The 50289-nt window shown below is 34.3% G+C and carries 48 protein-coding genes and 1 riboswitch; of the genes, 19 read left to right on the top strand and 29 right to left on the bottom strand.

The window, feature by feature from the left end; translation table 11 throughout:
* From cphA to QWT87_RS16855, 7 genes are all read right to left on the bottom strand, one after another.
* A partial coding sequence (gene cphA / locus QWT87_RS16885; RefSeq protein WP_302717429.1) for a cyanophycin synthetase occupies nt 1-2608 on the bottom strand: 2608 nt, incomplete at its 3' end.
* A gap of 507 nt (nt 2609-3115) precedes the next feature.
* Entirely contained in the window at nt 3116-3427 is a 312-nt protein-coding gene (locus QWT87_RS16880; RefSeq protein WP_302717427.1) for a DUF1905 domain-containing protein, read from the bottom strand.
* A 25-nt stretch (nt 3428-3452) separates the two neighbouring features.
* Nucleotides 3453-4643 carry a winged helix-turn-helix domain-containing protein gene (locus tag QWT87_RS16875; protein ID WP_302717425.1) on the bottom strand — a complete coding sequence of 397 codons (1191 nt, stop codon included), beginning with the start codon at nt 4641-4643 and terminating at the stop codon, nt 3453-3455.
* 176 nt (nt 4644-4819) lie between these two features.
* Nucleotides 4820-5395, bottom strand: a complete 576-nt coding sequence (locus tag QWT87_RS16870) for a hypothetical protein (protein ID WP_302717423.1) — start codon at nt 5393-5395, stop codon at nt 4820-4822.
* 178 nt (nt 5396-5573) lie between these two features.
* Nucleotides 5574-6620, bottom strand: a complete 1047-nt coding sequence (locus QWT87_RS16865) for a hypothetical protein (protein WP_302717421.1) — start codon at nt 6618-6620, stop codon at nt 5574-5576.
* Nucleotides 6621-6819: 199 nt separating this feature from the next.
* Nucleotides 6820-7500 carry a hypothetical protein gene (locus QWT87_RS16860; RefSeq protein ID WP_302717420.1) on the bottom strand — a complete coding sequence of 227 codons (681 nt, stop codon included), beginning with the start codon at nt 7498-7500 and terminating at the stop codon, nt 6820-6822.
* 629 nt (nt 7501-8129) lie between these two features.
* On the bottom strand, nt 8130-8969 hold the full coding sequence (locus tag QWT87_RS16855; RefSeq protein ID WP_302717418.1) for a GLPGLI family protein: 840 nt from the start codon (nt 8967-8969) through the stop codon (nt 8130-8132).
* Between the two features lie 389 nt (nt 8970-9358).
* Here QWT87_RS16855 and QWT87_RS16850 point away from each other — a divergent pair, with 389 nt between their 5' ends.
* The 3 genes from QWT87_RS16850 to QWT87_RS16840 all read left to right on the top strand — a co-directional run bounded on the left by QWT87_RS16850 (nt 9359) and on the right by QWT87_RS16840 (nt 11812).
* Nucleotides 9359-10246 carry a cyanophycinase gene (locus QWT87_RS16850; protein ID WP_076390530.1) on the top strand — a complete coding sequence of 296 codons (888 nt, stop codon included), beginning with the start codon at nt 9359-9361 and terminating at the stop codon, nt 10244-10246.
* Between the two features lie 389 nt (nt 10247-10635).
* Nucleotides 10636-11478, top strand: coding sequence for an isoaspartyl peptidase/L-asparaginase (locus QWT87_RS16845; protein WP_302717416.1), 843 nt, complete (start codon nt 10636-10638; stop codon nt 11476-11478).
* A 97-nt stretch (nt 11479-11575) separates the two neighbouring features.
* The gene (locus tag QWT87_RS16840; protein ID WP_302717414.1) at nt 11576-11812 is read left to right on the top strand and encodes a YtxH domain-containing protein; all 237 of its coding nucleotides are present in this window, start codon (nt 11576-11578) and stop codon (nt 11810-11812) included.
* Between the two features lie 56 nt (nt 11813-11868).
* Here QWT87_RS16840 and QWT87_RS16835 read toward each other — a convergent pair whose 3' ends face one another.
* The 6 genes from QWT87_RS16835 to QWT87_RS16810 form a co-directional block, all read right to left on the bottom strand.
* Nucleotides 11869-12666, bottom strand: a complete 798-nt coding sequence (locus tag QWT87_RS16835) for a class I SAM-dependent methyltransferase (RefSeq protein WP_302717412.1) — start codon at nt 12664-12666, stop codon at nt 11869-11871.
* Nucleotides 12667-12897: 231 nt separating this feature from the next.
* On the bottom strand, nt 12898-13728 hold the full coding sequence (locus QWT87_RS16830) for a PH domain-containing protein (RefSeq protein WP_302717410.1): 831 nt from the start codon (nt 13726-13728) through the stop codon (nt 12898-12900).
* Nucleotides 13729-13998: 270 nt separating this feature from the next.
* On the bottom strand, nt 13999-14937 hold the full coding sequence (locus QWT87_RS16825) for a PH domain-containing protein (RefSeq protein WP_302717408.1): 939 nt from the start codon (nt 14935-14937) through the stop codon (nt 13999-14001).
* Between the two features lie 141 nt (nt 14938-15078).
* Nucleotides 15079-16428 (bottom strand): histidine--tRNA ligase, encoded by a 1350-nt coding sequence (gene hisS, locus QWT87_RS16820; protein WP_302717406.1) that lies wholly within the window; start codon nt 16426-16428, stop codon nt 15079-15081.
* A gap of 166 nt (nt 16429-16594) precedes the next feature.
* Nucleotides 16595-17050, bottom strand: a complete 456-nt coding sequence (locus tag QWT87_RS16815) for an HRDC domain-containing protein (protein WP_302717404.1) — start codon at nt 17048-17050, stop codon at nt 16595-16597.
* A gap of 18 nt (nt 17051-17068) precedes the next feature.
* Nucleotides 17069-17401: a single-stranded DNA-binding protein gene (locus tag QWT87_RS16810; protein WP_116098901.1), complete on the bottom strand. Its 333-nt coding sequence runs from the start codon at nt 17399-17401 to the stop codon at nt 17069-17071.
* Nucleotides 17402-17563: 162 nt separating this feature from the next.
* On the opposite strand from QWT87_RS16810, the gene QWT87_RS16805 reads away from it, so the two are divergent.
* From QWT87_RS16805 to QWT87_RS16750, 12 genes are all read left to right on the top strand, one after another.
* Nucleotides 17564-18169: an HPP family protein gene (locus QWT87_RS16805; protein WP_302717402.1), complete on the top strand. Its 606-nt coding sequence runs from the start codon at nt 17564-17566 to the stop codon at nt 18167-18169.
* A complete protein-coding gene (locus tag QWT87_RS16800) occupies nt 18166-18510 on the top strand; it encodes a hypothetical protein (RefSeq protein ID WP_076389985.1) in 345 nt (114 codons plus the stop codon). Before QWT87_RS16805 ends, QWT87_RS16800 begins: the two co-directional genes overlap by 4 nt.
* Nucleotides 18511-18530: 20 nt before the next feature.
* The gene (locus QWT87_RS16795) at nt 18531-19433 is read left to right on the top strand and encodes a TIGR01777 family oxidoreductase (protein ID WP_302717399.1); all 903 of its coding nucleotides are present in this window, start codon (nt 18531-18533) and stop codon (nt 19431-19433) included.
* A gap of 238 nt (nt 19434-19671) precedes the next feature.
* The gene (locus tag QWT87_RS16790; RefSeq protein WP_302717397.1) at nt 19672-20250 is read left to right on the top strand and encodes a hypothetical protein; all 579 of its coding nucleotides are present in this window, start codon (nt 19672-19674) and stop codon (nt 20248-20250) included.
* Nucleotides 20251-20255: 5 nt separating this feature from the next.
* The gene (locus QWT87_RS16785; RefSeq protein WP_302717395.1) at nt 20256-20822 is read left to right on the top strand and encodes a hypothetical protein; all 567 of its coding nucleotides are present in this window, start codon (nt 20256-20258) and stop codon (nt 20820-20822) included.
* Nucleotides 20812-21600 carry a hypothetical protein gene (locus QWT87_RS16780; RefSeq protein ID WP_302717393.1) on the top strand — a complete coding sequence of 263 codons (789 nt, stop codon included), beginning with the start codon at nt 20812-20814 and terminating at the stop codon, nt 21598-21600. The genes QWT87_RS16785 and QWT87_RS16780 overlap by 11 nt, the downstream gene beginning before the upstream one ends.
* A gap of 16 nt (nt 21601-21616) precedes the next feature.
* Nucleotides 21617-22003, top strand: coding sequence for a VOC family protein (locus QWT87_RS16775; RefSeq protein WP_302717391.1), 387 nt, complete (start codon nt 21617-21619; stop codon nt 22001-22003).
* A 111-nt stretch (nt 22004-22114) separates the two neighbouring features.
* Nucleotides 22115-22299: riboswitch (cobalamin riboswitch) on the top strand.
* 386 nt (nt 22300-22685) lie between these two features.
* Nucleotides 22686-25001: a 5-methyltetrahydropteroyltriglutamate--homocysteine S-methyltransferase gene (gene metE / locus QWT87_RS16770; RefSeq protein WP_302717389.1), complete on the top strand. Its 2316-nt coding sequence runs from the start codon at nt 22686-22688 to the stop codon at nt 24999-25001.
* A gap of 94 nt (nt 25002-25095) precedes the next feature.
* Complete coding sequence (locus QWT87_RS16765) at nt 25096-25488, top strand: hypothetical protein (protein WP_302717387.1); 393 nt, start codon at nt 25096-25098, stop codon at nt 25486-25488.
* 103 nt (nt 25489-25591) lie between these two features.
* The gene (locus QWT87_RS16760) at nt 25592-25921 is read left to right on the top strand and encodes a hypothetical protein (RefSeq protein ID WP_268054174.1); all 330 of its coding nucleotides are present in this window, start codon (nt 25592-25594) and stop codon (nt 25919-25921) included.
* 25 nt (nt 25922-25946) lie between these two features.
* The gene (locus QWT87_RS16755) at nt 25947-26726 is read left to right on the top strand and encodes a hypothetical protein (protein WP_302717383.1); all 780 of its coding nucleotides are present in this window, start codon (nt 25947-25949) and stop codon (nt 26724-26726) included.
* Nucleotides 26727-26802: 76 nt separating this feature from the next.
* Nucleotides 26803-27249 (top strand): KTSC domain-containing protein, encoded by a 447-nt coding sequence (locus tag QWT87_RS16750; protein WP_087710487.1) that lies wholly within the window; start codon nt 26803-26805, stop codon nt 27247-27249.
* 499 nt (nt 27250-27748) lie between these two features.
* Here the strand turns inward: QWT87_RS16750 and QWT87_RS16745 are convergent, their stop codons facing one another.
* From QWT87_RS16745 to QWT87_RS16730, 4 genes are all read right to left on the bottom strand, one after another.
* On the bottom strand, nt 27749-30934 hold the full coding sequence (locus tag QWT87_RS16745; protein ID WP_302717380.1) for an efflux RND transporter permease subunit: 3186 nt from the start codon (nt 30932-30934) through the stop codon (nt 27749-27751).
* A gap of 7 nt (nt 30935-30941) precedes the next feature.
* Nucleotides 30942-32003: an efflux RND transporter periplasmic adaptor subunit gene (locus QWT87_RS16740; protein ID WP_087710491.1), complete on the bottom strand. Its 1062-nt coding sequence runs from the start codon at nt 32001-32003 to the stop codon at nt 30942-30944.
* A gap of 6 nt (nt 32004-32009) precedes the next feature.
* Nucleotides 32010-33362, bottom strand: a complete 1353-nt coding sequence (locus QWT87_RS16735) for a TolC family protein (protein ID WP_185204939.1) — start codon at nt 33360-33362, stop codon at nt 32010-32012.
* Between the two features lie 93 nt (nt 33363-33455).
* On the bottom strand, nt 33456-34046 hold the full coding sequence (locus tag QWT87_RS16730) for a TetR/AcrR family transcriptional regulator (protein ID WP_302717377.1): 591 nt from the start codon (nt 34044-34046) through the stop codon (nt 33456-33458).
* Nucleotides 34047-34235: 189 nt separating this feature from the next.
* Between QWT87_RS16730 and QWT87_RS16725 the strand changes: the two genes are divergently transcribed.
* The gene (locus QWT87_RS16725; RefSeq protein ID WP_116547733.1) at nt 34236-34715 is read left to right on the top strand and encodes a hypothetical protein; all 480 of its coding nucleotides are present in this window, start codon (nt 34236-34238) and stop codon (nt 34713-34715) included.
* 239 nt (nt 34716-34954) lie between these two features.
* Here QWT87_RS16725 and QWT87_RS16720 read toward each other — a convergent pair whose 3' ends face one another.
* The 3 genes from QWT87_RS16720 to QWT87_RS16710 form a co-directional block, all read right to left on the bottom strand.
* On the bottom strand, nt 34955-37519 hold the full coding sequence (locus QWT87_RS16720; RefSeq protein WP_302717375.1) for a peptidase associated/transthyretin-like domain-containing protein: 2565 nt from the start codon (nt 37517-37519) through the stop codon (nt 34955-34957).
* Complete coding sequence (locus QWT87_RS16715; RefSeq protein ID WP_271247314.1) at nt 37519-38268, bottom strand: GLPGLI family protein; 750 nt, start codon at nt 38266-38268, stop codon at nt 37519-37521. Before QWT87_RS16715 ends, QWT87_RS16720 begins: the two co-directional genes overlap by 1 nt.
* A 74-nt stretch (nt 38269-38342) precedes the next feature.
* Nucleotides 38343-38660, bottom strand: coding sequence for a hypothetical protein (locus QWT87_RS16710; protein WP_302717371.1), 318 nt, complete (start codon nt 38658-38660; stop codon nt 38343-38345).
* A 181-nt stretch (nt 38661-38841) separates the two neighbouring features.
* Here QWT87_RS16710 and QWT87_RS16705 point away from each other — a divergent pair, with 181 nt between their 5' ends.
* Nucleotides 38842-39225 (top strand): helix-turn-helix domain-containing protein, encoded by a 384-nt coding sequence (locus QWT87_RS16705; protein ID WP_228408235.1) that lies wholly within the window; start codon nt 38842-38844, stop codon nt 39223-39225.
* Between the two features lie 34 nt (nt 39226-39259).
* Here the strand turns inward: QWT87_RS16705 and QWT87_RS16700 are convergent, their stop codons facing one another.
* The 9 genes from QWT87_RS16700 to recQ form a co-directional block, all read right to left on the bottom strand.
* The gene (locus QWT87_RS16700; protein ID WP_108411391.1) at nt 39260-40084 is read right to left on the bottom strand and encodes a CvfB family protein; all 825 of its coding nucleotides are present in this window, start codon (nt 40082-40084) and stop codon (nt 39260-39262) included.
* Between the two features lie 47 nt (nt 40085-40131).
* A complete protein-coding gene (locus QWT87_RS16695) occupies nt 40132-40617 on the bottom strand; it encodes a hypothetical protein (RefSeq protein ID WP_302717368.1) in 486 nt (161 codons plus the stop codon).
* A gap of 417 nt (nt 40618-41034) precedes the next feature.
* Nucleotides 41035-41901, bottom strand: a complete 867-nt coding sequence (locus QWT87_RS16690; RefSeq protein WP_185204724.1) for a DUF4476 domain-containing protein — start codon at nt 41899-41901, stop codon at nt 41035-41037.
* Nucleotides 41902-41995: 94 nt separating this feature from the next.
* Complete coding sequence (gene lpdA, locus QWT87_RS16685; RefSeq protein ID WP_076389952.1) at nt 41996-43399, bottom strand: dihydrolipoyl dehydrogenase; 1404 nt, start codon at nt 43397-43399, stop codon at nt 41996-41998.
* 120 nt (nt 43400-43519) lie between these two features.
* A complete protein-coding gene (locus QWT87_RS16680; protein WP_087710506.1) occupies nt 43520-43876 on the bottom strand; it encodes a hypothetical protein in 357 nt (118 codons plus the stop codon).
* Between the two features lie 28 nt (nt 43877-43904).
* Nucleotides 43905-44255: a hypothetical protein gene (locus QWT87_RS16675; RefSeq protein ID WP_302717365.1), complete on the bottom strand. Its 351-nt coding sequence runs from the start codon at nt 44253-44255 to the stop codon at nt 43905-43907.
* Nucleotides 44256-44319: 64 nt separating this feature from the next.
* Nucleotides 44320-45399: a glycosyltransferase gene (locus QWT87_RS16670; RefSeq protein ID WP_302717363.1), complete on the bottom strand. Its 1080-nt coding sequence runs from the start codon at nt 45397-45399 to the stop codon at nt 44320-44322.
* A gap of 10 nt (nt 45400-45409) precedes the next feature.
* Entirely contained in the window at nt 45410-45844 is a 435-nt protein-coding gene (locus QWT87_RS16665) for a hypothetical protein (RefSeq protein WP_302717362.1), read from the bottom strand.
* A gap of 106 nt (nt 45845-45950) precedes the next feature.
* The gene (gene recQ / locus QWT87_RS16660; protein WP_302717360.1) at nt 45951-48155 is read right to left on the bottom strand and encodes a DNA helicase RecQ; all 2205 of its coding nucleotides are present in this window, start codon (nt 48153-48155) and stop codon (nt 45951-45953) included.
* Nucleotides 48156-48314: 159 nt separating this feature from the next.
* Between recQ and QWT87_RS16655 the strand changes: the two genes are divergently transcribed.
* Both QWT87_RS16655 and tatC read left to right on the top strand, forming a co-directional pair.
* Entirely contained in the window at nt 48315-49274 is a 960-nt protein-coding gene (locus tag QWT87_RS16655) for a KpsF/GutQ family sugar-phosphate isomerase (RefSeq protein WP_302717358.1), read from the top strand.
* Between the two features lie 128 nt (nt 49275-49402).
* Nucleotides 49403-50230, top strand: a complete 828-nt coding sequence (gene tatC / locus QWT87_RS16650) for a twin-arginine translocase subunit TatC (protein ID WP_302717357.1) — start codon at nt 49403-49405, stop codon at nt 50228-50230.
* The last annotated feature ends 59 nt before the right edge of the window (nt 50231-50289 follow it).

The following is a 50289-nucleotide window of genomic DNA, read 5'->3' as shown; positions in this document are numbered from 1 at the left end:
GCAATTCTCTTGCCTGATATTCCTGAACCAGATCAATCGCATTGGAAATTACATCACTTAAAGCGGTAATGAAGGTTCCTTCTTCTGCCATTCCCATGGCGTGTTTCAGAGCTTCAATTTCTTTTGGTATAATCTCATAGCTCACATCTCTTCCGGAAGACTGCATTCCTTCGATAATTAAACCGTTGATTTCATCCTCGGTTCTTCCGCGAAGGTGTTTTTCGTTTCGGATGATAATGTGATCGAACATTCTTCCTGCAATTTTTCCGCACTCTTTAATGTCGTTATCTCTTCTGTCTCCTACCCCAGAAATAATCCCTATTTTCTTCGTTGCTTCTACATTTTTAAGATAATCTTCAATTGCCTCATACCCTGCAGGATTATGCGCAAAATCGATCAGCACTTTAAAGCTTTTGAATTTAAATACGTTCAATCTTCCCGGAGTAAGCTGTGCGCTTGGTATAAATGTTCTTAAAGAATTCGAAATATCCTCGATCCCGAAACCATAAAGATAAGATGCCAAACTTGCTGCGAGAACGTTTTCGATCATGAATTTAGCCTTTCCTTCCATCGTGATCGGGAAATCTTTAGCCTTTCCGATCCTGATCTTCCAGTCTCCTTTTTTAATGGTTACAAAACCTTCTTCATATACACAGGTAATTTTACCTTCTTTAGCGAATTTTTTGATGTGCGGATTGTTTTCATCCATACTGAAAATAGCAATATTGGAATGAAGATCATTCACGATTCTCATGGAATATTCGTCGTCGGCATTCATCACGCTCCATCCATTTTTCTTCACGCTGTCCAGAACAACCCTTTTTACTCTGGTAAGATCTTTCAGATTGTGGATATCGTTCATTCCCAAATGATCTTCCTTGATATTGGTTAAAACACCGATATCGCATTGAGAAAATCCTAAACCAGAACGTAAGATTCCGCCTCTTGCGGTTTCCAGAACGGCAAATTCTACGGTTGGATCTTTCAGGATAAATTCAGCGGAAAGAGGTCCTGTTGTATCTCCTTTCGTCAACATCGTATTTTGAATATAAATTCCGTCTGAAGTTGTAAATCCTACTCTATATCCGTTGCTTTTAACAATATGCGAAATTAATCTTGTTGTGGTTGTTTTACCATTGGTTCCCGTTACCGCAATAATCGGAATGGTAAAAGGTTTTCCCTGCGGATACAGCATATCTACGACGGGAGCCGCAACGTTTCTCGGCAACCCTTCACTTGGAGCCAAGTGCATCCTGAATCCCGGAGCTGCGTTCACTTCAATGATGGCACCACCGCTTTCTTTTAAAGGCTGGGTTAAATTTTCAGCCATAATATCAATTCCGCAGACATCAAGACCAATGATTTTTGAAATCCTTTCAGCCATGGTAATATTTTCCGGATGTACCATATCGGTAACATCTATGGAGGTTCCTCCTGTAGAAAGATTGGCAGTTGATTTCAGATAAACGATTTCTCCTTTCTGCGGAACCGTTTCCAGAGTATACTGAAGTTTTTCAAGAAGTTCAGTCGTATCTTTATCGATCAGGATCTCAGTTAACACATTTTCGTGTCCGTATCCTCTTCTCGGATCTTTATTTTCTTTATCAATTAATTGCTGAAGATTCAGTTCGCCATCTCCCATAACGTGGGCAGGAACTCTTCTTGCGGCTGCAACCATCTTATTGTTGATGACCAAAACCCTGAAATCGTATCCTGTAATGTATTTCTCAACAATTACTTTTCTTGAATATTTCTGAGCGTGTTCCAGACCTATTTTCGCCGATTCCCAGTCGTTTACATTAATCGAAGAACCTTTTCCGTGGTTTCCGTCCAATGGTTTAATCACAACAGGATAACCGATTTTTCTTATCACACTTCCTAATCCTTCCTCATCCACAATCAGATCTCCGATAGGAACAGGAATTGCCGCATCGTGGAGCATTTTTTTGGTTAACTCTTTATTACAGGCAATATCTACCGCAATTGAACTTGTATTTCCTGTAATCGTTGCCTGAAATCTCTGCTGATTTACGCCATATCCCAACTGAACCAAAGAGTTGGTTCCCAGACGAATCCACGGAATTCTTCGGGAAACGGCTTCTTCCACGATACTTCCTGTAGAAGGACCGAGACGCACTCTTTCCCTTATTTCTTTTAGTTTTTTTATACAGGCATTCAAGTCGTACTCTTCCCCTTTTATTAAAGCTTCTGCAATTTTCACCGATTCTTCGGCTGCGTAAATTCCTGCATTTTCTTCGATATAGTTGAATACGACATTATACACTCCCGGAGTTTTTGTTTCACGCGTTCTTCCGAAACCAACGTCCATTCCTGCTAAGGTCTGGATTTCCAAAGCGATATGCTCAATAACGTGTCCCATCCATGTTCCCGTTTCGATACGGTGAAAAAAACCGCCTTCTACTCCTTCTGAACATCTGTGAGAGAACAAAGAGGGAATCAGTTTTTCTATTCTTTCTCTGAAACCGTCAATTTTATTGGTTGGGAAATTTTCCATTTCTTCGAGATCCAATCTCATCTGTATCAGTTTCTTCCTTCTGATGCTCCAAATGTTTGGTCCCCGTAACGCCTGTATCTTCTCAATTTTCATAGTCTATTTGCATTTTTTTAATAGTTAACAATAACTCCATTTATTCAAAGATAATGTAAAACCCGAAACGAAACTATACCACAGTTAAACATTTATTAAAAAATGAATAAAAAATTTTAAAATCTCAGGAATAAAGATCAATACAATTGAAATCTGGTTGAATGTCTGCCGTCATTAAAGATTGTTTAATAAGGGTTAGTAACAACCGTTTTATGTTAGCTGTTTACATCTAAACTTTTTTACCGCAAAAGATTGTAACACTTTAGTTGTTTAAGTTTAATTCTTAAATGAAAAGAAAGAGCAGATAAGTTAAAAAAATCAAAGATTTTTTCTCTTTGCAGACTTTTGAAATACTTTAAATAAATCCGATAAAGTCTTTTGTCTCTTTCGCGGTTAAATTTAAAATGAGTTTAAACTTTCTGTAAAAAATTAAATAAAGGTATTCTAAAAACGTTTAATAGCTGAACCAATCTGCCATAAAATAATTATAGAAAAACGATTCTGTTTTTAAATCCATAGAATAGTTTGTATGTCTTTATTGGTTTCAAGCTTTTCTTTTTTCCGTATCTCTGCCTTCAATGGCAGTAAGTACGTTTCATGTTTGGAGTCAAACCAAATGGCTGTTTCCCATTCACTATTTCCAATTTGTGCTTTTGCCTTTAGTCTTCCCCATCCTTCTTCTTCCGATTTTAAATTTTTTCTGATTTCTTCTGCCAGCTTATGCGGAAGCGAAACAAAATACCAACCGCCCTTTCCGGAGGACTGCCACATTTTTGTGGTAAACTCATACCTTATACTTCCTCTTTTTTTCAGATTCATGGCTGCTTTATAGTCGATGATTTAATCAGAATAATGATCTTATTTTATTTGTGAATTTTGATGGACTAACTTTTGTCAGTTTAATGATATTACAACCATTAAAAGAGGCAAAAGATTTCATCCTCTCTACAAATGATTCTTTCCATAATTCAATCTCAATACTTGTATTTTCAATGTGCAAATGGATGATTTCAAATTCTTTTTCTTTTCTGTGCGCTTTACAATCCACCCGTCCTATAAAGGTGTCGCCAAATAATACAGGTAAACAGAAATAACCGTATTGCCTTTTCTCTTTTGGTGTGTAACATTCAATTTTATAATCAAAATTAAAAAACTGTTTTATTCGATCCCGATGAATAATTGAATTGTCAAATGGCGATAAAATATGAATGTCTGAACTGGTTTTGTTTAACGAATTTTCAAGTGAACTTTTATTCACAAAAACAGAAGGCATATTCTCAATATTTACTTGTTTTATGGTTCCTTCCTGAAGCATTGATTTTAAGACGATGTCAACATTTTTTCGTATTAATTCTCCTGTTTTAAGATGGGTAATTTGCTTTACTGTGGTAAATCCATAGGCTTTTAAATAGGTTTTTACTAAATATTCAGCAAATTCGAGTTCAGTTGGTAAGGCTGTATCAATTGTGTTTGTTAAGACATTTTCAGTAAGGTCATACGTTTTTTGCATTCCCTTTCTGCCGGTAATCATTAAGTCACCTTGCAAAAAAAGTCTTTCAAGAGCTATTTTTGTGGGTTTCCAGCTCCACCAGCTTCCCGCTTTTTTGGTTTCATTTTCAAAATTCCTTGCTCTTTTAGGACCTTCTCCACGAATGGTATCTAAAACACACTTCATCACTTTTGGGTCTGCATTATAATAATGCGTTTTGCTTTGTTTCACCTCTGTCATTTGAGGCAATGCAAAACGAAAATCCTTTATGGGAAGATAAGACGCAGCATGAAACCAATATTCAAATATTTTATGTTCTTCAACCAATTCATCTAAATATTCTGCTTTATAATCCGGTATTCTTGTCCAAAGTGTATGATGATGGGCTCTTTCAACAACTGATAAAGTGTCAATTTGTAGATATCCAAGATGTTCTAATGCCTGAAGAACTGCATTTTTACCTTTTCCAAAAGGATATGGTTTTGTTAATCCCTGACTTTCTAATGTCAAAAAACGAAGCTGTGATAAAGTCAATTCTTCCGTCATAATTGTTATTAAAGAATAGAAATATATGTTTTTTTAGTTAAAAAGGAAAATTGATTTGATATTGATTTTCGATAGCTTCATAAGGAATTTATGTTTTCTCAACATAGTATTAATTCTATTGGGTAATAAAATATCATAAAATTCCATCATTTGGATAGTTTGTTAACTATAGTATTTTAGATTTTTGCTTTCTCTCTTAATTTTTTAAACTTTTCCTTTTCACTTTTTTTTAATTTAGCCAGCAATTGCGATTCAGAATCTATTTCATTATAGTCTATTTCTAAGCTTGTTAAAAACTGTCGCATTTCTTCCCAATGGTCTCCATAAAGTCTGTTTAAAAGTTTATATAAATAAGTCCAATCATAATGCTCATATATAAGCTTGCATTTAGCCACTTCTGAATTTTTTAAAAAATTATAAACACGGTACTCATATAAACTACGAAACATTTTTTCGTTTATAATTTTTCGCTCTAACATTCTTTCACAGATTTCAAATAGTCCTAAATAATCTTCAATTTTTATCCAGTCATCAATTTCTGTTGGTTTTATTGTCTGCCATCTTCCTTCTCTAAAATCATTGTGTACACATCTCCTGTCTTGATGATGAAAAAGTTCTCTAAGTGTAAGCCAAAAATTTGCTTCATTAAAATTCGCATCTTTTTTTATTTGAGTTAATGAAATAACCAATGCGGCTAATGCGCCCAATCCAGATAAAAAAGTTCCCCACAATGCTAAGTCATTTAGTTCCATAATAAAATTTTTAAATTATACAATACGATTTGGACAACATCATATAAAGTAACCAAAGATTGCGATTTCGAAACAATTACTTTCTGTTACACATAGTTTAACAGAAGCAAAAACTTGATTTAACAAATAAAAGTCACTTGTGGGTATGTGATGTTATGTGATATTTTGACACTCAATATTAGTTTAAACCAATAAACACTTTAATTGCCTCGATAAATCTATCCCCAAAAACGCCAGAAAGAATTCCGATAGTAAGTGCAGCTCTCCAATTTGCTGTCATCTTCATTTTTTTACCAATTTCTGTAAACTCATAAATATTAAAAAACAGAACAGCTATTATAATTGAAGTGATACCTGGCGCAGTAACAATTGTATTTCCTAATTGATTAAAGAAGTCATCTAGGTTAACTTGTTTGTCAATATATTTCATGCAATGTTTCAATATTGTCCCTAAAATACTCATAAAAGCCGAAAAAAGTGTTAAAAAAAGCGGTTTTGGTGTGATGCTTACTGATGTTGAAACATTTGCTCTGAATTCATGGTTTGTTGCTTCATCTTCATATTTACTATCAAATGATAAATTGTAAACTTTTGTCGAAAGGGTCCTACGATAAAAGCGTAAAACATAAGTTCTTGAATAAAATGAGCCAGGTTCTATTGATGCAATATAGTTTGAGTTCATCACTCCTATTTTAGAATATAAATTTTCTAATTGTCTTAATTTACCCTCGTAAAGTTTTTTGTCAGGATTGACTTCATCTAAATCTTTTATAAATTTTTCGTAAGCCCAATTTGCGTCCTCAATATTTTGTATTTGAAATTTTAGCTTTGACAATTGTTTATTGAAAAAACTGATTCTGGCTTTGAATGCAGACTGATTGAGAAACATTAATTTATACAAATTCGGAATACTGCTATAAAAATCAGTATAGACTTCTTTCATTGTATTAACTAAGTTAATTCTATGTTCTTTATTAGATAGCAATAAAACATTATTTGCAATTAAGGTTAATTCCTCACAGAGAGCATTGGTTTGCTTTTTGGAATCTTCTTGGAACGCATCTATTTTTTCTTCTAAATCAACACTATTCGGAATGTTAGGCACTATTGATTTCACTTTTATTCTCGATTCAGATTGATTCTTTATTATAACCTTCACGGGAATTTCGTTTAATCGGTTATCATCGCCGATAATTGTTTCAATTTCATAATGAATGTTTGGCATATTTAACTATTTAAAAGATCACATAACTTGACTATATCCCATACAAACTTTCATATAAATCTAATTTTAAATAAATTAGTGAGCGTGTATTTCGTATTACTAGTTTTTCCTACAAATCATAAAATAAACTTTTAATCTGTCGGATACTTTTGATAATCACATATCCTTATTAAAGACATTGTATAATCTACCACAAGCACTAAGCCCCTGCACTCTCCTTCCCCTCCCCACTTTTCACCTTATCCACATGCAGCTTGGCGAGCATTCTTTTGATGATATATTCATCGGCTTTTTGCTGTCCTTCGAAGATTAATTTGCCATCTTCGCAGATCTCAGAAATATATTTGTATAAGCCGTCGTAGAGTTCTTTTTGAGTACCGATAATTCCTGCTACTTTTTTCATGAACTGGGTCTGCTCATCGGCTTTTGCGGCAATAGCCAGTTGAAAATCCTGTAAATCCTGAGGTATCGTACTTTTCATTCCTTTATCCTGTAAAAGCGTAAGATGGGCATTGACCAAAGAAATAAGGTCTGTAAGCTTACTGCCGACTCCTTCAAAATTACGTTTCTTAATATCGGTAAGAATCTGTGTGGTGAGGTTAGTGGGAATTCCTGCTCTTTCAATGCGTATCCGCAGACTTTTAAGAGGTTTTTTCAGATCTTCTCCTAAAAGATAAAGTGCCTGCGTTGCCTGTTTCTGCTGTACCAGAGCTGTATTACTGGCTTCTCTCTGCTCTACTTCTGTAATTTTCGACTGAAAAGCATTTTTATACGCCTGCGTATAATTGTGATCTTCCTCTGCAAAAAGCAAAAGGTCTCTGCTGAAACTGGCGATAAGGTCTTTTGCCAGCGGAAGATATTCTTCCTGTTTGATATACATGGTTATTTGTTTTTAATTTAATACTAATATAATAATTTTTATTACAAATTCAATATATAGTTAAACATATTTTTCAATAATGATATTTATTTCACTTTTTTAGTATATCTCCAAACCATTGAAAACTAAGCAATAATAGTATCTGACAAAGACAATCATCCTTACTCATAGTGAGCAAATAAAAAATATGGATTAGAAAAAAATATGTTCTTCATGGGATTAAAATTGGCAAACGGTTTTCTAACGGAGATCCTTCGCCAAGCTCAGGATGACACCTCAAATACCAACCGCAATATTTAAACATCTTCAGCCTGAGTATGTCGAAGCGTTTATTAGTAAAAGAGATAGTCAATAAGTTAATTATTTATTGAATAACTTCTAAACTAGAGTGAATGAGATTTTTCATCAGGTCAAAACCTTTGGTTTGCAGGGTAATTATTTGGAGACTCCAGACAAAATGACTGCACACAAAGGTCAACAGGGTTTTTCGCCCATCAAAATGCTGTTCTCTGTGGGATGAATTGCGTTTACCTTTAAGCTGAAATCTATTTCAGAAGGATCAATCTGTTTTTACGCTTGGAAAACTGCTGTTTTCTGTAGAGACAATACCTTTTATCCTCCGCTGAAACTTATTCCAATTCGATGGGATTATACGGAAGAGGAGGAGATTTTACAGCGATCTGGCTGCCATCTTCGTTATACGCTTTTCCATGAAAAAAACCGGGATTGTCATGATACGTTTGCAATGCTTTTCTAAACTGCTCTCGGGTTATATGAAGAATTCTTTTTTCATTTCTCAGATAGACTCCATTTATCTTTTTATCCATTGCAATGGCTGTAAAATGAAAATTATTGTCGCTGTCTTCCAATTCTAAAATTAAACCGGGAAGATTCTGAAAAATATAAGGACCGTTGTTAATGGGAATTTCTTTGCAATACCATGCTGCATATTTTCTTCCCCGATACTTCGTAGTGGCTTTATGACATATATACCCAAGGATTTCTCTGGTCTCGTTTTCAAGTTTCCAGTCGAGAGCGGGCTGTTTTTCTTCATATTGGTACGTAATATTTGTTTTATCCTGTATCGTAATGTTATTTTCCTGAAAATTTTTAATTAAAATACTTCTCCATTTTTCCGCTAAATTAAGGGACTGACCTAATTCTTTAGCTCCTATTTTCTCCAAATGACTGTATTTTTCCATTAAAGAATCTTTGCGCAATACATTAAAATCTGAAAATTTAGAAAATTTCTTTCCTATCTGCAAAACACAGGTTGTTTCCAGCTTTTTCTTTTTGGGATCTTTAACAAATTCTGCTTTATAGTAAATATTCTGATAACTGCTGTCAATAACCATGGCTTCATAAGAATCAGGTTTCATAGAAAAATTTCCGCTTACGGAAATCTGGGCATGGGAGAAAAAACTTAAGAATAAAAACAGGGACTTTAATAAATGATGAGGGTGAAACATTGGTGATCTGGTTTAGAAATTTACTGTGTTAAATGTATATTGGATTTATGATTCGGCTCAATGGCTGCAATTAACAATTCGTCATTGTTTTTATTTGATGGGATTAAAGACAGAAATTGGCTGAACTTTTATTAAAAAAACAACTCTATTCTTTTACACAATCACAAAAATAACAAAAAGATGAGTTAAACTTTTGTTCAAAATACTGATTATAAAAGAAAAAGATCACGATAGCTTAAAAAAAGCTCCAATTTTAATTTTTGTAAAACTTAAATATTCTCACAATCACTTCTCATACCTGCTTTTTAAATTTTATTTTCACTTATTGATTATCAATCCCTCTTAATCCTTTCTCAAATGTTAATTATTTTTTAAATTTGCACCCTATGATGAAACCTGTTGGAAAATTAATTGTTATCGGAGGTGCTGTAAACAAAGGAAGTTTTGCAGAAACCGATTTTGATCAAAGTGTAGAAAAAAACCTGAATTTTTTTGAGAGAGGAATTCTTCGAAAGATTATTAATGAATCTAAATTGAAAGAGAATTCCGTTATTGAGATTATCACCACTGCCTCTCAGATTCCGCAAATTGTAGGTTCCGAATATAAAAAAGCCTTCGAGTTTTTAGGCGCTAAAAATGTAAACATCCTTGATATTCATAACCGTGAGGAAGCGAATTCTGATGCGATTGTTGCAAGAGCCAATGCGGCAGATGTGGTGATGTTTACAGGTGGAGATCAGTTGAGACTGACTTCAATTCTTGGCGGAACAAGGTTTCACGATACCATTTTACTGAAATATCAGGAACAGGATTTCATCTACTCAGGAACTTCTGCCGGAGCCGCTGCGGCATCGGAGAATATGATTTATCAGGGAAGCAGTTCCGAAGCTTTGCTGAAAGGAGAAATTAAAACCACTCAGGGGTTAGGACTGATTGATAATGTGATTATCGATACGCATTTCGTACAGAGAGGAAGAATCGGAAGACTTTTTCAGGCGGTGGTAAACAATCCGAGAACTCTGGGAATCGGTCTGGGAGAAGATACCGGATTGTTCATCCATAATGATGTGATGACGGCGGTAGGTTCGGGACTGGTGATTCTGGTGGACGGAAGGTTTATTAAAGACACGAATCTTACGAATATTAATCTTGGAGAGCCTATTTCTATTGATAATTTAACGGTTCACGTAATGTCGATGAACGATCATTATGATCTTACGACTAAAGCGCTGACCATCGAAAATTCTCAGTTTAATCCGATCCCGCAGGAAAAATAGAATGTGAACGGTAAATGGTGAATTGTTCCTGTGACAATTTTAGATATTTACAACGAACTTTTTTAAATAAAATATTCTTGTTGGAAAACGCAAAGACGCAAAATTTTTATTCGTCTCAAATCTTTAAGGCGCAGGAAAATCCAAGATTTTCAATAAGGATTGATGCTTAATTTTATCGTGGATAGAAAGAATCTCAGGATTGCAATATAAATGAGATTCGTGACCAGTGAAAAGCACAATGAACGATTAAAATATGCAGGAAAATCTTAGCCCCGATAGAAACGGCATCCTTTTGGGTTGCGGACGAAGCGAAGCGGAGTCCGTAACCCAAAAGATACAGTGGATAGCGGGAGTAAGCTCCAAATAAAATATAAACGACATCAGAATATATGAAAATAATCATCCACGGCGGATTTTTCTCGGAAAGCGACCAGAGTCACGAAGTGAAAACAGCCAAGCAAAATTCATTAAAAAGCATTGCTCAGAAAGCATTCGATTATTTAAAAACCAACTCGGCATTTGATACCGTTGCGTACGCTGTTTCTTTGCTGGAAGATGATGAGCTTTACAATGCAGGAATCGGTTCGCAGATCCAAAGCGATGGCGTGATCAGGATGAGTGCAGCGATTATGGATGGAGAAACCCAGAAATTAAGTGGTGTCATCAATATTCAGGAGGTGAAGAATCCTGTTTTTGTAGCGAAAGAACTGATGAAAGAAGACGACCGGGTTTTAGGAGGAAGCGGTGCAAAAAATTATGCAACAGAACATGGTTTCGAGAATTTTTCAACCGAAATTCCGCAAAGGAGAAAAGAATATGAAGCGAAACTTGAAAATGGCGGAAAAGGAACGGTAGGCTGTGTAGCGATTGATAAGGACGGAAAATTAGCCGTTGCCACTTCCACCGGAGGAAAAGGTTTTGAAATCCCGGGAAGGATATCCGATTCGGCAACAGTTGCCGGAAATTATGCAAATTCTTTCTGTGCGGTAAGCTGTACCGGAGTGGGTGAAGATATTGTAAGCAATGCCACCGCAACGAAAATTGTAACCCGAGTTACCGATGGCATGACGATAGAAGAAGCGTTTACAAAAACTTTCGACGAATTACAAACCATCGATGGCTTTGCTGGTGCGATTGCTATTGATAAAAACGGAAAAATATACCATCAGGATTCTTATCCCACTATGGTTTTTGCAAGTTTTGACGGAGAAAATTATGAAGTTTTCAATTAAATTTAACATTATTTTATAAGTCTGTTTATTTTTTTGGCACACATTTTACATGATTACTAACATCAAACTTTAATATTAACTTAAAAAAATAGAAATCATGGGAAATAAGACAAAAGGCTTATTAGCGTTATTAGGATTAGGAGCACTTGCATACTGGAAATACAAAAATTCTTCTGAAGAAGATAAGCAAATGGTGAAAGATAAGATCAACACTGCAAAAGACAACCTAAACAAATGGGGAAATGATCTTAAAGATAAAGCAAACGACGTAGCTTCTCAGGCTCAGGATAAAGCGGAAGATCTTAAGAATAAGGCTCAGGAAGCGGTAAGCTAAACTATAAATAGTTTATTTTAACATTCATATATACAGGAAAGTCATCGTAGTTTTTATTACGATGACTTTTTTTGTGCTTCAATGGCAAAAACCAAAGGAATTTTATTTCCGAACTGAGGAATTCTCCATTTTCCTTTTTCAAATTCTTCAACGTGCCTGAAACATGGATACGGCGACCAGTCGAATTCCTGAAACTTTTTGATCTTAAGATTCTGATTCATTAAATTCTGAAGAACTTCCGCCAGAGAATGGTTCCACATCACATAATCCTGAACAATATCCGCAGACTGATCTGCATAAGTTCCTTCATAGGTCTCCACAATCGGTTTTTCGTTGAAATAGTTGTATTGTACGCCTTTGAAATCGTCATCGTACATCCAGACTACAGGATGAAATTCTGCTATGATGAATTTTCCTTCTGGTTTCAGAAAGTGGTTAATCACTTTTGCCCACTCTCCTAAATCGGGAAGCCAGCCGATTGTTCCGTAGCTTGTAAAAACAATATCGAATTTCTGATCGAGAACATCGGGAAGACTGTACAGATCTGTGCAGAGAAATTCTGTATCGGTTCCTGCTTTCTGAGCCAGATCTTTTGCTGCTGCAATGGCTTTATCCGACAAATCGATTCCCGTAACTTGTGCGCCCATTCTCGACAGCGAAATAGAATCCTGCCCGAAATGACACTGCAAATGAAGAATAGTTTTACCTTTTACATCTCCTAAAAGATCTAATTCAATTGAATTTAACGAAGTTCTTCCCTTTAAAAATTCATCTACAAAATAGAAATCGGATTTGAGATGAGGTTCTACTTTGGCATTCCATGAATTTTTATTGATTTCAAGATAATTTTCCATTGGTTTTAATTTTTAGATAAAAGTTTAAATTGATTGTCCGTTTATTAACCTAAAGCTTCGACAGGCTCAGCTTGACATCGCTAAAAATCAAGCGTTTAGTATTAGAGGTGTCACACTGAGCTTGTCGAAGTGCCTATTATAAATGATTGATTTTCATATCAATGCATAGTAATAGGTTGTTTAACGGATATTCAAAAGTTTAAACAAGTCTTCCTAAAAAGATTGCTTTTATCATAGTTTTTCTAATAGTTTTTTCTTATGTGATGTAAATTCTTCCTCTGTTAAAATACCGTTTTCTCTCAGTTGGCCTAATTTTTCGAGCTGTTCCAGAACGCTTTCGGAAAAAGTATTCTGCTCCGGAGATGAGGCTTTGGAAGCTTCTTTGTTGTATATTTTACTGATGAAATGGTAAAAATCTTCAGCATAATCTTTGTTGAAGAACGATTCAAACTCAACCGTTTTTTCTTTTGTATGAATTCTGATGTTCGGCGACACAAAGTTTTTGACAAAGCTTACTTCAAGAATATTATCATTGAGAAAATCATTCACTTTTGCCGGAGAAAACATCGCTTTGGAAACCGAAATGATTCTTTTGGGCGTAACGAGCAAAATTCCCGCATCCGTAGTCTTGGCAAACTGAGCATCTATAATCGCTAAAATCTTCTCATCCAGATCAAGAACATACGGAAGTTCTTTAATTTCTCCTTTTGTAAACAGAGAAAGATTGGCTCTCAAACTTTCCAGTTGCTTTTTTATCTCTTTCAGTCTTTTTTTATAAAGATCTTTTGAAAGCGCATTCTGCTCTGAATCTGCTACTGAAGGTAAATTTTCGGCAATATTTTCCTGAACGGTTTCCTCTTGAACAATTTCTCCGTTTTGGAGGAGATTTTCAATATCTTTTAAACTGAAGCGATGCAGATCCGAAAGCAGTTCTTCGTTCATCGCACTCGCTTTTTCAAGGCATGAATTACAGATGATATTTCCGTCAGACAGTTTATTTTCGCCCAACATCGTGTCGATTGAAGTCAGTTTTTTTCCACACAATCCGCAATGATCGTTCATTGTCATGTATTATTATATTTAACCCGTTTTTTAATTTTTGATTTAAAGTCTGTTTGAACTTTTATTTAAACGCAAAAGATCTACTCAATTTTTTATTTAAAGTTGATCATGATAAATAAAAAAGCTCACCATAATTTTTAAAAATCTTTGATTTTTATTCTTTTGAAGGCTTTGATGATTCTGGAAATTCGCTTTAACATTATCTTTTGCCCCTTTTGCGGTTAATTCCGAAATTAGTTTTTCAAAAGTTTTTAGCTAAAAAAACAGAGATTAAAGTCGGTCTAATAATTTTTTCTTCTGTTCCGTAAACTCCTGATCCGTAAGAACTCCCATTTCCCGAAGTTTTCCAAGTTTTTCCAACTGTTCAAAAATAACTTCAGGTGCTTCTTTTGGTATACCGGAATTTTGCTGTACCGGATTTGAATAGGCAGGCTTTTGAAAAGGATTCTCAGAAACCGGCATATTGTACAAATTAAAAGACGAAGACTGAATTTGTTGTTGTTGTTGTTGTTGTTGTAAAGCAGACTGACTGATCGTACCATTCAGATATTGATTAACCGCATTGCAGAAATTCTTTCCGTCATTTTTATTATGAAGCTTAAATTCTGCCGCGGAACCGTTCTTAGAGAAAATTTTCAGGGTTGAATACAAAAGACTTTCCACATGATCTACAGAACGGATATTTTCGAAGAGATATTCGTCTTTCTGCACATTTCCAAAAAGTTTTTTATCAATAAAAACAACTCTTCTCTGCGTAGAAAATAAAAGACCTTCCACTTTTGCAGGTATGGTAAGACCTTCTGCAATAGCGGTTAACTTTTCATTATTTTCTAAAATATGAACGAGTTCCTTTACTTCGCTGTTTACAAAAATACTCAACCTCGCATTCAGGGCAACAATCTGATCCTGAATATCATCAAGTCTGGTCACTGTTCCTCCAAATCCAAAAGACGGTGTTTCGGGACTCTGAAAGTTTGAAGTTTGTGACGATCTAAAATTTTCAGTTTCGCCAATTTTTCCCTGCAAAATAATTCCCCTGATTTCAGGCAGGAAAAACTGCTGCAGATTATTGACAACATCCTTATTGATATTGGAAGCCTCATTCAGGCATTTGTTACACAGAATATGATTGTCCGCCAGTTTATTTTCGCCCAAAAGCGTATCCATAGATGTTAAAGGCGTTCCGCACAATCCACAAATATTGTTCATTTGGTTTTCATGTTTAAAAGTTTAAAAAAAGCATAAAACAATTTATGATTTTCTAAAATACAAATTTGTAATTAAATCGTATCAACTGAAAATAAAAAAGCATCAGGATTAATGATGCTTTTTAGTTTTCTGATTTTATTTTTATCCCAAAAACTCTTCCAGAGAAACCGTTTTCTGTTCTCCTGCTTCAAGGTCTTTATACGTCACTGTTCCGTTTTTAATTTCTTCTTCGCCTAAGAATACCAGATTTTTAATTCCTTTTTTCTCCGCATAGGTAAACTGTTTACCGATCTTTGCTGCTTCAGGATACATCTCTGCGGAAATTCCTTTTTCTCTCAATTGTCTGATCAGTTTTAAGGCTTCTACCGTTTCATTTCCTCCGAAATTGGCAAAAAGAAATTCTACTTTAGAGGTAGCTTCTTCAGGGAAAAGTCCGAGTTCTTCCATCACGAGATAAATTCTGTCCAGACCAAAAGAAATCCCGATTCCCGGAATATTTTTAACGCCGAAAACTTCTGTAAGATTGTCGTATCTTCCGCCGCCGCCGATGGAACCCATCTGAACTTCATCTGCTTTTACTTCGAAAATCGCTCCAGTGTAATAATCCAGACCTCTTGCCAAAGTAATGTCAAAAACAAGATTCTGAATATCAACTCCAAGATTTAAAGATTGTGTAATCACAAATTCAAGCTCTTCTACTCCTTTCAGTCCTGCTTCATTTCCTGTGAACTTTTCTTTTAGCTGAAGAAGATTTTCCAGCGCATCATCCGACTGGTTGAAAAGGAAATCCAGTTTGTCAATGGATTCCTGAGCAATTCCTCTTTCCAGTAATTCTTTTACAACACCGTCTTTACCGATTTTGTCTAATTTATCCAAAGCTACCGTGAAATCTATTAATTTGTCAGTAATTCCTGCAAATTCTGCCAATCCGGAAAGAATCTTACGGTTGTTGATATGAATAGTTACAGAAACTCCAAGCTCCACAAAAGATTTCAGATACAACTGAACCAGATCTACTTCCTGCAAAAGACTTTCGCTTCCTACAACATCCGCATCGCACTGGTAAAACTCTCTGAATCTTCCTTTTTGAGGGCGATCCGCTCTCCAAACCGGTTGAATCTGATACCTTTTAAAAGGAAAAGTAAGCTGATTATGATTCATTGCCACAAATCTTGCAAAAGGTACCGTAAGATCGTAACGAAGGGCTTTATCAGAAATTTGAGAAGTCAGTTTTTGATGATTCTTATTTTCCCAATCTTCCTGATTTACTTTAGAAGTGTAATCTCCCGAATTTAAAATTTTAAAAATCAAACGATCTCCTTCCTCCCCGTATTTTCCCGTTAATGTTGAAAGATTTTCAAAGCTCGGTGTTTCCAGTGGCTGAAATCCGAATAACTCAAAATTTTTCTGTAAAGTATTGATGATATATCTCCTTCTTGCTACTTCCAGCGCCGTAAAATCTCTCGTCCCTTTTGCTAAACTTGGTTTCATTTTATGATAAATAAATGATATTAATATGTATAAGCTGCAAAAATAAGGAATTGAAAGGACTTTTACTACAGATAAACCCGTTTAAACTTTATCAGAAAATAATACTAAACCTCACAGGTTTTAAAAAAACCTGTGAGGTTTGAAAATACTTAAAAATACATGAAGATCATATACTTTCCAATATTTCCAGAATTTCTTCACCATAATTCTCTATTTTATGCTTTCCGAAACCTTTGATATCGCGCAATTCCTCTTTTTTTGCAGGCTTATATTTGGCTACAGACATCAGTTCTTTGTTTGAAGCAATAAAATAGCTTGGTAAGTTCTGTTCTTTCGCTTTTTCGGAACGCCAGTATTTCAAAGCTTCCAGTATTTTTAATTCATCACTATTTAAGGGTTCATCTTCTGCGGAGTATTTTGCCGTTTTAGAATCTTTTACTACATTTTGCTGAACGATTTTCAGTTCATCAAAATACAGAACAACCGACCAGTATTTTTCGTCCTGAACAAAAGCGGTTTCTACTTTTATGATATCGTGCGACTCCAGAAATGCTTCCAGTGTTTTTTGATCTTTTTCAAGATGTCTGTCATCCAGTCCTATTTTAAAAACTTTTATTTTCATGGTTTGTGATTTTTAAGATTATTTTCCTCCCAACAAAAGAATTTCATCTACACGAATTTCCGTGATGTATCTTTTTACACCATCTTTATCATCATACGATCTGTAAGTAAGCTTTCCTTCTACCGCAATTTCTTTTCCTTTCGGAACGTATTTCTGGAATATTTCAGCGGTTTTTCCGAAAGCAACCAAATTGTGCCATTGCGTTTCCTCCACTTTTTCACCTTTCGCATTGGTGTAATGATCTGATGTTGCAAGGGAAACGGCAGCCTTTACATTTCCGTTATCGAAGCTGATGATTTCTACTTCTTTTCCTGTAAATCCGATTAGGGTGACTTTGTTTCTTAGTGACATAACTTTATATTTTTTATATTTAACATTCAGATAAGAGACGTTATCTTTTTCTCAAATCTCTGTGGCAAAGGTTGCTGAATTTCAGAACCGGAGTCGGTAGAAAACTATTTAAATTCGTTTGTAGTCGTTTACAAACGGATAATTTTGTATCTTTGAAATGCTATGAAGAAGACAATAAAAAGAACGTTCCGTGTTTCTAAATATGTGATTTACAGAGAAACTCTGGTAGACTATAAAGAACATTTCTGGTCTTTTCTGGGAGCGTTTTTCGGAATTGGAATGATTGCTTTCATCCAGTCACACACTTTGTCTGCTACAGAAAATATCTTTTTAATCGGTTCTTTCGGAGCTTCAAGCGTTTTAATTTACGGAGCCATTCAAAGCCCTCTTGCGCAACCGAGAAATTTAATCGGAGGACACGTTCTGTCAGCTTTAGTGGGAGTTACAGTCTATAAAATCGTTCCGGATATTATCTGGCTTTCTGCGCCTCTGGCTGTTGCTTTTTCCATCGTTTTGATGCAATACACAAAAACGCTGCATCCGCCCGGCGGAGCAACTGCACTGATCGCGGTAAGTTCTACAGGGAAAATTCCGGAACTGGGATATTGGTATGTTCTTTCTCCTGTTCTTTCTGGATGCATTATTCTATTAATTATTGCTTTAATTTTCAATAATATCACTTCGAACAGAAGTTATCCGAATCATAACCGGTTTACATATTTACTGAAGAAAAAACACAAACATCAACACAAAATGAAAAAAGTATGAATTGTCTCGAATGCGGCGAAAAAATTATCGGCAGATCCGACAAAAAATTCTGTAATGATGCCTGCCGAAACGCCTACAATAACAAACAGAACAAGGATTCCAGCAATCTGATGCGGAACATCAATAACAAGCTCCGCAAAAACTACAGAATTCTGACGGAAGTAAATACCGACGGAAAAACAAAAGTTGCCAAATCCAAGCTTGATGGCTTAGGTTTTGATTTCGATTATATAACAAATCTGAAAGTTTATAAAAACGGATCTGAATATAAATTTATTTACGATTACGGCTATAAACTTCTGGAGGATGATTTTGTTCTGATCGTAAAAAATCAGGCTTAGAAACAACAAAGATTTTTAACATGAAAGAAACTGTTCTTATCACAGGTGCAAACGGGCTGGTTGCCAAAGAATTGTCTAAAAAACTTGAGAAAGATTATACGGTGCGCTTTCTCACGCGAAAAAAACAGAACAGCAACGATTTTGAATGGGATATTAAAAAAGCGACGATCGACGAAAAAGCTTTTGAGAATGTTTCACATATCATTCATCTTGCAGGAGCCAATATTTCGGAGAAAAGATGGACTGATGAAAGAAAAAAAGAACTGATTTCCAGTCGTGTAGATTCTGCAGGTTTGCTTTTAAAAACTCTGCAAAAAAATAATATCAGATTAAAATCCTTCATATCTGCTTCCGGAATCAATTATTACGGAACCAAAACAACGGAAAAAATTTTTACTGAAAATGATAGTCCGGGAAATGACTTTTTAAGTGAAGTGGTAGTTCTGTGGGAAAAAGCTGCGGATGATTTTAAGGAACAAAATGTTGCTGAAAGAGTCGTGAAAGTGCGTACTGCAGTGGTGCTTTCGGAAAAAGACGGCGCTTTAAAAAAAATGCTTCCGCCTGTAAAAATGGGCATCGGCTCGCCTATCGGAACGGGAAAACAATATATGCCGTGGATTCATATTAATGATATTTGTTCGATTTACGAATTTGCCTTGAAAAATACTGAACTGGATGGAGCATTCAATGCGAATTCGCCGCAACATACAACGAATGAAAATCTGACAAAAAAAATGGCGGAAGTGCTTCACAAGCCTTTATTTATGCCCAATGTTCCCGCTTTTGTGTTGAAACTGATGTTCGGAGAACTTTCTGAGGCTTTGCTGGAAGGTTCGAGAGCTTCATCGGAAAAAATTCAGAAAGCAGGTTTTCAGTTTGAATTTCCGGATCTGAAAGATGCTTTAAAAAATTTATTACAATAAGTCTGTTTAAACTTTTATTTAACCGCAAAAGTCACAAAAGATGAACTAAACTTTTATTTAAAGTTGATCATTACAAATCAAAAAGGGCACAATAGTTTTTAAAAATCTTTGATTTTTATTCTTTTGAGCGCTTTGGTTATTATAGAAATTCGCTTTAACATTGTCTTTTGTGCCTTTTGTGGTTAATTCTGAAATAGTTTAAACAAGTTTAATAGAAAATATCAGAAGTAAAAAAATTATGAAAACTATATTCTCATTAAGTCTTTCTTTGCTGTTGTCCATGAATGTTTTGGGGCAGAAAATTGAAAAGGCAGGACCGAAAGACAAAGCCGTAACCGAACATTTTAAAAACGATTACAAGAAAAAAAATTACAGAAAATTTGCCGGAACCATTGTTTTGAAGGACAATACAGCAAAATTCGACGATAAAACGATTTTCTTTGATCAATCTGATAAAATTACTGAAACGATGCTTAAAGAAGGATTAATCTATCCTCAGCTTTTAACGGAATTTCAGGTTGATAAATTCGAAAACGAAGACAGCGACAGAACGCAGAAACGATTTGCAAAAATTCAAAAAAACTGGAAAGATTCTTTTGAAGTCAATAATATTAAACTGAGTGGTGGTTCTGAACTGAGTTTTTTAAGTACCGATGAAAAGATTAAGCGTTTTAAAGTGGTCTGCAAAGATCCGAAGTTTCCGAATCTGATGATCTATTATTTTGAATTAACGGATAAAAATGCTACAAAAGATACTTCTGTTCAGGATTTTATTAAGAATTCCAAACTGACGCATATTTTCCAGAGAACGGAGTAAGAAGGATGACTAATAACAATAATATCAATGCAAAAGCTTTCTATAGAAAATATTTTTTGGTAATTATTTTTATTATCATTATGTTGTTACAGGATTTTTTTCTCAAACCCTTTGTAAAAGATCTGTATTTAAACGACGATATAAAAAATTTCAAAGAGTTTTCATGGAAATACACGGTTTTTATTTTTACTATTCTTGCCGGAATCATTATTTTCATTTCAAGGAAAAGTATTACGCTTTCGGCTGTGCCTTTAATTTTGTTGGGTTTAATGATATTCGGAAGCGGATTTTACTTCGGATTCCATTCTTTGGTGGATAATGCTTTGCTTTTAATCAATTTAAAAACGAAGAATACGGAAATCAATAAAACTTACGAAGTAATTTATGATAAAGAAAAGAAAGTTTTTTGGCTGAATAATGAAAATTCTATTCATGATAAAGAGGATCTTCAAAAAATTAACCACTATAAAGTTTCAAAAGGTTTAAAATCTATTTTTGATCTTCAGAATAATGACACGGTAAAAGTAACGTTTAATAAAGGATGGTTTGATGTAAATTATCTTGAAAAATAATTACGCTCTGAAAATGTACAATGCAACCAGAAGGAACAAAAATATAGGAACCGAAAATCAAGGTTTCAGTCAAAATAATAAATTGAAAATTTCAACACCTAACGGAACATTAAAGTCTTTTTACGAAAGAATTGGTAAGCATGAAAAAGAATCTAAAATAATAAATGGACACGAATTTTTATTTATCATAGAAGAGCTTCGCGAAAACTGTTATCATTCCTGTTCTGTTTCTGATCTTGAAAAGATAATCGAAAATATTCCTAAAGAAGATTACGGAGATTTAAAGTTTATTGTTTTACGCCAACCGAAAAGAAAGGAGGAAATAATCTCTCCGGTTTGGGGAAGACTTGTTTACAGCTTTGAGTACGAAAACGAATATTTTCCGGCGATAATTTTAGACTCAATAGATTTAAACAAAAAGTTAATATGGTCTAAAAAACAAAGCGTTGAAGATCAGAAAGAATTTGAAAGATTAAAGCAAGACGGACATATTTTTACAGAAGATAAAAGGAATTTCGTTTCTCAGTTAAATTTAGAGCCTTCAAGAAATACCCAATTGTACAGAACTTTACTGCATGAATTCGGGCATTATGTTCATTACTTAGAAGTTGTGGAAAGACCTTTTGAAAGTGATGAAGATTATGAGGCAAAAGAAATTCGCGATGATTACTACTCAGCTTTATCTAAAGTTGAAAAAGAAACTTTTGCGCACCAGTATGCTGATCGACTGAAGAAAAAATTAACTGAAGAAAAAATAATTCCTTTTAATAGTCTTTAATAATTGAAAATCAAACATGAAAATAAAAAGCATAGATCACCTCGTTTTAACGGTTGCAGACATTGAAAAAACGGTAGATTTTTACACCTCTATTCTTGGGTTTGAAGTCGTAGTTTTTGGAGAAAATAGAAAAGCGCTGACTTTTGGAAATCAGAAAATCAATCTTCATCAAAAAGGAAAAGAATTTGAACCGAAAGCTAAGCATCCGACTTGCGGTTCTGCGGATCTTTGTTTTATTTCCGAAACCAACATTCACGAAGTTTTACAGGAACTAAAGGAAAAGAATATTGAGATCATCGAAGGAATTGTTGAAAGAACCGGAGCTTTGGGAAAAATAGAATCGGTTTATTTCAGAGATCCGGATTTAAATCTGATTGAGATAAGCAACTACAGTTCATTGTAAAATACATTCTCGAAAAAATCCAAATAACTATTCATTCAGAATAATTTTCTGAATTACTTAAAAAATAAACAAATAATTCCTACATTTGTTTAGAAAACAGTTCTTTTACATACTTCATCAAACGGAAAAGGTTTTACGTAAAGTAGATTAATAGGGAATCGTGTGAAAATCACGAGCTGTCGCGCAACTGTAAGTAATACTTTAAAGGTTTTTATCCACGTATATCCACTGTGTAAACGGGAAGGATGATAAAAGCTGTTACAAGTCAGGAGACCTGCCTATTCCGAATTGACAATGCTCTCGCGGTTTGGAGTTTTTTGGTCAGACAGATGATACTTTTTTGAACGTAGCAATCTAAATTTTAATTTGATTTTAATTGCAAAGTTTTTAATATTAATTTCTTACTTTAAGAATGAAAAAAATATTCGCCAACCATCAATACAGCAGTTGTTTTTTGCATCTGTTTCAAAAGATACGGTTAAATAATTTTTCATCTTATTGTTGAGAAAAAAGCTTTGTGCAAAACGATAAAATTTCAGAGCATTCTCTTATGTAAAGGGAAAATTGCGTCCTTACTGTATCTTTACCTCTCCATTCTATTTCCTTCTGCAAAAGCATTGCGAAGCATCAGAAGAACTTTTATACACATTAATTATTGTTTAATTTAAAAGTTTTAAAGAAAATGCAAACGCACATTCTTGGCTATCCGCGTATTGGTAGCAACCGAGAACTCAAAAAAGCCTGCGAGCAGTATTGGTCGGGCAAAATCACTTTAGACGAATTACTGGACGTCGGGAAAAATATCCGACAAAACAATTGGAAGCTTCAGCAGGAAGCAGGAATTGATCTTATTCCGTGTAATGATTTCTCTTTTTACGATCAGGTTTTGGATATGACCTTAACTTTAGGCGCTATTCCTGAACGTTATGAAGAGATTGCTCTTAAAAAATCTGAAACGGATCTCTATTTTGCCATGGCAAGAGGCTTTCAGAAAGAAGGTCTGGACATTACTGCAATGGAAATGACAAAATGGTTTGATACCAATTATCATTTCATTGTTCCGGAATTCCATAAAAATCAGGAATTTAAGCTGTTCTCCCGTAAAATCATCAACGAATTTTTGGATGCTAAACAAGTGGGAATAAATGCAAAACCGGTGATCATAGGTTTGTTAACCTATATTCTGCTTGGGAAAGAAAAGGAGGAAGGTTTCAATAAGATAGAGCTGGCTCAGAAAATTCTTCCTATTTATATTCAGATTCTTAAAGAGCTTGAAACTCACGGAGCAGAATACATCCAGTTTGATGAACCATTTTTAGCATTAGATCTGGATGAAAAATCAAAAGAAACTTACAGTCTGATTTATACCGAAATAAGAAAACAGTTTCCTCATCTGAAAATCATTGTAGCTACTTATTTTGAAGGTTTAAGAGATAATCTTGCTCTGGCTGTTTCTCTTCCTGTAAATGTGCTGCATCTCGATTTGGTTCGTAGTCCGGAACAGTTGGAGGAAGTTTTAAAAGTAATTCCGGAAACATTGCATCTTTCATTAGGTGTAATTGACGGAAGAAATATATGGAAAAATGATTTCGAAAAATCTCTACGCCTCATTAGACAGGCAACAGATAAAATAGGCTTGGAGAGAATTTTAATTGCTCCTTCCTGCTCATTGCTTCACAGCCCTTCTGATCTTGATCTGGAGAACAACGAAAGTGTTTTATCCTCCGAAATTAAACAATGGATGGCTTTTGCTAAACAGAAAGTCTCTGAAACGGTTACCCTGAAAAAATTAGCCGCAGAAAATCCGGATTATTCCACACTCCTGCTTTTAGCTGAAAATAAAAAAGCCATTGAAAGCCGCAAAACATCACCTCTCATTCATAACAGCGAAGTGAAGGATCGTGTAGATGTAACTACCGAGGAAGATGCTAAAAGAAACAAACCTTTCAGCATGCGAAAAATTTCTCAACAGGATATTCTCAACCTTCCTTTATTCCCTACAACTACAATTGGCTCATTTCCACAGACGAAAGAAGTTAGAAACTGGAGGGCAAAATTTAAAAAGGGTGAACTGAATGCCAAGCAATACGATGATCTGCTGAAAAAAGAAACTGAAAGAACGATCCGTTGGCAGGAGGAAATAGGAATTGATGTTCTGGTTCACGGAGAGTTTGAAAGAAATGATATGGTAGAATATTTCGGAGAACAATTATCAGGATTTGTGTTTACGCAAAACGGCTGGGTTCAAAGCTACGGAAGCCGTTGTGTGAAACCTCCTGTTATTTTCGGAGATGTGTACAGACCGAATCCGATGACGGTTTACTGGTCTGAATATGCGCAATCTTTAACGAAAAAATGGGTGAAAGGAATGTTAACAGGACCAGTAACTATTCTTCAATGGTCTTTTGTGCGTGATGATCTGCCGCGATCTTTAACGTGCAAACAAATTGCACTGGCTATTCGCGACGAAGTGAATGATTTGGAAAAAGCAGGAATCAGAATTATCCAGATTGATGAACCTGCAATTCGTGAAGGTCTTCCATTAAGAAAATCTGACTGGCAGCATTATCTTCAATGGGCAGTGGAAGCTTTCAGAATTTCAGCGAGCGGTGTGGAAGATGCGACGCAGATTCATACGCATATGTGCTATTCGGAATTTAATGATATTATTCAGAATATTGCCGATATGGACGCGGATGTTATTACGATTGAATGTTCCAGAAGCCAGATGGAGCTGCTGAATGCTTTTGCTGATTTCAAATATCCGAACGAAATAGGACCGGGAGTTTATGATATTCATTCGCCGAGAGTTCCATCGAAAGATGAAATGGTAGAATTGCTGAAAAAAGCACAAGCAGTTATTCCAGCACAGCAACTTTGGGTAAATCCCGACTGTGGCTTGAAAACCCGTCATTGGGATGAAACGGAAAAAGCGTTGATTGCAATGGTGGAGGCTTCAAGGGAAGCGAGTAAGTTACTTGCTGTACAAACTCATTAGATATATAATTTCAGGAGCTTCAGGGCTCCTGTTTTTTATAAAGAATATAATATTTAGAAGAATATTATTTATTTTAGTATTGTAAATTTTTACTATGACAAATGAACACGAACAAAAACTTAATAAGTTATTTAAATTACTAGATGGAAAAACGACTTTTTATGTTCGGGATTATTATAAAGAATTAGCTATCAACCCTGAAAATATTGATGATATAAAGGTCATTGAAAATACAATTAATTTAGGTTTAAGATATGACTATTTTATTCGCAAAGGAAAAGGTTATTACGATATAACAAAATTTGGGTTAGAAGCTATAAAATCTGGAGATCACTCTATCTATCAAAGAAAAATTTTATGGGAATCTAAAAAATGGAATTTAATTACTATAATCATTTCTATCATAGCTTTAATTATAAGTGCAATTCAGCTTTTTAAAGATTCAAATTCATCCGAAATCGAAAACTTAAAAAAAAGAACTATCTGAGAACAACAAGCAATTAAAAATTCTGAAAACTCTTATAAAAACAGAGCAATTAAATGTTAAGAATTCTGAAAAGAGAATACAAACTTTAGAAAATAAATAGTAAATGACCACCAAAGAATTCGTAAAAAACTTCTACCAAGAAAAACAAAATATTCTTAATTCATGTTTTGATAATCAAGCAGAATATAGAACTCTTGTTTCATTAAAAGTTGAAGAATTAAATTTAAATGAAACTCAAACTGAAAAATTGAAGGATATAATTTCTGATCTTTTGACAAATACTTTTTACACCATCTTACTAGGTTTAGATGGTTCCGCAAGTATTGGAGATTCACAGCAAAGTTTTAAAATATTTGATGAAAATGATAATTTAATTTCTGAAAATGGAGATTTAGAAGGATTAGCCTATGAATATTTTCATGAAAATAAATAATTTTGAAAAGTTTTAATTAATGAAAATGAAAAAAATTATTCTGTTAGTTATTTTAGCAATAAATCAAAATATTTATAGCCAAAATAAACTTTTAAAATCTGATAAATTAACAACTACAGATTCTGTTAAAATAATTGGAATGTATCCTAAGTGGGATAAAAATAAAACTTATGAAAAGTATAATTTTTTAATTACAGATAAAAAAGTAGTTGATTCCCTAATCGAATCTGTTGAATATGGTGACAATACTAAAAATGAATGGGAGCAAAATACTTTTAGTATTATTATAACTAAAGCAAATAAGGAGGTTAGGAGAGTTTCCATTAGTCCTGCTCTTCATCATGCACATACAAATGGTGAAAGCTATAAGTTTGATGTTTCTATTTTAGAAAAACTAGCAAAAAAATATCCTTTAACTTATAAATGGTATGAAAAGGAATTTAAGGATGAGCAACAATTCAATCAATTTAATTCAGAAATTTTAAAGCAAGAAAAAACTTTGTATGTAAGTAAACCAACGTTTATTTATGAGGGATCTTTTGAATTACAATTTCCTAAAAATGAAAAATTCCTGCACCCAAAAGCAATTGATGATTATTTAAGACCGCAAATTGAAAAAATTGTGAATGGAAAAGAATTTAGTATTTCTTATAAAGCTAATGAATTTAATTTAAAAAATAGAGATCAATATACAATGACAATTGATGGTCCTTATACTCTATTCAAAGATTTAAAAGACAAAAACAGCAAAAAAAGTGAATGGACTCCTGCGAAATTTGTTGCGACTATTTATGAAAAAGAATAACAAATTAATAATCAAAAACTTACACTTTCTCAATTAAAAACCTTAATTTTGCACCCCGAAATAAGGATCATCCATTATGAAAAAATTAGGCGAATACAGAAAGCTTCTGGAAGTTGATAAAAATGTAACACTGAAGGAATTGAAAACCATCTACAGGAATACGATGAAAGATACGCATCCAGATAAATTCATCAATGATGAAGCGGGAAAGCAGGAAGCGGAAGAAAAAAGCAAATCTGTGATTGAAGCCTATCATTTTCTGGTAAGCATCAATCCGGAAACGCAGGAAAAATATAAAGAAGAATATACCGAAACCATTACGAAATCTAATATTCAGGATTTTTATCTGGAAAAATCGGTTCTTAAAGTACAGCACCTGAACGGAAATATGTACGAATATCTTGGAGTTCCAAAAAATACCTACATCAAAATGGTGAATTCCGATTCTCCGAGCCGTTTTGCAAGAAGACATATTTACGGAAGTTTTGTGTACAGAAAAGCCGGTGAAGCAATGGCGGAATAATCCCCTATTTACAAATAAATAAGAGCTTTCAATTAATTTTGGAAGCTTTTTTTTTGAAACTTGTCTAAACTTTTTACCGCAAAAGATGCAAAAGATTGCAATACTTTAGTTATTAAGTTTAATACTTAAATGTAAAAAGAGCACATAAGTTAAAGAATCAAAGATTTTTCTCTTTGTAGACTTTTGAAATACTTTAAATAAACTCAACAAAGTCTTTTGTCTCTTTTGCGGTTACATTTAAAATTAGTTTAAATAAACTTTTGATTAAATTTTAATTTTAACGCAAAAGGGTCGCTAGTCTTTTTTAAATTATTGAACATACTTTTCGGTCGAAAAGGCGTTTTACTCAGCAAATGAGCAATCATATTTTTTTTCTTTTTTAAGATTGCGTCGTCGCTTCAAAACTACGTTTGCAGGTCTTCAGTCTGTTCGCAATGACATAAAAAAACCGCATCATTGCTGATACGGTTTTTGGTTAGGTTAATTAAAGGTTGTTATATTAGTCTAAATGTTTTGGAGTAAAACCGTCTTCACTTAGTTCTCTGTGCTCATAATCCGCTTTCATCTCCGCTTCATAATCTACTTTTTCATGTTTACCCATTCTTCTAAGAATTGAATCAAATAAAGAGTAAACTACCGGTACAATAATCAAAGTAAGGAATAGAGACGATGTTAAACCACCGATAACTACCCATGCCAAACCTTTGTTCATCTCCGCTCCTGCTCCGGTTGCCAATGCGATCGGCAACATCCCGAAGATCATCGCAATCGTTGTCATAAGGATCGGACGAAGACGTGCATGATTCGCCTGTACCAGAGCGTCGTGTGTATTGGCTCCGGCTTCTTTTCTGGCATTGGCAAAGTCAACGATCAAAATTGCATTCTTCGCAACCAGACCAATCAACATGATCATCCCCAACATCGTAAAGATATTCAGTGAATTTGCTGTTAAGGCAAGAATTACCATTACTCCGATCATCGCCAGAGGAATTGAGAATAATACCACGAAAGGATACACAAAACTGTCATACAATGAAACCATTACAAGATAAACCAATACAATAGCCGCCAATAATGCGATTCCCAACGTACCGAAACCTTCCTGCTGGTTTTCCATATCTCCACTCCAGATGTAATCTACTCCTACAGGTTTGCTCTTGCTGTCCATGAACTGTTTTGCCCATTCGTTGGCAACGTCTCCTACTGGTCTACCCACTGCTTTAGCTCTTACTTTTACAGAAGGTGATTTATCTCTACGCTCAAGCAAACTCGGTCCGGATCCCATTTTAACCTCAGCAAACTGACTGAGACGTACCTGTTGTCCCTGAGGATTTGTAAACATTAAGTTTTTAACATCATCAATAGACTGTCTGTTCGCATCTCCGAAACGGATATTGATGTCATACTCGTACTCTCCTGCTCTGAATTTCCCGTCTGTATTTCCGTTGAATGCCGTCTGCATTGTCTGTCCCACACTTGAAAGATTCAAACCTAAAGAAGCCATCTTATCTCTGTCGATATTTACCTGAACTTCAGGATTTCCTGAATCGGTAGACAATTCTGCATCTACTGCTCCCGGTACTTTTTTCAGCAATTCTAAGATTCTCGTTGCTTCTTTTACGGCAGTTGCGTTATCCGGAGCGGTTACCACCATTTCAATCGGCGCATTTTCAGCACCCATGATTCCTATTGGGGCAGTTTTAAACTCTACTCCTGTAAATTTCTCTTCTAAAGCTCTTTTTATTTTCGCAGCTTTAATGTTGGTGCTTTCAGAACGCTCGGATTTATCTGTTAAATTTACCTGAACTTCCGACTGATAAGTTGTCGCCTGAGCTCCACCAAAACCTGTTGACTGCTGTCCTACTGTTGTAATTAAATCTACAACATCTTTATCGTTTCTTAAAAATCGCTCAACATCTAACGTAAGCTGATTGGTTTTTTCAACGGTTGCATCTTTCGGTAATTCCATCTGAACAAGGAACTGCCCTCTGTCGATCGGCGGGAAAAACTCTCCTCCGATAAATCCGAAAGCGACCAGCATGAATGAAGAAATCAATACGATGAAAGTAATTACGACTGTGGAAATTCTTCTCAATGTGGTTTTTAAACACCATTCAAGAATTCCTGTGATCCAGTGCGTGAATTTATCAATTAAACCTTCAAACCAAAGGATGAATTTTTCGAACCAGTTTTTCCCTGTTAAATGCTCAAGCTTACCAAATCTTGAAGAAAGCCACGGAATAATTGTAAATGAAGCCAATAATGAAAGCAATGTCGCAATAACTACCGTGACACAGAACTGAGCCAGAATATTGGCTACCAAACCTGAGCTCATGGCAATTGGTAAGAATACCACCACAATTACCAAAGTAATCGCTGCAACGGTAAATCCGATCTCCGAAGCTCCGTCGTAGGCTGCCCTGATTTTGCTTTTCCCCATCTCCATGTGACGGTAAATATTTTCTAGTACAACGATCGCGTCATCCACAAGAATACCTACCACCAAAGAAAGTCCCAGTAAACTCATCAAATTCAGGGTATATCCCATTAAATTCATTCCGATGAATGTTGCCACCAATGAAGCAGGAATGGAAACCATTACAATGAATGCGTTTCTGATGCTGTGAAGGAATAGTAACATTACAATTGCTACCAGAATAATCGCTAAGAATAAGTCGAAAATTACGTGGTTGGCAGATTCAAGGGTAAAGTCTGTAGTATTGTTTACCACTTTCACCTTTACACCCTGAACTTTGTACGCTTCCTGAACGGTTTCAATGGTTTTCTCAACACTTTCAGATACTGCAACCGCATTGGCATCAGATTGTTTTTTAACCTGCATTAAGATGGTAGGAAACTGGTTGAATCTCGCTACTTTCTCCACATCTTTCTGAGAATCGAAAACCGTAGCAATATCAGACAAACGAACCTGCGCTCCGTTTTTATTGGAAACCACAAGATTGTTCATTTCTGCTACAGATTTATACTTTCCGGATAATCTGATCGTAGATTTTGAGGTTCTCGTTTTCAGACTTCCTGTCGGGAAATCTAAGTTTGAAGAAAGAATTGCCTGTTGAACATCCCCGATGGAAAGTCCGTAACCCTGCAGTTTTTTCTCATCAAGATTCACTTGAATTTCTCTTTCCTGTCCACCTACAAGATCAACCTGAGCAACACCGTTTACACGGGAGAAAATCGGCTCAATTTTTTTATCTAAAAGGTCATAGAGCTCCTTATTGTTTAATTTGTCTGAAGAAATACTCATCGTGATGATCGGTAAATCATCCAGAGAGAATTTGTTAAGAGACGGTGCATCCACATCATCCGGAAGGTCTGCAAGAATTGCGTTTACCTTTCTCTGGGCATCATTCAATGCATAGTCTACATCGGCTCCGTCATTCAGCTGAACCATAATCACGGATAAACTTTCATAGGAAGAAGACTCTACTTTCTTCACGTTTTCCAAAGAACCAACGGCGTCTTCAATTTTTCGGGTAACGGATGTTTCCACCTCTGCAGGGGAAGCTCCCGGATATACCGTAGAAATGGTTACCATATTGGTTTCAAACTTCGGAATCAACTCGTATCCCATGAGTGTATAACTCAGGATACCTCCCAACGTAAGAATCGTAAACAGTACGATTACCAACGAAGGTCTTTTAATCGATATTTCTGCTAACTTCATAAATCTTCTACTTTACGATATTTACTTTAGATCCGTTATCCAGATTGATCTGTCCGCTGGTAACCACCTGTTCTCCGCCATTCAGTCCGCTTAAAACCTGAACTTTATCGCCATATACTTTTCCAACGGTTACTTTGATGAGTTTTGCAACGCCATTCTGTACAACAAATAATTGTCCGGAGCTTACCCCGTTTACAAATGCTTCCGCAGGAACCGTTAACATATTCTGTGTTTCTGCGCCGTTGTTTGTTTTAAATGTTGCTGTTGCATACATCCCGGCTTTCAGGTTTCCTCTGTTCTGAACTTCAATTTCAACAGGGAAATTTAAAGAAGCATCACTTTTAGGAGCAATAAATGTAATTCTTCCCACGAATGAATCTTCCGGTAAAACGTTTACTTTAATCGGAACTTCCTGTCCCAACTGAATTTTCCCGATCTGGCTTTCATCAACCAAAACTGAAAGTTTTAAGCTGTTGATGTTTACGATTTCAAAAAGTCCTGTTCCCGGAGCAACCACCATTCCCGGCTCTACCATTTTTTTATTGATGGTTCCGCTGATTCCTGCACGAATGCTTGTATCATTTACTTTTACACCCTGGGCTCTTAGCGCAGCCTGAGCGTTTTTAAGCTGTAATCTTGAATTATCAAGCTGTTGTTTGGTAACCCCTCCTGTTTTGAACGCATTTTCGTAACGCTGGTTGTCCGCAATAGCATTCTGCAAATTATTCTGAGCCTGAGTAACATCTACTTCAATGGCATCTCTTTTAATGGTTGCCAAAACCTGTCCTGCTCCCACTCTTGAACCTTCTTTTACCAGAACGCTTACCACGCGTCCTGAAATTTCAGAAGACTGGTTCATTTCCTGCTTCGGGATAAATGTTCCGTTTGCACTGTAATCTGTATCAATATTTTCTCTGGAAACCGTTACCACGTTTACATTGATCTTATCTACCTGCTTTGCAACTTCTTTTACTTCCTGCGTCTGCTTTTCTTTATTTCCGGCAATCTTGTAAGCTGCCAAACCAACCAGTACGGCTGCTACGATGATATATATTAAAGTTTTTTTCATAGTTTATTACGGGTTTTGTAGTGTATTTAATTCTCCTTTTGCTTTAATTAGCTTGATTTCAGCCTGTTTGTAATCCAACAAAGCATTAGCGTAATTCTGTTTTGCCTGCGTTAATGCATTTTCTGCATCCAGAACTTCTGTAAGTGTTGCTAAACCGTACTGGTAATTGGATTGTGTATTTTTCTGAACTCTTTCTGCCAATCCTACGTTGTCTTTCATGCTTTCAATATTAATTAAAGCATTTTCTATGTTGGTAATGGCATTTTTATAATCTAAATTCAGACTTAACTGTGTATTCTGTATATCCAGATCAAGATCCTGAATATCGATTTCTGCCTGATTGATCTTTGCTTTTGTAGCTCCTCCGGTGAAAATCGGGATATTAACATTTAATCCAATTGCAGAGTAATCGCTCCAAAGCACACCATTTTTAAGTCCGTTGGTTAATGGAAATTTTGCTCCGTTTGCACCCCAACCGTAATTGGCAACCAGACTTACTGTAGGATAAAGATACGCTTCCGTCGCTTTCTTGTTGAATACCAGAAGTTCTCTGTTTTTGTTTAAAACTTTGATTTCGGTACGGTTGTCAAGGTTTAAATTTCCTGAAACCAGTTCCGGTTTTGGCTCAATTGTTTTTTCTTCAAGTTCGATATCAGATTCAATCGGAACTCCCATGTAGAACTTCAGTGCGTTTTTAGCCAACTGCACAGAATTAATTAACGTCTGTTTGTTTGATCCGATGTTGGTAAGCTGAACATTGGTTCTGTCCAGATCAATAGATTTTGCCAAACCGTTATCTACCAGACTTTTAATTACATTTCTTACTTTTTCCGTATTCGCATAGCTTGCTTCTACGGTTTTAAGATTTTCTTCCTGAACAAAAACCTGATAATAAGCGGATGCTACGTTTTCAATGATCTGTTCGTTGGTAAGCTGTGCATTAAGCACATAAAATTCTCTGGTAGATTTTGCCGCTTTCAGTCCGGTGAAAACTCTCTGATCGAAAATTGCCTGCTGAAGCTGTACCGAAGCGGTAGAGTTCCACGGCTGACCGAACTGTGCTCTGATTTTTTCTCCTCCAAACTCAAGAAGGGACTCCTGAATGATGGGATTGTAGGTAAGACCTGCTGTTGCGGAAATCTGTGGTAAAGCTCCTGCTTTTGCCTCATCAATCTTATATTCGGCTTTTTTGATCTGTAAAGCTGCCTTTTTGGCTTCCGCTTTATTCTGAAGTGCCTGTTTAATAGCTTCCTGTAAGGAAACCTGTTGCTGTGCAGACACCCATGAAAAACCGAACATTATAAATGCAGCCGCTATTCCTACTTTTAGCTTGTTTGCAGTTACACGTTTTTTCATAATATTATACTTCGTTTATTTTTTTTAATGTAATTATTCTGGTAAATGATATTATTCCGAATGACGAATGAATTCTTAAAATACTTTAACTCTTTTTTAGTTTTTGAATAACATATTTAATATGATTTCTTTTCTTTCGGAAATAATTTTATCAAACTCTTCGCTGATCATTAAATTTTCCATAAAAAGAGGTCTTACTGCACTCGGAAAAACCAAAAGCGAAACCATATTTAAAACAAACTGTATGGGTTTCATTTTTTCAATATTTCCTAATTCCATTTCGGCTTCTATATCTCTGTACAAGCGATCAAGTTCATCTTTTTCAATATCTTTTTTATGACAGTTTCCTTTGTTGATCTGCGAAACGATGTAGGTTTCCAGATAAGGATACTGAAGACTTGTAGATAAACTTCCTTCTATGAACTGGCTGATCTTTTCTTTCAGAGGAAGATCAGAATTCATGATGATTTCAGATTTTTCTTTTTCCACTTTCTGAGCTTCATCAAAAATAATCTGGATGAGGTTATCTCTTGAGCGGAAATAATAGTTGATAAGCGTTCTGTTGACACCGGCTTCATCTGCAATTTCCTGAGTAGTAGCGTCAAACTTACCTTTCACAAAGAATAAATTCTTTGCTGTGTCTTTAATTAATTCCTGTGTTTGGTCTTTTTTTGCTTGATTTGACATTTTTGTTAAACAAATTTGTGCAAATGTAAATCAAATTTTACTTTTGACAAAATTGTTAAACAAAATTATTAAACAATTTTGTATGATTTGCATCATATTTTAAATACAAAGAATTTAACATAAGATAAAAGAATATCAAATTTTACTGTACAATTAGTTTTATGATTATTTTAGAATAAAATTTTTAAAATGAGCACAAATAATCAAATCAGCGTAGAAATTCCTCAAAATGTATTAGACGATGTAAACCAAAAGCTTCAAGAATGTAAAACTTTATTAGCTCCTTTTCTTCAAGGTCTTACTAATGATGAAAGAAAAGCACTTTTTAAAATGGGCGATAAAACAATTGCAACGGTACAAAAAGTAAAAACCTACATCAATACGAATCCGGAATTTGCACCTTCCTATATGGATAAAGTTGAATTTCTGAAAGACGAAATGGTGGTTACAGGACTTAAACCTTTAGCAAATCTTGCCGAACAATTAGCTTCTGATCTAGATGATACCATTATGCTTGCCGGAAGTGAAGCACTTGTAGCTTCCATGATGTATTATGGTACAGTAAAAGAAGCTGCATCTAAAGGAGTAAACACCGCTAAACCTATATATGAGGATTTAAGCCAAAGGTTTAGCAAAAAAGGAAATAAAATTAATCCTAAAAAGGAATAGCCATTAATAAAAAATATGACAATTTGACTCTTTTAGTATCTGTTTTAATATTAAAAGAGTCTTTTTTTATATTTAAAAGGTGTTCGTTGTCACATTTTGTGACAACGAACACCTTTTAAATGTTTTTATTAATGCTTTTTGAATCTAATGAGTTTCTAAAGGAATGTAAACATTTGCTTAAAACATCAGTCTATATACTACGTGCATTAGAATAGTTAAAAACATTATAAAATAGTAAGTTAGAAATTATATTTCAAACCGCCTGTAATATAACCGTGTAGAGCTGTAATTGATGCTTCCTCTATTCCTAACTGGCTCGTATATCCATTTATATATTGAAAGGAATTAAGATTTAATATATTATTAAATTGCAAATTGTATTCAAAGTTTGAATTCTCTTTTCTATACGAAACTTGACCGCCAATTAAAAAATTGTGAAGAGTATTTTGTTCAGTTTTCTGTATGAGATATTCACTTAATATATTTCCAACCCACTCTTTTTTTACATTAGCCCTAATTCCTAAAAATAGTCTTATATTATTTTGACTGGAAGTAGTACTGTAAAAACTTTGTTTGAAAACACCTTCAGTAAAAGTGTATCCTAAATCAAATTGCATTGGTTTATTTCTAAAATTTGTAGATAATTTTTGAGTTAACTCGAAATTGTAAATCGTAGATGTGTTTATGTTACTGTTAATATAATTATCTGTCTTATTAAGTGATCCTGTAAATTTTGATTTAAGAGAAAGCTGTCTATGCAATTTATATTCGCTTGAAAGTATATAAAAAAGTCTTTCTCTATTTTTACCAATAACATTTTCTATTTTTGAGAATGCTTCAAAATTCGATACATTAGACGTAAATATTGGTTTTGCTTTTTCATACGATAGTAAAAGGAATAATAAATTACCCTTTTCCATATTAAATCTATTCCATGTAAATTTATAAGTATCTGTCTTGCATAACAATTCTGTTGTAATATCTCTATTTTGATAATACGTTAGCTCTTTTGTATAAATTGGTTCAGATTGAAGCAGCCTTAAATTTGGGAGTGTATATTTTGAATTGTATTCTAGACCAAATTCCGTATTGATAACAGATTTGGGATTAAATTTTATTCTTATATTTTTTTCAAAATAATGTTTATCAGTTTCATTTATATTTACAAAATGGGAACTTAACGAACCTGATATATCAAATTTCCCAAGTTCTTTATATAAATTCAGATCATTCAGATAATGATATACTTTCATTTTGTTTTCTACTGTTCTAAAAACAAAGTTTAGTAGTTCAGAATTATCTTTTCTAAATGAAAAACCTGAATGAATATTAAAATTAATAAACTTATTTTTATTTTTTAAATGAAAATCTAATGAGTATTTATTTGAAGTAACATCATATCTTTGAAATAGATTATTAGTATTAGATAAGAACAAATTATTGTTAGAAAGTAAATGCAAATCTCCTAAATATTTTTCATTAAACTGATTAAATGATAATATGATTTTTGATTTATCTAATTGTTTGTTCCAAGAAAAAAAATTACTAAAATTATCATTATTTACAGAGTTATCAATTCTATAAAAATTCCAATCAGTAGAATATCTATCTATGCTTTGATTAAAATGATCCTTTGTAGGATTATAACCAAAAGTATAATAAAAGAAACTCCCATCCGATAAACTTTTTTTCATTTTAATCTGCGTAGTTCCTAAAAAACCTTTATTATTTTCTATTCGCTGTTCTGAAAAGTTAAAAGCTTGTGATTCCCCTTCAAAAGAACTTCTTTTAGAAGTAGAAAATTTTTCTAATTGAGCATTATTAAAAATAGAAAAAGCAGTAATACTAAAATCTTTTTTTGATTTGGAATACTGTAATGCCCCAAATTGATTATTTTTTGATTTTACTTTACCATCATTATTGAGAAATGTAGGAATTTCTATTTCAACAGAATTATTTGGTGTGTCATCTAGACTTTCCTGAGAATTCATTTCATAAAAATCCATATAACTAATCGGATCTTTAGCTATATTATTGAAATCAGCGATAAGGGCTAAATTTCCGAGCTTTCCAAACCTGAATAAATTACCATGTGCCAAATATGAATTTTTTATACCAAAATTAGTTTCGATATTACCCGTTATTTTTCCCTTATATTCTTGCTTTAATTTTAAATTAAGAGCTGTTGAACGGTTTCCATTAATTGTAGTATAATTTTGCCACAAATCAATCCCATCCAACATATTAGCCGAAATATTTTGAGTCGCAATTTTATGGTTTTTACCAAAAAACTCATTACCTTCTACTAGAACCTGTCCTATTGTAGTTCCTTTATATGTTACTTTTCCATTTTCTGTAATGTCTAAACCTGGTAATTTCTTTATAAGATCTTCTGTCGTACGCTCAGTTCCATCTCTTACCGCTTTTAGGTTAAAAACAATAGTATCTTCTTTTGCTGTAACTACTTTTGGACGAGATTTTATTTCTACTTCTTTTATTTCAGTAATTTGTGCTTCCAATTCTATTTCAACATTAGACTTCTCGTTTGTATTAACCTCAATTAGTTTCGTTTTGTAAAAAACGGATGTAATTTTCAATAAAAAAACCCCCTTTTCAGAGAGTTGAAAACTACATTGTCCATTTTCATCAGTTTTTTTAAAATCTATTATTTTATTATTTCTTATTATTTGTACATTAACATTATCTATAGCATTAGCTGTATTACTCTTTACTGTAACATTAAAAACCTGAGAATTTATTATTGAAAAACTAAATAGGAACAAGATGTATAGTAACTTCTTCATTACAACCTTATCTCTTCTGTTGTTGGTTTACTTTGTTCTTCTCTTATTTGCTGCATTTTTTTGTCGTAATCTTCGTTTTTGTATACTTTAATTTTAGGATTTAGTTTTTCAACATCTGCTTCCTTTGTTTCATTGCTAATTTTAATTGCAGTGATTGTATAATTAGGAGCTTCAATTCGCAAGACTAATCCCGGGAAACTATTAAATACATAAGGTCCAGCAGAAACAGGTATATCTTCTGTATACCAAATCTTATAATTATTTATTGAATCAGGACTTACTTCAACTAATTTGCATAAGTATTTATCAATGTTAATAGTTTCATCTTTGTATTCAATTTTTGCAAATTTTGAATCCTTATATCCGTAAAACTCTTCATTAAGATTAGGAAAAAAATGATAATTATAAGTTCCATTATCATTTTTATAATGAAATAACCTTAATTCAACTTCACTATAAATTTCTCTATTGTGTATTGAATTATTTCCTTCTTTTAAATCACCTGCGTTGTTTGTAAAGCTTTTTCGTGGAATAGATTTAAAAAAAGAATAGCCATTTGCATAATATAGAAAAAAAGTCTTAGGCTTTTTAAGGACTTCCTTTACTTTATCATTAAACTCTTTTGAAAGACTTGCATCTTCAATATTTGCACGATCATATTGCTCGTACTCTACTTTTAGATGTTGCGAAAAAAATAGAGTATTTGATAACAATGAGAAAATAAAAAATAATTTAATTGTAAATTTCATTTTGTTTTTTTTAAAATTACAAAATAAGTATGCATTAAATAAAATTAATGCATACTTTTTTATTCAATTTTCTATTAAGGAGGTGTACCTTCTACAAAAGTAGTTCTAGGCTCATTATCTCCACACCAATACGATTGTTGAACATAATGATGTATTGTTTGAGAGTAAATGTTTCCATACATATCAGAAGATACGGACTGGGTTGTATAATGATAAATAGAAGTACATAGTTTACGAGCTGAATCATCATTTTCTTCTTTTACCTCTTTTGTTTCTTTAACTTCAATTTTATTATCTTGAAGTTTTACATTAGTTTCAGGTTCTACGTTATTTTTTGCAAAACCTAAAGTTGTTCCGGCAATCAATAAAGTTGCCAATAACGTCTTTCTCATAAAATGATTTTTTGTTTATTAACAATAATTTTAAAACACTAAAAAAACATTTGTGCACTTGTGTTTTTCATATGCTAAACTAAATATAAATCGTAAGCTAGGGAAATACTTTTGATAAAAAAAACTTTACTTTTAGTGAAAAAATATATACTTTTGATAAAAATAAATATAAACAATGGAAATGGAGAAAATTATTGAGAAAATTGCCCAACAAAGAAGTAAAAAAGGCTATACTTTTGAAAATATGGCTTATGAATTAAATATAACTCCGGCTGCATATCGCAAAATAGAAACAGGAGAGACTAAACTAAGTGTAGAAAGACTAATGAAAATTTCTGAAATTCTTGATGAAGATTTATCCAATCTTCTGGATATTAATAATAAAAATACTATTCATAATCTTTCTAATGAAGGTAATGGCAACGGCTATGTAGAAGTAATTAATAACGACTATAAGGATATAATTAAAGATATTAAAGAAACATATGATAAGGTTATCCAAAGTAAAGATGAACAAATTAAGATGCTGAAAGAACAGATTAACTTTTTAAAAGACAAAAAATAAAACAAACGAGCGGAAAAATTTCCCGCTCGTTTGTTTACAATAATCGAATTTTATCGTCCAGAATATCGATAATTTTATCCTTATACAATCCTCCGATGGCTTTTTTAAAGTTCTTTTTGCTCATCTGAACTTCGTCCTTAATTTCTTCGGGAGTTGATTTGTCTGAAAGATGAAGCAAACCGTAGTTTTCTTCAAGTCTGTCTAAAATTTTCTTTTTAAACTCATCAATATTTTCAAAACCTTGTGGCTGTAAGGAAACATCAATTTTTCCGTCTTCGCGGATCTCTTTGATATAACCGGATTCTTCAGACAACGGATACAGCTTTTTGAATACATCCGAATTGTAGATGAGTCCGATATATTTTTTGTTGATGACCACATTCCAGCCCAACTCACTTTCATTCATCATAATTAAATCCACACGATCTCCTTTTTGGAATGGTAAATCCTGATATTGAGGATTTCTTTTGAATTTCGTGGTTCCGGTAATCAGTTCCAGATCTTCATCAACATAAATATAGACTAGATATCTTTTTCCTTCAATGATCTTAGATTTCTGCTGTTTGTAAGGAATAAACAAATCTTTTATAATTCCCCAATCCATAAAAGCTCCACTTGGAAGGCTCTGAACACAGCTCATTACGGCAAACTCTCCTACTTCTGCCAAAGGAATTTCTGTGGTTGCCTTTAATTTTCCATCATCCTGATATACAAAAACTTCAATTTCGTCATCAATTTCCTTATCATCCTGAATGAAAATTTTAGGAAGAAAAGCCTTTTCTCCGGATTCGTCTGTTAAGATCCATCCCGAATTATTTTTATCTGAAATTTTTAAAGTCTGAGTTTTTCCGAATTGCATGTATGATAAAATTAGTCTGCAAAGGTAAGGAAAATCAAATCTTTAACCTATTTATATTCTTCCAAATCTCTTCTCAGGGTTTTGGACTCTTTCAAATAACTGTTTTCTACATCGGGATTTTGAGCAATACCTGTTACTTTTACAAGTTTTTCATCAGTATAATAATATCTTGATTCTGAAAGTAATTTAGGATATTTTATATATCCATTCTCATCAATGATCTGATATTTTTTTGTCAAAACAAAGATCAGTCTATCATTTGCTGAAAAAAAATATTGTGTACTGATATTCCATGCCGAAAGCCCTACAAAATGGTCTATTTTCTTAAGTTTTCCATCTTTATAAAATCCTTTCAGCTCAATTCCGTTATCTGAAGTCTGGTTTTTTTCTAAGAAATAGGAATAAGGAACGGTTTTGATCTGATAATTTTTAGTACTATTGATTTCAGAAACCGTTTTACTGATTGACTTGATATTCTGACTAAAAGTGTAACCTGAAATAAAAATAAAAAAAGTTAACAAAAATGCTCTCATATTTTTTAAATAAGGCTGTTTAAACTAATTTTAAATTTAACCGCAAAAGAGACAAAAGACTTTATTGGATTTATGTAAAGTATTTCAAAAGTTTGCAAAGAGAAAAAATCTTTGATTTTTTTAACTTATGTGCTCTTTCTTTCCATTTAACTATTCAACTTAAACAACTAAAGTGTTATAATCTTTTGCATCTTTTACTATAAAAAAGTTTTGACAAGTTTAATATTTTGAATATCCGTTAAACAACCTATTACTATGCACTGATATGAAAATCAATTATTTATAACAGGCAATTCGACAAGCTCAGTGTGACACCTCTAATACTAAACGCTTGATTTGTAGCGATGTCAAGCTGAGCCTGTCGAAGTTTTAGGTTAATAAACGGACAATCAATTAATATTAATTTCAAACTGTTTTTTATGAATTTTGTACAAATTCCATCACTTCCCGTTTGCTACTCTCGAAATCTAAGGCATCGTAAACCAGAAAATATTTGTGCTTATCTACACATTTTGAAAACATAGATTTTGCAAGGGAAATCTTATTTTTATCAAAACTTAAATCTTTTACCAAAATACGGATCTGGTTCGAGGTAAACAAGGCATGTTTTCCCTGCTGACTGATGAACATCATTTTTTTATCGTCAAACCAAGCCTTTTCCTTCATCATCGCCATAAATCCCTGAAATGTCTGATTATCCATCACATTAGGATAATTTACGTTATCATTCCATCCTCCCGAATTTCCGTAAGGATTGTTCCAGACATCATTCCAGTCATTAAATCCGTAAGACTGGTTCTGAACAGGATATGAATCTAATAAAAACAATCCTTCATTGGTAAAGAAATCAAGAACCAATCTGCTGTTGTTTCTTACATTTAAAGTGGTTCTGTATAATAAATAACCGTTTTCATAAATTGAAACAGGAATTCTTCCTGATGGAAGATCAAAAAATCTGAACCTTCCGGAATTGTTGGAAATAAACTGATCGCCCAGTTCCACACTAAACATTCCCTGCTCAGGAATTCTCAGGAAAACTTCTGAATATCCGTACTGCTGATTCCATTGGTAGTTTGGATTTTTACCTCTGAATCCATTGTTATTTCTGTTCTGATTTCTGAAACCGGAATTATTGCTGTTTCTGCTCTCCGTTCTTTTTGCGTTCGGAGATTCTATTTCTGTTTTTGAAGCCTCGTTTTTTAAAAGCTCGCCTGCTTTTCCTGCTTCCTGCGCGAAAGAAAAACTTCCTACAAGAAACAAAACACTCATAAATATATTTTTCATAACACTTTTTTTAATCTCCAGCTCCACTTTCATGCCAAAAAAAAGAGAAACCAGTATCTGATTTCTCTTTTTTATTTATATGATTGTTAATCAATTACATATGAATTGGTCTTTTCGCGGTAGCATCTAAAGCTGCTTCTTTGATTGCTTCTGCATACGTAGGGTGCGCGTGAGAACTTCTTGCGATATCTTCTGCACTTGCACGGAATTCCATAGCAATAACTCCTTCAGCAATTAAATCTGCCGCTCTTGCTCCTACGATGTGCATTCCAAGAACTTCATCTGTTTTTTCGTCAGCAATAATTTTTACCAAACCATCTACATCGCCACTTGCACGGCTTCTTCCCAAAGCTCTCATCGGGAAAGAACCTACTTTATAAGCTACTCCTTCCTGTTTCAACTGCTCTTCAGTTTTTCCAACTCCTGCAACTTCCGGCCAAGTGTAAACCACTCCCGGAATTAAATTATAGTTGATGTGAGGCTTCTGTCCTGCTAAAGTTTCAGCAACAAAAACACCTTCCTCTTCTGCTTTGTGAGCCAGCATTGCTCCTTTTACCACGTCTCCGATTGCGTAAATGTTGGCAACATTAGTTTGTAAATGGTCATTTACTTTTACTCTTCCTCTTTCGTCAAGCTCAACACCAGCTTTTTCAAGTCCAAGTCCGTCTGTGTAAGGCTTTCTTCCTACAGAAACCAGACAGTAATCTCCTTCTACTGTTACTTCTTCTCCTTTTTTGTCTTTCGCTGTAATTTTTACGGTATCTCCGTTTCTTTCCACTGCAGATACGGCTGTAGAAAGCATGAATTTCATTCCCTGCTTTTTAAGAACTTTCGTTAATTCTTTACTTAGCGCTCCGTCCATTGTCGGGATAATTTTATCCATAAACTCTACCACAGTAACCTGAGCTCCAAGTCTTAGGTAAACAGAACCTAATTCAAGACCAATTACTCCACCTCCGATTACGACTAAATGTTTCGGAATTTCTTTAAGATTTAAAGCTTCCGTAGAAGTAATTACTCTTTCTTTATCTAACGTGATGAAAGGTAAAGAAGAAGGTTTAGAACCTGTTGCGATGATGGTATATTTGGATTCGATCGTTTCTGTAGAACCGTCGTTTTTTGTTACTTTGATCTGAGTAGCGGATTCGAAGCTTCCAACACCTTCAAAAACAGTGATTTTGTTTTTGTTCATCAGATAGCTGATTCCGTCTGTATTTTGTTTAATTACCTCATTTTTACGTTCGATCATTCTTGCAATGTCGGCTTGAGGCTCGTTGATAATGATTCCGTGACCTGCAAAATTGTGTTTTGCGTTCTCAAAATGCTCAGAGCTATCTAAAAGCGCTTTTGACGGAATACATCCCACGTTAAGACAAGTTCCTCCCAAAGTTGGATATTTTTCAATAATTGCTGTTGTGAAACCTAATTGTGCAGCACGGATTGCAGCAACATAACCACCAGGACCGGAACCGATTACGGTAACATCAAATTGACTCATGTTATTTTATGAATTTGTTTATTATTAACTTTCTTATGCTTACAAATTTAACGATTTATTACCACGTGAGAAAGTGAGATTTGTCAAATTTTAAGGAGAAGTCTGAGTTATTAAAATTTTTCAACAATAATCTTGAATGTCTTTAAATTTCTCAATGATTTCTTTACATTTTTCATCAAGTAAATTTTTATATTTCGTGTCTACTATTTTTAATTTTGAATCAAGTTTGATAAGATACTCTGTATTGTAAAGTTTTCTTTCTTCACCGACTGGGTAAAATTGAATTTCGCTATAGTATTTCTCTAAAATATTTAAATCAATGTTATCTAAAGGTTGGATATCATTTATTCTTCCAATAAGATAATGCATTTTAAAATATCCGGAGTGCATCTCAATTTGATCTGTTATAATAGCAATCGCATTTGAACGTAATTTTTTAATAAACCTGTAATGCTTTAGCTTTTCAAACTTATTCATATTTATTTCATCAAATAATGCTAAACCCTTACAAATCCAACCTCAGTTTCCCCTGTCCGAATTCTCCTGCGCTTTCAAAATATGAGCCTCCGTAAACGTACCAATCAAGGCTTTCGAGATATTCTACAGCATTTTCAGGAGTTATGTCAGGACGGTCTTTTTTAGAAACAATTCCTTTGTACCACCTTCCGGATTTGGAAAAACCTTCATATTCCACAAAATAACGGATCCAGATTCTCTGGCAAAGTTTACACTGCTGAATGCTTACTTCGGCAAATCTTCCATTCGTTTTATCGATTCCCAATTCTGACGTTCTGAATTCTGTATAGGTGGAAGTCGGTTTTTCGCAGGCGCATCCCAGTTTCTGGATTTTAATCATTAGTAATTGTTTTCTGAAATTAAAAGTCCAAAATTAAAAAATATTAGCTGAATACTCAAGATGGTTATTTCATCAGATCCAGCAATACCTTTTCATACTGATTTAAAATAATATTCTTGGAAAATCTGGATTTTATAGAATTTTTAATGGCTTCATTTTCATGATTTTCATGAAGAATTTTCATAATTTTCTGTGAAAATTCTTCATAATTTTCAATATTCGCAATTTCACCATTGGTGTCGTCCTGAATGATTTCGGTAATTCCTCCTGGACAATTATTGGCTAAAGAATACGTTCCGCAAGCTCCGGCTTCAAGTAAAACATTTGGAAAGCCTTCATATCTTGACGAAAGAATAAACAAGTCTGCATATTTTAAAAACTGATAGGGATTTTCCTGTCTTCCGTGAAAGATCACGTTTTTTAAGCCTAAAAAATCTTTCATTTGATGCAAAACCTCACGATCCTGTCCGTCACCCAAAATATGAAGCAGGATATTTTCGTTTTTAAGCCTTGAGAAAACTTTCAGTAAGTTATCAAAACCTTTTCTTGCCGATAAATTTCCGATCGCGACAACATTTTTATAGCCGTATTTAAAACTTTCCGGTTTATGGGAAATTTTAATTTTTTCATCAATAAAATCAAAGTCTACAGGATTGTTTATTTTAACGATTTTCGAAGGTTTAATCTTGAAATTTAGCATCAGATCATGCTTCATATCATCACTCTGCGCAATGATCGTATCATAATTGTTATAGAAATTGTAGAAAAATTTAATTTCCTTTCTGGTAACGTGCTGAGAAACAACATTGGTTTCTCTTGCAATAAATTTTGTCTTGGGAAAAACTTTGATGAATAAAGACAGATAAGCGTTTACTTCTCCAAATCCGGAAAATACAATATCCGGCTTTCTGCGGTAAATTTCCCTGAGAATAGGTTTTAAAGAGTGTCTTATTCTTTCCGTATTAACATCAATGATTTCAACGTCATCTTTCAAAATACTGAGATAGCCTCCCTGTTTGCGCAGAAGCAATATCTTAGGCTCAAAACGATCCCGTGAGAGATGATTTGCAATGGTGGTAACAATCCTTTCTGCGCCTCCGGTTTCCAGATCCGGCAGAATAAATATGACAGAAATCTTTTTCATCACTGTAAAATTAGTAAAAAGTTTTCTTAACCTTCAAACCAAGCTCTTCAAAAACAGGAATAATCTCGTTAATATTTTCAACACTTAGAAAAGCATATTTATCTTCTGTGAAATTCATTCCGCCTCTGTTGAAAAATGAAAATGGCTCGTCACTTTTTCCAAAGATATTTTCAGGTTCTCCAAAAATGATATTACCAAAAAAACTGCCATTCATTTCTGCATTGATCTCATTTATTTCAAAAAAATTTCTCTCCTGTTCAATCTCACCAGTCGATTTTTCAACAATAATTATTCTCTGATTTGTAATAAGATAGTAATTATTTTTAATATCAAAATATCTTAAAACCCATCTGAAAAATGCGAGATAAAGACCTATAAAAAACATGACAATTCCAAAGATGAGAATCGGAGATTTGCTGAAAATAAAAAGTACCGAGACAGCCAAATAAAAAAATGAAAAAAGGATTCTGAGCTTTTCAGTTGTATTAAAAAAGAAACTCTTCCGTGGAAGAATTTCTTTCATTATAATTTCGTTATTGTTTAAAATAAATTTAGTTGGCAACATCGCTGATGAATTTTATTCTCAACATTCTCACCTCTTCATCCGAAAGTTCGTCTCCGAATTCATCTAAAAGAACTTTCATGCTGTCACTTTCAGATTCATTCATGAATTCCATGAAGCCGTCAACAATATCTTCATCAAAATTATCTTCAATATAATAATCGATATTTAGTTTGGTTCCCTGATAAACAATACGTTCCATTTCCTTCAGCAATTCGTCCATCGAAAGATTTTTCGCTCTTGCAATATCTTCAAGATCAATCTTTTTATCGGTACTCTGAATGATGAAAACTTTGTGACTGGATTTGTTTGCCACCTGTTTCAGAACCATGTCCTGAGTTCGCTCGATATTGTTGTCTTCTACATATTTACTGATGAAATCTGCGAATTCTTTACCGTATTTCTTAGCTTTCCCTTCCCCAACTCCGTAGATTTTGGTGATTTCTTCCACCGTAATAGGATACTGAACCGTCATATCTTCCAAACTCGGATCCATAAACACTGTGTAAGGCGGAATTCCGTGTTTTTTGGCAACTTTTTTTCTTAGTTCTTTAAGCTGATTGAATAAATTCTGATCCAGACCGCCTCCGGACTGCATCTGAACCTGATCGCTTTCCGCTTTTGTCTGCGTTAAATCAAACTCTCTGTCTTCTGCAATTAAGAAAGAATGTTCCAGTTTTCCGTCAAGAACCAGTCTTCCCTTTTCAGCAATTTTTAAAACGCCGTAGGTTTCAATATCTTTCTGTAAAAAATTCTGAACTGTTGCCTGTCTTAAAATTGTTTTCCAGTGGTTGTCTTTTTCTTCTTTTCCGAAACCGAAATAAGAAGTCTGTTCCAGTTTATAAGACTTAGTAACCGCAGTTTCTTTTCCTGCGATGACCGAAATAAGATCTTTAGCTTTGAATTTTTCTCCGGTATCATTAATAAGTTCCAGAACTTTTTTAAGATCGTCTGTTGCATCTTTTAATTTTGGCGGGTTCGATGAATTATCGCACATTTTTGCGCCGTCACCATTAATCGGATCAAAATTTTCCCCAAAATAATACAGAATATACTGCCTTCTGCTCATCGAAGTTTCGGCGTAACCAACCACTTCATTGAGAAGCTGTAATCCGATTTCTCTTTCGGAAACAGGCTTCTGTGCAAGAAATTTCTCCAGTTTTTCAATATCTTTAGGATCGTAGTAAGCCACACAGTGACCTTCTCCTCCGTCACGACCTGCACGACCGGTTTCCTGATAATAACTTTCCAGAGATTTCGGGAAATCGTAATGAATTACAAAACGTACATCCGGCTTATCGATTCCCATTCCGAAGGCAATGGTTGCCACTATCACATCCACTTCCTCCATCAGAAATTTATCCTGATTGGCTACCCTTATTTTCTGGTCGAGACCTGCATGATAAGGCAGTGCATTTACACCATTTACCTGCAGAAGCTGTGCAAATTCTTCAACTTTTCTTCGGCTCAGACAGTAAACAATTCCGGATTTTCCTTTATTCTGACTGATAAACTTTACGATTTCCTTGTCTACATTTACCTTAGGCTGTACTTCATAGTAGAGATTCGGTCTGTTGAAGCTTTCTTTAAAAACCAGAGCATTCGTCATCCCAAGAGTTTTCTGGATATCATCCTGAACTTTTGGTGTAGCCGTTGCTGTAAGTGCAATTACCGGAACATCGGCAATTTTATCGATAATGGATTTCAGGTTTCGGTATTCCGGTCTGAAATCGTGTCCCCACTCTGAAATACAGTGTGCTTCATCAATGGCAAAGAAGGAAATTTTCACATCTTTCAGAAAATCCAGATAGTCTTCCTTAATTAATGATTCTGGGGCAACATATAAAAGTTTGGTTTTACCACTTTTAATATCGTCGAAAACCTGTTTGGTCTGCGTTTTGTTTAATGATGAATTTAAAACGTGTGCTACTCCATCGTCAGATGAAAGCCCGTTCACGGCATCTACCTGGTTTTTCATCAACGCTATAAGCGGAGAAACCACAATTGCCGTACCTTCCGAAATAAGAGCCGGAAGCTGATAACATAAGGATTTTCCTCCTCCTGTAGGCATCAGAACAAATATATCCTTCCCGTTCAAAAGGTTTTCTATAATCTGCTCCTGCTGTCCCTTGAAAGTAGAAAACCCGAAATATTTTTTCAATTCGCCTGATAAATTGGCTTTTTTTGCGCTCATCTAATTTTCTATTGCTAAATTTGCATCTAACCCAAAGATATGAATTTTTCGCTTAAAATAAAAGCGAACGAATTTATAAAAAATAAAATTTATATTAAATATCCTTTTAAAAATATAACGTTTTTTAAGAGATTTTTTGTATACGCTGTAAAAGTAAAAATGGAAAGAGCCGACATTATTTCAATCGCAAAAAGTACGTTAGAAATAGAAATTTCAGAATTAGAAAAACTTAAATCCAGACTCAATGAAGATTTTGCGAAAGCCGTAGAAATTATTCATTCTGCCAAGGGAAAGCTTATCGTGGTGGGAATCGGGAAATCGGCGCATGTTGGAAATAAGATTGTTGCCACCCTGAATTCCACAGGAACCCCTTCTCAGTTTTTACACGCTTCGGAAGCCATCCACGGAGATCTGGGCGTTATCCAGAAACAGGATGTTGTGTTGTGTATTTCAAATTCCGGAAATTCACCGGAGATTGTGAATCTGGTTCCTTATCTGAAAGACTATTCTTCTGCATTAATAGGAATGACGGGAAATAAATCCAGTAAACTTGCTGAATTTTCCGAAATTATTTTAAATACGTATGTAGAAAAGGAAGCGTGTCCGAATAAACTTGCGCCTACCAGTTCAACCACTCTGCAAATGGCTTTGGGAGATGCTTTGGCGATTGCTTTAATGGAAATGAATGATTTTAAGGCGAATGATTTTGCTAAATTTCATCCGGGAGGAAGTCTGGGTAAAAATTTAATTTCAAAAGTAGATGATTTCCTATCATCCCAAAAACCTCAGGTTACAGAAAATGATACCGTAAAAGATGTTATTATCTCGATCAGCGGTTCCCGACACGGAATCACAGTTGTAACGAATAATGACGAAATTATCGGGGTGATTACCGACGGTGATTTGAGAAGAATGCTCTTAAAAGGTGATGATATTGCGAAAGTTCTGGCTAAAGACATTATGTCTGCACATCCGAAGACCATTGAGAGAACCGCTCTGGCTAAAGAAGCCATGAAAATATTAAAGGACAATAATATCGGACAGCTTGTGGTAACGGAAAACGGAAAATATTTCGGGATTATCGATCTGCATAAATTGCTGGATGAAGGAATTAATTAATCAGAATGTATACGTGAAAAGATTTAATTTTTTTCATAATAAACACGCATCTGCATTTAAAAAAATGAAACATCTCTTTTTACTGAAACTTTTTCCCTAAATTTGAAATCTTAAAAAAATATTATCCTGTGAGTGATGCTAAAGACATGTCTTTTTGGGGACATATTGGTGAACTGAGAGGTCATCTCATCCGTTCAATTCTTGCTATTATAGTTGCTGCAGTTATTATCGGTTTCAATATCAACTGGATTATGGATCATGTTTTCTTTGGTCCTACCCGAAATGATTTTGCCACCTTTGAGATTGTTAATCATTTTTCCAAAATGATTTTGGGCGAAGACAGCATTCACCTTCCGAAAGATTTTCCGGTTCGTGCAAGCAAGCTTTACCAGCAGTTTAATGTGATGATGGCAGTTTCCATTTTTGGAGGAATTGTTTTGGCTTTTCCTTATATTGTGTGGGAACTTTGGAGATTCATCAGTCCTGCTTTACATCCGAATGAAAGAAAAAATTCAATCTTTATCATCAATTCGGTTTGGATTTTATTCATGACAGGCGTTTTATGCGGATATTATTTAATCCTTCCTTTTGCCGTTAATTTCGGGGTTATTTTCAAAATCTCCGATATTATTATTCCGCTTTATGATTTAAGCGACTATACGACTCTGTTTTTACAGGTTGTTTTAGGAATGGGCGTAATTTTCCTTTTTCCGGTTCTTATTTATTTCCTTACCACTATCGGAATTCTTACACCAACCTTTATGAAAACATACCGTCGTCATGCGATTGTTTTAATCATGGTGGTTGCAGCAATTATCACTCCGGCAGACGTTTTAAGTATGTTGATGGCAGCATTTCCACTGCTTTTACTGTACGAATTCAGTATCATCATGTGTTCGTATACCTATAAGAAAGTTCAGAAAGCGGCAGCAAATCTACCTGCAGTTCAGAAATAATTTTTATCCATTCAAAATATAGTCCCGTAGATTTTCTGCGGGATTTTTCTTTTTCAGGA

Source organism: Chryseobacterium urinae, assembly GCF_030518295.1.
GTDB classification, from domain to species: Bacteria; Bacteroidota; Bacteroidia; order Flavobacteriales; family Weeksellaceae; genus Chryseobacterium; species Chryseobacterium mucoviscidosis.
This window is presented reverse-complemented; position numbering and strand designations above follow the sequence as displayed.

What these genes read in the sequence shown, in the direction of transcription:
- QWT87_RS16880 (WP_302717427.1), bottom strand. Translation starts at nt 3,427, where the DNA reads ATGAATCTGAAAAAAAGAGGAAGTATAAGGTATGAGTTTACCACAAAA.
- QWT87_RS16875 (WP_302717425.1), bottom strand. Translation starts at nt 4,643, where the DNA reads ATGACGGAAGAATTGACTTTATCACAGCTTCGTTTTTTGACATTAGAA.
- QWT87_RS16870 (WP_302717423.1), bottom strand. Translation starts at nt 5,395, where the DNA reads ATGGAACTAAATGACTTAGCATTGTGGGGAACTTTTTTATCTGGATTG.
- QWT87_RS16865 (WP_302717421.1), bottom strand. Translation starts at nt 6,620, where the DNA reads ATGCCAAACATTCATTATGAAATTGAAACAATTATCGGCGATGATAAC.
- QWT87_RS16860 (WP_302717420.1), bottom strand. Translation starts at nt 7,500, where the DNA reads ATGTATATCAAACAGGAAGAATATCTTCCGCTGGCAAAAGACCTTATC.
- QWT87_RS16855 (WP_302717418.1), bottom strand. Translation starts at nt 8,969, where the DNA reads ATGTTTCACCCTCATCATTTATTAAAGTCCCTGTTTTTATTCTTAAGT.
- QWT87_RS16850 (WP_076390530.1), top strand. Translation starts at nt 9,359, where the DNA reads ATGAAACCTGTTGGAAAATTAATTGTTATCGGAGGTGCTGTAAACAAA.
- QWT87_RS16845 (WP_302717416.1), top strand. Translation starts at nt 10,636, where the DNA reads ATGAAAATAATCATCCACGGCGGATTTTTCTCGGAAAGCGACCAGAGT.
- QWT87_RS16840 (WP_302717414.1), top strand. Translation starts at nt 11,576, where the DNA reads ATGGGAAATAAGACAAAAGGCTTATTAGCGTTATTAGGATTAGGAGCA.
- QWT87_RS16835 (WP_302717412.1), bottom strand. Translation starts at nt 12,666, where the DNA reads ATGGAAAATTATCTTGAAATCAATAAAAATTCATGGAATGCCAAAGTA.
- QWT87_RS16830 (WP_302717410.1), bottom strand. Translation starts at nt 13,728, where the DNA reads ATGAACGATCATTGCGGATTGTGTGGAAAAAAACTGACTTCAATCGAC.
- QWT87_RS16825 (WP_302717408.1), bottom strand. Translation starts at nt 14,937, where the DNA reads ATGAACAATATTTGTGGATTGTGCGGAACGCCTTTAACATCTATGGAT.
- hisS (WP_302717406.1), bottom strand. Translation starts at nt 16,428, where the DNA reads ATGAAACCAAGTTTAGCAAAAGGGACGAGAGATTTTACGGCGCTGGAA.
- QWT87_RS16815 (WP_302717404.1), bottom strand. Translation starts at nt 17,050, where the DNA reads ATGAAAATAAAAGTTTTTAAAATAGGACTGGATGACAGACATCTTGAA.
- QWT87_RS16810 (WP_116098901.1), bottom strand. Translation starts at nt 17,401, where the DNA reads ATGTCACTAAGAAACAAAGTCACCCTAATCGGATTTACAGGAAAAGAA.
- QWT87_RS16805 (WP_302717402.1), top strand. Translation starts at nt 17,564, where the DNA reads ATGAAGAAGACAATAAAAAGAACGTTCCGTGTTTCTAAATATGTGATT.
- QWT87_RS16800 (WP_076389985.1), top strand. Translation starts at nt 18,166, where the DNA reads ATGAATTGTCTCGAATGCGGCGAAAAAATTATCGGCAGATCCGACAAA.
- QWT87_RS16795 (WP_302717399.1), top strand. Translation starts at nt 18,531, where the DNA reads ATGAAAGAAACTGTTCTTATCACAGGTGCAAACGGGCTGGTTGCCAAA.
- QWT87_RS16790 (WP_302717397.1), top strand. Translation starts at nt 19,672, where the DNA reads ATGAAAACTATATTCTCATTAAGTCTTTCTTTGCTGTTGTCCATGAAT.
- QWT87_RS16785 (WP_302717395.1), top strand. Translation starts at nt 20,256, where the DNA reads ATGACTAATAACAATAATATCAATGCAAAAGCTTTCTATAGAAAATAT.
- QWT87_RS16775 (WP_302717391.1), top strand. Translation starts at nt 21,617, where the DNA reads ATGAAAATAAAAAGCATAGATCACCTCGTTTTAACGGTTGCAGACATT.
- metE (WP_302717389.1), top strand. Translation starts at nt 22,686, where the DNA reads ATGCAAACGCACATTCTTGGCTATCCGCGTATTGGTAGCAACCGAGAA.
- QWT87_RS16765 (WP_302717387.1), top strand. Translation starts at nt 25,096, where the DNA reads ATGACAAATGAACACGAACAAAAACTTAATAAGTTATTTAAATTACTA.
- QWT87_RS16760 (WP_268054174.1), top strand. Translation starts at nt 25,592, where the DNA reads ATGACCACCAAAGAATTCGTAAAAAACTTCTACCAAGAAAAACAAAAT.
- QWT87_RS16755 (WP_302717383.1), top strand. Translation starts at nt 25,947, where the DNA reads ATGAAAAAAATTATTCTGTTAGTTATTTTAGCAATAAATCAAAATATT.
- QWT87_RS16750 (WP_087710487.1), top strand. Translation starts at nt 26,803, where the DNA reads ATGAAAAAATTAGGCGAATACAGAAAGCTTCTGGAAGTTGATAAAAAT.
- QWT87_RS16745 (WP_302717380.1), bottom strand. Translation starts at nt 30,934, where the DNA reads ATGAAGTTAGCAGAAATATCGATTAAAAGACCTTCGTTGGTAATCGTA.
- QWT87_RS16740 (WP_087710491.1), bottom strand. Translation starts at nt 32,003, where the DNA reads ATGAAAAAAACTTTAATATATATCATCGTAGCAGCCGTACTGGTTGGT.
- QWT87_RS16730 (WP_302717377.1), bottom strand. Translation starts at nt 34,046, where the DNA reads ATGTCAAATCAAGCAAAAAAAGACCAAACACAGGAATTAATTAAAGAC.
- QWT87_RS16725 (WP_116547733.1), top strand. Translation starts at nt 34,236, where the DNA reads ATGAGCACAAATAATCAAATCAGCGTAGAAATTCCTCAAAATGTATTA.
- QWT87_RS16720 (WP_302717375.1), bottom strand. Translation starts at nt 37,519, where the DNA reads ATGAAGAAGTTACTATACATCTTGTTCCTATTTAGTTTTTCAATAATA.
- QWT87_RS16715 (WP_271247314.1), bottom strand. Translation starts at nt 38,268, where the DNA reads ATGAAATTTACAATTAAATTATTTTTTATTTTCTCATTGTTATCAAAT.
- QWT87_RS16710 (WP_302717371.1), bottom strand. Translation starts at nt 38,660, where the DNA reads ATGAGAAAGACGTTATTGGCAACTTTATTGATTGCCGGAACAACTTTA.
- QWT87_RS16705 (WP_228408235.1), top strand. Translation starts at nt 38,842, where the DNA reads ATGGAGAAAATTATTGAGAAAATTGCCCAACAAAGAAGTAAAAAAGGC.
- QWT87_RS16700 (WP_108411391.1), bottom strand. Translation starts at nt 40,084, where the DNA reads ATGCAATTCGGAAAAACTCAGACTTTAAAAATTTCAGATAAAAATAAT.
- QWT87_RS16695 (WP_302717368.1), bottom strand. Translation starts at nt 40,617, where the DNA reads ATGAGAGCATTTTTGTTAACTTTTTTTATTTTTATTTCAGGTTACACT.
- QWT87_RS16690 (WP_185204724.1), bottom strand. Translation starts at nt 41,901, where the DNA reads ATGAAAAATATATTTATGAGTGTTTTGTTTCTTGTAGGAAGTTTTTCT.
- lpdA (WP_076389952.1), bottom strand. Translation starts at nt 43,399, where the DNA reads ATGAGTCAATTTGATGTTACCGTAATCGGTTCCGGTCCTGGTGGTTAT.
- QWT87_RS16680 (WP_087710506.1), bottom strand. Translation starts at nt 43,876, where the DNA reads ATGAATAAGTTTGAAAAGCTAAAGCATTACAGGTTTATTAAAAAATTA.
- QWT87_RS16675 (WP_302717365.1), bottom strand. Translation starts at nt 44,255, where the DNA reads ATGATTAAAATCCAGAAACTGGGATGCGCCTGCGAAAAACCGACTTCC.
- QWT87_RS16670 (WP_302717363.1), bottom strand. Translation starts at nt 45,399, where the DNA reads ATGAAAAAGATTTCTGTCATATTTATTCTGCCGGATCTGGAAACCGGA.
- recQ (WP_302717360.1), bottom strand. Translation starts at nt 48,155, where the DNA reads ATGAGCGCAAAAAAAGCCAATTTATCAGGCGAATTGAAAAAATATTTC.
- QWT87_RS16655 (WP_302717358.1), top strand. Translation starts at nt 48,315, where the DNA reads ATGGAAAGAGCCGACATTATTTCAATCGCAAAAAGTACGTTAGAAATA.